This window comes from Rhizobium altiplani, from assembly GCF_001542405.1.
Classification (GTDB): Bacteria; Pseudomonadota; Alphaproteobacteria; order Rhizobiales; family Rhizobiaceae; genus Rhizobium; species Rhizobium altiplani.
In genome coordinates, this window is sequence record NZ_LNCD01000065.1 from 1 (window position 1) to 57,187 (window position 57,187).

At 60.9% G+C, this 57,187-nt stretch carries 53 protein-coding genes and 1 pseudogene (1 of these 54 cut by a window edge); 25 read left to right on the forward strand and 29 right to left on the reverse strand.

What is annotated here, in order from left to right:
* The 4 genes from AS026_RS14225 to AS026_RS14240 form a co-directional block, all read right to left on the reverse strand.
* Positions 1-832: cytochrome c1 (locus AS026_RS14225; protein WP_062368220.1), on the reverse strand; the 832-nt coding region annotated here is incomplete at its 3' end.
* Between the two features lie 26 nt (positions 833-858).
* On the reverse strand, positions 859-2,136 hold the full coding sequence (locus AS026_RS14230) for a cytochrome b (protein WP_062368221.1): 1,278 nt from the start codon (positions 2,134-2,136) through the stop codon (positions 859-861).
* A gap of 13 nt (positions 2,137-2,149) precedes the next feature.
* Positions 2,150-2,728 (reverse strand): ubiquinol-cytochrome c reductase iron-sulfur subunit, encoded by a 579-nt coding sequence (gene petA, locus AS026_RS14235; RefSeq protein WP_018857617.1) that lies wholly within the window; start codon positions 2,726-2,728, stop codon positions 2,150-2,152.
* A gap of 323 nt (positions 2,729-3,051) precedes the next feature.
* Entirely contained in the window at positions 3,052-4,971 is a 1,920-nt protein-coding gene (locus AS026_RS14240) for an ABC transporter ATP-binding protein (protein WP_062370249.1), read from the reverse strand.
* A gap of 182 nt (positions 4,972-5,153) precedes the next feature.
* Between AS026_RS14240 and AS026_RS14245 the strand changes: the two genes are divergently transcribed.
* Complete coding sequence (locus AS026_RS14245) at positions 5,154-5,363, forward strand: ribbon-helix-helix domain-containing protein (RefSeq protein ID WP_018857615.1); 210 nt, start codon at positions 5,154-5,156, stop codon at positions 5,361-5,363.
* A gap of 60 nt (positions 5,364-5,423) precedes the next feature.
* Here the strand turns inward: AS026_RS14245 and AS026_RS14250 are convergent, their stop codons facing one another.
* Positions 5,424-7,280 carry an ABC transporter ATP-binding protein gene (locus AS026_RS14250; protein ID WP_062370252.1) on the reverse strand — a complete coding sequence of 619 codons (1,857 nt, stop codon included), beginning with the start codon at positions 7,278-7,280 and terminating at the stop codon, positions 5,424-5,426.
* Positions 7,281-7,668: 388 nt separating this feature from the next.
* On the opposite strand from AS026_RS14250, the gene AS026_RS14255 reads away from it, so the two are divergent.
* Positions 7,669-8,130, forward strand: a complete 462-nt coding sequence (locus AS026_RS14255; protein ID WP_062370254.1) for a tRNA (cytidine(34)-2'-O)-methyltransferase — start codon at positions 7,669-7,671, stop codon at positions 8,128-8,130.
* Positions 8,131-8,325: 195 nt separating this feature from the next.
* The gene (locus AS026_RS14260) at positions 8,326-9,972 is read left to right on the forward strand and encodes a Na/Pi cotransporter family protein (protein ID WP_062370257.1); all 1,647 of its coding nucleotides are present in this window, start codon (positions 8,326-8,328) and stop codon (positions 9,970-9,972) included.
* 5 nt (positions 9,973-9,977) lie between these two features.
* Here AS026_RS14260 and AS026_RS14265 read toward each other — a convergent pair whose 3' ends face one another.
* Complete coding sequence (locus AS026_RS14265) at positions 9,978-10,238, reverse strand: hypothetical protein (protein ID WP_007789934.1); 261 nt, start codon at positions 10,236-10,238, stop codon at positions 9,978-9,980.
* A 166-nt stretch (positions 10,239-10,404) separates the two neighbouring features.
* Between AS026_RS14265 and hemF the strand changes: the two genes are divergently transcribed.
* From hemF to AS026_RS14280, 3 genes are all read left to right on the forward strand, one after another.
* Positions 10,405-11,319: an oxygen-dependent coproporphyrinogen oxidase gene (gene hemF / locus AS026_RS14270; RefSeq protein WP_062370259.1), complete on the forward strand. Its 915-nt coding sequence runs from the start codon at positions 10,405-10,407 to the stop codon at positions 11,317-11,319.
* A gap of 90 nt (positions 11,320-11,409) precedes the next feature.
* The gene (locus AS026_RS14275) at positions 11,410-11,670 is read left to right on the forward strand and encodes a hypothetical protein (RefSeq protein ID WP_025660392.1); all 261 of its coding nucleotides are present in this window, start codon (positions 11,410-11,412) and stop codon (positions 11,668-11,670) included.
* A gap of 111 nt (positions 11,671-11,781) precedes the next feature.
* On the forward strand, positions 11,782-11,967 hold the full coding sequence (locus tag AS026_RS14280) for a DUF1059 domain-containing protein (protein ID WP_018857608.1): 186 nt from the start codon (positions 11,782-11,784) through the stop codon (positions 11,965-11,967).
* Here the strand turns inward: AS026_RS14280 and AS026_RS14285 are convergent, their stop codons facing one another.
* Genes AS026_RS14285 through AS026_RS14295 form a run of 3 tightly spaced genes read right to left on the reverse strand, consistent with a single transcriptional unit; the run spans position 11,968 to position 14,485 of the window.
* Positions 11,968-13,218, reverse strand: coding sequence for a CCA tRNA nucleotidyltransferase (locus AS026_RS14285; protein WP_062370262.1), 1,251 nt, complete (start codon positions 13,216-13,218; stop codon positions 11,968-11,970).
* Complete coding sequence (locus AS026_RS14290; protein ID WP_018857606.1) at positions 13,215-13,865, reverse strand: CoA pyrophosphatase; 651 nt, start codon at positions 13,863-13,865, stop codon at positions 13,215-13,217. The genes AS026_RS14285 and AS026_RS14290 overlap by 4 nt, the downstream gene beginning before the upstream one ends.
* Positions 13,862-14,485: a DUF1285 domain-containing protein gene (locus AS026_RS14295; RefSeq protein ID WP_018857605.1), complete on the reverse strand. Its 624-nt coding sequence runs from the start codon at positions 14,483-14,485 to the stop codon at positions 13,862-13,864. The genes AS026_RS14290 and AS026_RS14295 overlap by 4 nt, the downstream gene beginning before the upstream one ends.
* Before the next feature lie 158 nt (positions 14,486-14,643).
* On the opposite strand from AS026_RS14295, the gene AS026_RS14300 reads away from it, so the two are divergent.
* Genes AS026_RS14300 through AS026_RS14320 form a run of 5 tightly spaced genes read left to right on the forward strand, consistent with a single transcriptional unit; the run spans position 14,644 to position 21,889 of the window.
* Positions 14,644-15,654 carry an AAA family ATPase gene (locus AS026_RS14300; protein WP_025660395.1) on the forward strand — a complete coding sequence of 337 codons (1,011 nt, stop codon included), beginning with the start codon at positions 14,644-14,646 and terminating at the stop codon, positions 15,652-15,654.
* A 12-nt stretch (positions 15,655-15,666) separates the two neighbouring features.
* A complete protein-coding gene (locus AS026_RS14305; protein ID WP_018857603.1) occupies positions 15,667-16,587 on the forward strand; it encodes a DUF58 domain-containing protein in 921 nt (306 codons plus the stop codon).
* Positions 16,584-19,397: a DUF4159 domain-containing protein gene (locus tag AS026_RS14310; RefSeq protein ID WP_062370265.1), complete on the forward strand. Its 2,814-nt coding sequence runs from the start codon at positions 16,584-16,586 to the stop codon at positions 19,395-19,397. The genes AS026_RS14305 and AS026_RS14310 overlap by 4 nt, the downstream gene beginning before the upstream one ends.
* 1 nt (position 19,398) lies before the next feature.
* Positions 19,399-21,468 (forward strand): hypothetical protein, encoded by a 2,070-nt coding sequence (locus tag AS026_RS14315; RefSeq protein ID WP_062370267.1) that lies wholly within the window; start codon positions 19,399-19,401, stop codon positions 21,466-21,468.
* Positions 21,469-21,472: 4 nt separating this feature from the next.
* Positions 21,473-21,889, forward strand: a complete 417-nt coding sequence (locus AS026_RS14320) for a GNAT family N-acetyltransferase (RefSeq protein ID WP_025660397.1) — start codon at positions 21,473-21,475, stop codon at positions 21,887-21,889.
* On the opposite strand, the gene AS026_RS14325 is transcribed toward AS026_RS14320, so the two are convergent.
* Together AS026_RS14325 and AS026_RS14330 are read right to left on the reverse strand one after the other, a co-directional pair.
* On the reverse strand, positions 21,886-23,196 hold the full coding sequence (locus AS026_RS14325) for an MFS transporter (RefSeq protein WP_062370269.1): 1,311 nt from the start codon (positions 23,194-23,196) through the stop codon (positions 21,886-21,888). The genes AS026_RS14320 and AS026_RS14325 overlap by 4 nt on opposite strands.
* 72 nt (positions 23,197-23,268) lie before the next feature.
* A complete protein-coding gene (locus AS026_RS14330) occupies positions 23,269-23,769 on the reverse strand; it encodes a GNAT family N-acetyltransferase (protein ID WP_062370272.1) in 501 nt (166 codons plus the stop codon).
* 270 nt (positions 23,770-24,039) lie between these two features.
* Here AS026_RS14330 and AS026_RS14335 point away from each other — a divergent pair, with 270 nt between their 5' ends.
* The gene (locus AS026_RS14335) at positions 24,040-25,026 is read left to right on the forward strand and encodes a glutathione S-transferase family protein (protein WP_062370396.1); all 987 of its coding nucleotides are present in this window, start codon (positions 24,040-24,042) and stop codon (positions 25,024-25,026) included.
* Between the two features lie 9 nt (positions 25,027-25,035).
* Here AS026_RS14335 and AS026_RS14340 read toward each other — a convergent pair whose 3' ends face one another.
* Positions 25,036-25,473, reverse strand: a complete 438-nt coding sequence (locus AS026_RS14340) for an NUDIX domain-containing protein (RefSeq protein ID WP_051420064.1) — start codon at positions 25,471-25,473, stop codon at positions 25,036-25,038.
* A gap of 113 nt (positions 25,474-25,586) precedes the next feature.
* Between AS026_RS14340 and AS026_RS14345 the strand changes: the two genes are divergently transcribed.
* The 4 genes from AS026_RS14345 (at position 25,587) to AS026_RS14360 (ending at position 28,726) form a co-directional block, all read left to right on the forward strand.
* On the forward strand, positions 25,587-26,495 hold the full coding sequence (locus AS026_RS14345; RefSeq protein WP_025660402.1) for a metallophosphoesterase family protein: 909 nt from the start codon (positions 25,587-25,589) through the stop codon (positions 26,493-26,495).
* A gap of 150 nt (positions 26,496-26,645) precedes the next feature.
* Complete coding sequence (locus AS026_RS14350) at positions 26,646-27,206, forward strand: tetratricopeptide repeat protein (RefSeq protein WP_062370273.1); 561 nt, start codon at positions 26,646-26,648, stop codon at positions 27,204-27,206.
* Between the two features lie 169 nt (positions 27,207-27,375).
* On the forward strand, positions 27,376-27,882 hold the full coding sequence (locus AS026_RS14355; RefSeq protein ID WP_062370276.1) for an RNA polymerase sigma factor: 507 nt from the start codon (positions 27,376-27,378) through the stop codon (positions 27,880-27,882).
* A gap of 1 nt (position 27,883) precedes the next feature.
* Positions 27,884-28,726: an anti-sigma factor family protein gene (locus AS026_RS14360; protein ID WP_062370277.1), complete on the forward strand. Its 843-nt coding sequence runs from the start codon at positions 27,884-27,886 to the stop codon at positions 28,724-28,726.
* A gap of 26 nt (positions 28,727-28,752) precedes the next feature.
* Here the strand turns inward: AS026_RS14360 and AS026_RS14365 are convergent.
* Positions 28,753-29,702, reverse strand: a pseudogene (locus AS026_RS14365) (quinone oxidoreductase family protein).
* Positions 29,703-29,720: 18 nt separating this feature from the next.
* Between AS026_RS14365 and AS026_RS14370 the strand changes: the two are divergent.
* Positions 29,721-30,191 carry a winged helix-turn-helix transcriptional regulator gene (locus tag AS026_RS14370; protein WP_425349798.1) on the forward strand — a complete coding sequence of 157 codons (471 nt, stop codon included), beginning with the start codon at positions 29,721-29,723 and terminating at the stop codon, positions 30,189-30,191.
* A gap of 44 nt (positions 30,192-30,235) precedes the next feature.
* On the opposite strand, the gene leuA is transcribed toward AS026_RS14370, so the two are convergent.
* The 3 genes from leuA to AS026_RS14385 form a co-directional block, all read right to left on the reverse strand.
* A complete protein-coding gene (leuA, locus tag AS026_RS14375; RefSeq protein ID WP_025660406.1) occupies positions 30,236-31,951 on the reverse strand; it encodes a 2-isopropylmalate synthase in 1,716 nt (571 codons plus the stop codon).
* 331 nt (positions 31,952-32,282) lie between these two features.
* Complete coding sequence (locus tag AS026_RS14380) at positions 32,283-33,467, reverse strand: benzoate/H(+) symporter BenE family transporter (protein WP_062370279.1); 1,185 nt, start codon at positions 33,465-33,467, stop codon at positions 32,283-32,285.
* A 229-nt stretch (positions 33,468-33,696) separates the two neighbouring features.
* Complete coding sequence (locus AS026_RS14385; protein WP_018857588.1) at positions 33,697-34,284, reverse strand: ATP-dependent Clp protease proteolytic subunit; 588 nt, start codon at positions 34,282-34,284, stop codon at positions 33,697-33,699.
* A 214-nt stretch (positions 34,285-34,498) separates the two neighbouring features.
* Here AS026_RS14385 and AS026_RS14390 point away from each other — a divergent pair, with 214 nt between their 5' ends.
* Together AS026_RS14390 and AS026_RS14395 are read left to right on the forward strand one after the other, a co-directional pair.
* On the forward strand, positions 34,499-35,302 hold the full coding sequence (locus AS026_RS14390) for a DUF2076 domain-containing protein (protein WP_025660408.1): 804 nt from the start codon (positions 34,499-34,501) through the stop codon (positions 35,300-35,302).
* Positions 35,303-35,428: 126 nt separating this feature from the next.
* The gene (locus tag AS026_RS14395) at positions 35,429-36,223 is read left to right on the forward strand and encodes a glycosyltransferase family 25 protein (RefSeq protein ID WP_062370281.1); all 795 of its coding nucleotides are present in this window, start codon (positions 35,429-35,431) and stop codon (positions 36,221-36,223) included.
* A gap of 45 nt (positions 36,224-36,268) precedes the next feature.
* Here the strand turns inward: AS026_RS14395 and queF are convergent, their stop codons facing one another.
* The 8 genes from queF to AS026_RS14435 all read right to left on the reverse strand — a co-directional run bounded on the left by queF (position 36,269) and on the right by AS026_RS14435 (position 46,899).
* Positions 36,269-36,733 (reverse strand): preQ(1) synthase, encoded by a 465-nt coding sequence (queF, locus tag AS026_RS14400; protein ID WP_025660410.1) that lies wholly within the window; start codon positions 36,731-36,733, stop codon positions 36,269-36,271.
* Positions 36,734-37,648, reverse strand: coding sequence for a CDF family cation efflux transporter EmfA (emfA, locus tag AS026_RS14405; RefSeq protein ID WP_025660411.1), 915 nt, complete (start codon positions 37,646-37,648; stop codon positions 36,734-36,736).
* 252 nt (positions 37,649-37,900) lie between these two features.
* Positions 37,901-38,554 carry a hypothetical protein gene (locus AS026_RS14410; RefSeq protein ID WP_025660412.1) on the reverse strand — a complete coding sequence of 218 codons (654 nt, stop codon included), beginning with the start codon at positions 38,552-38,554 and terminating at the stop codon, positions 37,901-37,903.
* 11 nt (positions 38,555-38,565) lie between these two features.
* On the reverse strand, positions 38,566-40,725 hold the full coding sequence (locus AS026_RS14415; protein WP_062370283.1) for a xanthine dehydrogenase family protein molybdopterin-binding subunit: 2,160 nt from the start codon (positions 40,723-40,725) through the stop codon (positions 38,566-38,568).
* Positions 40,726-40,728: 3 nt separating this feature from the next.
* Positions 40,729-41,187, reverse strand: a complete 459-nt coding sequence (locus tag AS026_RS14420; protein ID WP_018857581.1) for a (2Fe-2S)-binding protein — start codon at positions 41,185-41,187, stop codon at positions 40,729-40,731.
* Between the two features lie 254 nt (positions 41,188-41,441).
* Entirely contained in the window at positions 41,442-42,140 is a 699-nt protein-coding gene (locus tag AS026_RS14425; RefSeq protein WP_062370285.1) for a DUF2161 domain-containing phosphodiesterase, read from the reverse strand.
* A 17-nt stretch (positions 42,141-42,157) separates the two neighbouring features.
* Positions 42,158-44,347: an anthranilate synthase gene (locus AS026_RS14430; RefSeq protein ID WP_062370287.1), complete on the reverse strand. Its 2,190-nt coding sequence runs from the start codon at positions 44,345-44,347 to the stop codon at positions 42,158-42,160.
* 248 nt (positions 44,348-44,595) lie between these two features.
* Positions 44,596-46,899 carry a TonB-dependent hemoglobin/transferrin/lactoferrin family receptor gene (locus AS026_RS14435; RefSeq protein ID WP_018857578.1) on the reverse strand — a complete coding sequence of 768 codons (2,304 nt, stop codon included), beginning with the start codon at positions 46,897-46,899 and terminating at the stop codon, positions 44,596-44,598.
* A 264-nt stretch (positions 46,900-47,163) separates the two neighbouring features.
* Between AS026_RS14435 and AS026_RS14440 the strand changes: the two genes are divergently transcribed.
* A complete protein-coding gene (locus AS026_RS14440) occupies positions 47,164-48,015 on the forward strand; it encodes an extensin-like domain-containing protein (protein ID WP_062370290.1) in 852 nt (283 codons plus the stop codon).
* Positions 48,016-48,068: 53 nt separating this feature from the next.
* Here the strand turns inward: AS026_RS14440 and AS026_RS14445 are convergent, their stop codons facing one another.
* On the reverse strand, positions 48,069-48,323 hold the full coding sequence (locus AS026_RS14445; protein ID WP_025660416.1) for a hypothetical protein: 255 nt from the start codon (positions 48,321-48,323) through the stop codon (positions 48,069-48,071).
* A gap of 57 nt (positions 48,324-48,380) precedes the next feature.
* On the reverse strand, positions 48,381-50,060 hold the full coding sequence (locus AS026_RS14450; RefSeq protein ID WP_062370292.1) for a formate--tetrahydrofolate ligase: 1,680 nt from the start codon (positions 50,058-50,060) through the stop codon (positions 48,381-48,383).
* A 155-nt stretch (positions 50,061-50,215) separates the two neighbouring features.
* Here AS026_RS14450 and AS026_RS14455 point away from each other — a divergent pair, with 155 nt between their 5' ends.
* Both AS026_RS14455 and AS026_RS14460 read left to right on the forward strand, forming a co-directional pair.
* Positions 50,216-50,740 carry a TIGR00645 family protein gene (locus AS026_RS14455; protein ID WP_062370295.1) on the forward strand — a complete coding sequence of 175 codons (525 nt, stop codon included), beginning with the start codon at positions 50,216-50,218 and terminating at the stop codon, positions 50,738-50,740.
* Between the two features lie 241 nt (positions 50,741-50,981).
* The gene (locus AS026_RS14460) at positions 50,982-51,707 is read left to right on the forward strand and encodes a helix-turn-helix transcriptional regulator (protein WP_062370399.1); all 726 of its coding nucleotides are present in this window, start codon (positions 50,982-50,984) and stop codon (positions 51,705-51,707) included.
* An 8-nt stretch (positions 51,708-51,715) separates the two neighbouring features.
* On the opposite strand, the gene AS026_RS14465 is transcribed toward AS026_RS14460, so the two are convergent.
* The 3 genes from AS026_RS14465 to AS026_RS14475 form a co-directional block, all read right to left on the reverse strand.
* Positions 51,716-52,837 (reverse strand): DUF2333 family protein, encoded by a 1,122-nt coding sequence (locus AS026_RS14465; RefSeq protein ID WP_062370298.1) that lies wholly within the window; start codon positions 52,835-52,837, stop codon positions 51,716-51,718.
* 75 nt (positions 52,838-52,912) lie between these two features.
* Entirely contained in the window at positions 52,913-54,007 is a 1,095-nt protein-coding gene (locus tag AS026_RS14470) for a hypothetical protein (RefSeq protein WP_062370301.1), read from the reverse strand.
* A gap of 73 nt (positions 54,008-54,080) precedes the next feature.
* On the reverse strand, positions 54,081-54,683 hold the full coding sequence (locus tag AS026_RS14475; protein ID WP_025660421.1) for a thymidine kinase: 603 nt from the start codon (positions 54,681-54,683) through the stop codon (positions 54,081-54,083).
* Positions 54,684-54,920: 237 nt separating this feature from the next.
* Between AS026_RS14475 and AS026_RS14480 the strand changes: the two genes are divergently transcribed.
* The 3 genes from AS026_RS14480 to choV form a co-directional block, all read left to right on the forward strand.
* Positions 54,921-55,877, forward strand: a complete 957-nt coding sequence (locus AS026_RS14480) for a choline ABC transporter substrate-binding protein (protein ID WP_062370303.1) — start codon at positions 54,921-54,923, stop codon at positions 55,875-55,877.
* A gap of 81 nt (positions 55,878-55,958) precedes the next feature.
* Positions 55,959-56,804, forward strand: coding sequence for a choline ABC transporter permease subunit (gene choW, locus AS026_RS14485; protein WP_018857568.1), 846 nt, complete (start codon positions 55,959-55,961; stop codon positions 56,802-56,804).
* Positions 56,801-57,187, forward strand: the beginning of a protein-coding gene (gene choV / locus AS026_RS14490) for a choline ABC transporter ATP-binding protein (protein WP_062370305.1). 666 nt of this gene lie beyond the right edge of the window; the window shows 387 of its 1,053 coding nt (coding positions 1-387); it begins with the start codon at positions 56,801-56,803; the stop codon falls past the right edge of the window. The genes choW and choV overlap by 4 nt, the downstream gene beginning before the upstream one ends.

A 57,187-nucleotide genomic window follows, 5' to 3' on the forward strand; every position in this document is an offset into this window, starting at 1 on the left:
CCAGGAAGACCATGACCATGAAGCCGGTGCGCTTGCGCTCCTCGAGATGCGGCTCGGCGGCCCACATCAGGAAGGAAGCGACGTCCTTGGCGTACTGGTCGACCGTCGCCGGCGAGCCGTCGTCATAGGTGACCTGGCCGTCGGAGAGCGGCTTTGGCATGGCGAGCGCAGCAGCACCGGCGAAGTACGGGTTGTAATGCGTGCCCTCGGCCACCTGGACGCCGGCCGGCGGCTGCTGGTCGTAGCCGGTCAGCAGCGAGTAGATGTAGTCCGGACCGCCTTCCTGATAGCCGCCGACGAACGGGATCATGTCGATCAGGAACTGCGGGAAGCCGCGCTCGATGCCGCGCGCCTTGGCGATCAGCGAGAAGTCCGGCGGCGCCGCACCATTGTTGGCGGCAGCCGCCGCCTCGTGGTTCGGGAACGGCGACGGGAAATGGTCCGACGGAATGGCCTTGCGGGTGAACATGTCACCGCTGGCATTCGGGCCATCCTGAACCTCGTAGTTGGCGGCCAAGGCCTTCACCTGTGCGTCCGAGTAGCCGAGAGCTCCGAGCGTGCGGAACGGCACGAGGCTCATCGAGTGACAGGCGGCGCAGACTTCCGTGTAGACCTTCAGGCCGCGCTGCAGCTGGCCCTTGTCGTAATGGCCGAGCGGGCCGGCAAAGGTCCAGTGCTCATGCTTCGGATGCATGAGCGGATAGTGCGGCGTTGCGCCTTCGGCATGCTCTGCCGGCGCGGCCCCGTTCGGGGTGGTTTCCTGGGCAAGTGCCGCGCCGCTCAAACCAGCGACGACGGCCAGCGACAGGAGGCTGGTAACAAGCTTGTTCATGTGTCTCTTCCCTTCCTGTCGCACGCTCAGGCCTTGACCGGCTCGGCGGCCGCCACCTTGTTGCGCTTTTCCAGAACCGCTTCCGTAATCGAGTTGGGCAAGCGGCGCGGCGTCTCGACGAGGCCGAGAACCGGCATGATCACCAGGAAGAAGGCGAAGTAGAAGAGAGTGCCAAGCTGCGACATGATCACGTAGGTGCCTTCGGCAGGACGCGAGCCGAGCCAGCCGAGGACGATGGCATTGGCGACGAACAGCCAGAAGAACAGCTTGTACCAAGGGCGATAAGCCGCCGAACGCACCTTCGAGGTATCGAGCCAGGGCACGAAGAACAGCACGATGATGGCGCCGAACATGACGAGGACGCCGGCCAGCTTCGAGTCGATCGGTCCGATGTTGAAGGTGATCGAGCGCAGCATCGCGTAGAACGGCAGGAAGTACCATTCCGGAACGATATGGGCCGGCGTCTTCAACGGGTCAGCCGGGATGTAGTTGTCCGGATGGCCGAGGAAGTTCGGCATGTAGAAGACGAAGTAGGCGTAGACCAGCAGGAAGATCGAAACGCCAAGCGCATCCTTCAACGTCGCGTAGGGCGTGAAGCGAACCGTGTCGGTCTTGGTCTTCACCTCGACGCCGGTCGGGTTCGTCTGGCCGACGACATGCAGCGCCCAGATGTGCAGGACGACGACGCCGGCAATGACGAAGGGCAGCAGGTAGTGCAGCGAGAAGAAGCGGTTCAGCGTCGGGTTGTCGACGGCAAAGCCGCCGAGCAGGAACTGCTGGATCCACTCGCCGACCAGCGGGAATGCCGAGAAGAAGCCGGTGATGACGGTCGCGCCCCAGAAGGACATCTGGCCCCAGGGCAGAACGTAGCCCATGAAGCCGGTCGCCATCATCAGCAGGTAGATGAGGACGCCGAGGATCCAGAGGATCTCGCGCGGCGCCTTGTAGGAGCCGTAGTAGAGACCGCGGGCGATGTGCAGGTAGACGGCAACGAAGAAGAACGACGCGCCGTTGGCGTGCATATAGCGCAGCAGCCAGCCGTGGTTGACGTCACGCATGATCTTTTCGACGGAGTTGAAGGCAACCGTCGTTTCCGCCGCATAGTGCATGGCCAGCACGACGCCGGTCAGGATCTGCACGACGAGCATGACCGAAAGCATGGCGCCGAAGGTGTAGGCATAGTTCAGGTTGCGCGGAACCGGATAGGCGACGAAACTGTCATAGACCATGCGCGGCAAAGGCAGGCGCGCATCGATCCACTTCTCAAGGCCGGTTGATGGCTCGTAGCTGGAATGGCCACTCATAAATCAGTCCCCCTCAACCGATCTTGATTACTTTATCGGAAACGAACGAATAGGTCGGGATCGCCAGGTTCTGCGGCGCCGGACCTTTGCGGATGCGACCGGCCGTGTCGTAGACCGAGCCATGGCAGGGACAGAACCAACCATTGTATTCGCCGGCCTGGCCGAGCGGGATGCAGCCGAGATGGGTGCACGAGCCGATCATGACGATCCAGTTTTCCTTGTCCTTGCCGGCCGAACGGTCGACGCCGGTCGCCTGCGCGTCGGACGGCAGGTTGGCGTTGCGCGCCACCGGGTCCTTCAGGTCGGAAAGCGGCACCTCATCGGCAGCCTTCACTTCCTCGGGCGTACGGTTGCGGATGAAGATCGGCTTGCCGCGCCACTTGGCCGTCAGCGACATTCCCGGCTCGAGGCTGGAAACGTCGACCTCGATCGAGGCCAGCGCCAACGTCGAAGCATCCGGACGCATCTGGTCGATAAACGGCCATGCAACCGCCACGGCCCCAACCGCCCCCGCCATGCCTGTGGTGAGATAAAGGAAATCACGGCGAGTCGGCTCGCCCGTGATCTCGCCTGTCGTTTCGTGTTCGCTCACGGCTTATAACCATCCTCTACGCAAATTTTGCGGAACTCCGCCCCTGCTCCTCGCGGCGGCGAATCTGTCGCGACACAATTCGACCATAGATTCCCCACCAATCCGGCGCGTTCTAAGCTTGATCGCAAATTATGTCCAGCCTTGGCAAGGCCATGTGGGCACAATGTCGCGGGAATTTTCAGATGATTTTCGAAGACAATCACGTGCTTGCCACAGCTGCGCATTGCACCAACTCGAGCCTTCGGCACCAGCGTCGACGGCGTTCCCGCCGACCGGCCACTACGGCTGAAACCATTCCAGTGGACCGAGGGCAACACTGCATCTCAGACGACTTTGGCCTCGTCGCCGAGTTTACGGTGTGCCTTTGAACCGGGCGGTGGCGCCTCGACATCGGTTGCGATGAACCCACCGGATTGCCGTGCCCAGAGTTCGGCATAGAGACCACCCTGTTTCAGCAGAGCTTCGTGCGTCCCCTCTTCTATAATCGCCCCCTCGTCGACGACGATCAATCGGTCGAGGGCGGCGATGGTCGAGAGCCGATGCGCGATGACAAGCACCGTCTTGCCTTGCATGAGGCCGATCAGATTGGATTGGATCGCCTCTTCCACCTCGGAATCCAGCGCCGATGTTGCTTCGTCGAGAACGAGGATCGGCGCATCCTTCAGCATGACGCGCGCAATCGCGATACGCTGGCGCTGACCGCCGGAAAGCTTCACGCCACGCTCCCCGACGTGCGCGTCGAAACCCCTGCGGCCATTCTGGTCCTGCAGGCGCTCGATGAAGCCAAGCGCTTCCGCGCGCCGAGCCGCTTCGACCAACCGCGCCTCGCCCGCATCAGGGCGCCCAAACAAGATATTGTCCCGGACGGAACGATGCAGGAGCGACGTATCCTGGCTGACAACGCCGATCTGCATGCGCAGGGTTTCCTGCGTGACGGACGCAATGTCCTGGCCGTCGATCAAGATCCGTCCACCTTCGAGGTCGTAGAGCCGCAGCAGGAGGTTGACCAGTGTCGACTTGCCGGCGCCCGAGCGCCCGACGATGCCGACCTTCTCCCCCGGCTCGATCGTGAGCGAGAAGTTGTCGATAACGCCATCTGGTCTGCCGTAGTGGAAAGAGACGTTCTCGAAGCGGATGCCGGGCTGTCGAATAGTAAGGTCGCGGGCACCGGGGCGATCGACCAGTCCAAGCGGCTGCGAGATCAGCTCGGCAGCATTCTGGATCGTGCCGAGGTTGCGCATGATGCCGTTGAACTGGGTCATCAGCCGGCCGAGAAGGAAGTTGAGGCGCAGCACAAGCGCCAGCGAGAAGGCGACCGCGCCGGAACTGATGAGCCCCGCCAGCCAAAGATGAACGCTCAGTCCGGCCATCGTAACGATCATGACGCCCGAAAGCAGTGCCATCGAGGCGCGTACCCCGGTGATGAAGCGCGTGAACCGCAGGACAGTGTGCTGATAGAAGTCGAAGCCTTGCCGCATGTAGCGGTCGCTCTCTTCGTCACGCGCAAACAGCTTCAGTGTCTGGATGTTGCTGTAGGCGTCCACCATGCGCCCGTTGATCATCGACGCGGCTTCCGCCGTTTCCCGGGAATGCAATCGGATGCGGGGCACGAAATAACGCGCGAGAACGCCGAACACGCCGAGCCAGCAGAGCACGACCACGGCAAGCGAGAGATCCAGCCGCGCGACGAGCACCAGCGTTGTCGCCGCATAGATGCCGACGAACCAGACGCTCTCCATCAGCGACGTCACCAGATCGCCCGTGGCCTGGCCCGCCGACCAGACCTTGGTGACGACGCGGCCGGAGAAATCGCTTTGAAAGAACGAGAGCGATTGCCTCGAAACATGCAGGTAGGATTGCCAGCGCGCGAGGTTATAGAAGCCGGGCGTGATCACCTGCTGATCGACGAGCGCAATCAACAGCGCGACGACAAAGCGGACGATGCCGATAAGGACGAGCATACCGAAGAGTTCGGCACCGTGCGCGGCAAGAAGGCCGCTCCAGCCTGCGGCCGGCGTGATCGTCGCGAGGATATCGACAAGCCGGCCGACGAACCAGAAGAGCGCCGCCTCGATTGCCGCCGACATCCCGCCGAGCACGAGCATCGCGACGAAGGGCGTCTTCGCCTGCCCGATATAGAACCAGATGAATCCAAGCGTGGAACGCGGGGGCTGAATGTTTTCCCGCGGCGCAAAGGGATTAATCCAATTTTCAAAGACACGAAGGAGTCGTTTTATCAGCATAAATGCGATATAGGCTTATTAGCCAGGGCGGGAAAGCAACGGCCCCAGGGCGCAACCTTATATTTTCGTAACAATCGGTAACAACAACGGCATCGTTGTTGAATGAGACTGACCTCGTCACAATCTCGAGGTACAATGGATTCTTACGGGAGACGGCCGCGATGCAAGCAAGGAAGACAGTATTGTCGAGTATTCCGCTGCCCCTTGCGGAACGACTTGATGCAATCGTTGAACAGTTGGAAATGTCCTACGACGAGGCAATCGCCGAGGCGATCTCTACGTGGGTCGATCGCGAGGAAGAGCGACGTCTGTTCGCATTGCGTACGCTTGTGTCGACCAATAGCATGCTTGTCGAAGGAAACCGGGTGAAAGACTGGGCAGACAGCCTCTGACACCACATCCATGGACACGAAAAGAGAAGCCCTCCCCGCATCCGCAGGGAGGGCTTCTTTCTATTCGGCCGCCTCTTCCGCCTCTTCCGAGTGATCGGCCAAGAAGCCGCCGGACTGACGGTTCCACAGGTCAGCGTAAATACCGCCCTGCTGGACCAGCTCTGCGTGTGCGCCGGCCTCGATGATCCTGCCCTTGTCGAGCACGATCAGACGGTCCATCTCGGTCAGGGTCGACAGGCGATGCGCGATCGCAATCACCGTCTTGCCTTCCATCAGCGCAAATAGGTTTTCCTGAATCGCTGCCTCGACCTCGGAGTCGAGCGCCGATGTCGCCTCGTCGAGCACCAGGATCGGCGCGTCCTTCAGGAAGACGCGGGCGATCGCGACGCGCTGACGCTGGCCGCCGGAGAGCTTCACGCCGCGTTCGCCTACCTGCGCGTCGAGCCCTGTGCGGCCCTGCATGTCGACAAGCCCTTCGATGAAGTCCCAGGCATTCGCACGCCTGGCGGCTTCGATCACCTGGGCGTCGGTCGCGTCCGGGCGGCCATAGGCGATGTTGTCGCGGATCGACCGGTGCAGCAGGGACGTATCCTGCGTCACGACGCCGATCAGTTCACGCAGGCTTTCCTGGGACACGCCCGAGATGTCCTGCCCATCGATCGTGATGCGGCCGGCCTCCAGATCGTAGAAGCGCAGCAACAGGTTCATCAGCGTCGTCTTGCCGGCACCGGAGCGACCGACCAGGCCGACCTTCTCACCCGCCTTGATGTCTAGGGAGAGATTGTCGATGACACCTTTGCCCTTGCCATAGTGGAAGCGGATGCGCTCGTAGTGGATTGCACCCTTCCTCGCTGACAACTGCGGCGCGTTCGGCTTGTCGACGATGTCATGCTTCTTCGTCATCATCTCCATGCCGTCATAGACCGTGCCGATGTTCTCGAACAGCGCCGAGACTTCCCACATGATCCACTGCGACATGCCGTTGACACGCATGGCAAGACCGATCGCAATAGCAATGGCACCGACCGAGATCTGTCCGTTCAGCCAGAACCAGATGGACAGGCCGGACACCACGAACAACGCCACGCAGTTGTTCATATAGACGGATATATGAAACAACGTGACGCGACGCATCTGCGAGTGGACAGTTTCGAGGAACTCCTCCATGCCGCTACGCGCATAGGTCTCTTCGCGGCCGGCATGCGAGAACAGCTTCACCGTCGCGATGTTCGTGTAGCTGTCGACCACCCGCCCCGTCATCATAGAGCGCGCATCCGCCTGCTGTGCCGCGATCTTGCGAAGCCGCGGCACGAAGTAGGACACGATTCCGATATAGACAGCGAGCCAAACGAGGATCGGTATCATCAGCCGCCAGTCGGCAGCAGCGATCACAATGATCATCGACAGGAAGTAGGTGACGACATAGACGAAGACATCGAGGATCTTCATCGTCGTTTCGCGAACCGCAAGCGACGTCTGCATCACCTTCGTCGCAACGCGTCCAGCGAATTCGTTGGCGAAAAAGGTCATGCTGTGACGCAGGAGGAAACGGTGCATCTGCCAGCGTGCGATCATCGGATAGTTGCCGAGTAGCACCTGATGCATGATGAGTGAATCCAGCCCCGCCGCCAGCGGCAGGCCGATGAGGATCAACGATCCCATCCATGCCAACCTCGGCCATTCCGACTCCAGAAATGTCGCCTTGTCGGCTTTAGTCAGCCAGTCCACGATATCACCGAGGAACTGGAAGAGCGCCACCTCGCCGACGGCGATCAGCGCCGTCAGCACTGCCATGATGGCGAGCCACGGTGCTGCCGGCTTCGTGTAGTGCCAGCAAAACGCAAAAAGACCCTTCGGAGGAGCAACCGGCTCCTCGGTCGGGAAAGGATTAAGTCGCTGCTCGAACCAGCCAAACATGAAAATGCTCCGAAACCTGATCGGTCCAGCCTCCCCGGCTCGCGCAAAACGGCGCTTGAGAGCTCATATGGGAACCGGACGTTCACGGGACGAGGCCATAACGGCCGCGCAAAGGTTAGAAATGGGAACTCAGGAGAGAAATGGCACTACGCGTGCCAGGTCGCCACTCGCGGGGTCACGCATCGAGAGCGCATACGCGGCAATATTTCCATCTTGGCGCTCCCTTCTGGCGATTAAAAGATGTGCACCCTTAACGCGAATCAAGCAGAATTTCCAGCCCCGACCGGCCGGAAATTGAACAATTATCGGCCAAAATGCGCCCTATTGCGCTGAAATCACAGTTGCAATAGGCGTCCTTCGACGAAAACCGAAGAATACGGCCTAAACCATGGCGATCCTCAGACTAGCGCTCTATCAGCCTGACATACCCGGCAATACGGGAACCATCCTGCGTCTCGCCGCCTGTCTTGGCTTCGCTGTCGACATTATCGAGCCTGCTGGTTTCGACATATCCGACCGCAACCTCAAACGGGCAGGCATGGACTATATCGCCGCAGCCGCCCTCACCCGCCATGTCAATTGGGATCGCTTCGAGGACTGGCGAAAGGCTACCGGTCGGCGTTTGGTGCTGGCGTCCACCAAGTCGTCCGACCGCTATACCGACTTCGTATTCCGTGACGACGACATCCTTCTTTTCGGCCGCGAGAGCGCCGGCGTCCCTGATCATGTCCACGCGGCAGCCGACGCCCGGATCCTCGTTCCCATGGTGGAAGGCCAACGCTCGATAAACGTCGCCGTCTCGGCTGCGATGATCGTCGGAGAAGCCATGCGGCAGACCGTCTGGCGCTGATTTCCGACCTTCGCGACCTCGACGACGATACCGCTTCAAAATATGTCGCGAACGACGTTGTGAATTTCCCCAAGCAGCGTATAGTTTTTAGCCGAGCAATAAAAACTGCGCGTATAACGCCATATTTTCAAACACTTGAGAACCTATATTCGAATAGGAACACCCTTCCCGCATAAGAGGCAAAGAAACGGCAGCATGGAATCGACGATCGTCATGATCAACCTGTTCGGCGCGGTAGCGCTGCTGCTGTTCGGCCTAGCCCAGGTGAAAGACGGCGTGTCGCGTGCGTTTGGGGCGCGGTTGCGCACCGGCCTTGCCACCGGCACGCGCAGCGGCCTGCGCTCGTTCGTCTCGGGCTTCTTTGCGACGATTGCGCTGCAGAGTTCGACGGCAACCGCGCTGATTGTCGCCTCCTTCGTCGAGCGCGAGCTGGTGAAGCCGCGCATGGCGCAGATCGTCCTGCTCGGCGCCAATGTCGGAACCGCGGTGACCGCCTGGATCGTCGCCACCGGCATCGCGTGGCTGTCACCACTGGTGATCCTTGCCGGCATGGTGCTGCATCGCAGCGGCTCGTCGTCGCGCCAGGGCGGCGGCACCGCACTGATCGGCATCGGCCTGATGCTGTTGTCGCTGCATCTTTTGAGCAGCGCCACCGAACCGATGCGGCAGTCGCCGGCGCTCGGCGCCTTCATTGCCCTGCTCGACAATGCCTGGCCGGTCGCACTCGCCTTTTCCGCAGTCATCGCCTTCATCTCGTCGTCGAGCCTTGCCGCCGTCGTCCTCATTCTCTCGCTGGCCTCGACCGGCATCCTGTCAGCAGGGCTGATCATCGTTCTGGTGCTCGGCGCCAATCTCGGCGGCGCCATTCCGCCGGTGATCGCCTCGCTTGCCGGTCCGGCAGCCGCCAGGCGCGTCACGCTCGGCAATCTGATCGTACGCGCCATCGGCTGCCTGATCGCATTGCCGCTCGCAGGCTACGGCGCCGACCTGCTTGGAACGCTGCCGCTGACGCCGGCAAAACTGCCGGTCGACGCCCATCTCGGCTTCAACCTGATGCTGGCTGCGCTCGCCTGGCCGTTCTCCCGCCCCCTGTCACGGCTGATGCTCAGGCTGGTGCCGGAAGAGGCCCAGGCGGAGGGCGGACCACGCTATCTCGACCAGCAGGAGCTGGCGACACCGGTCGTGGCGCTGGCCAGTGCGACAAGGGAGGTGCTCGGCGTCGGTGACCTGATCGAACGCATGCTGATGCGCGCCTCGGATGCCTTCGAGGCCAACAACCTGGCGAAACTCAAGGAAATCCCGTCGCTGGAAAAGCGGGTCGACAGCCTGCAGCAGGAGGTGAAGATCTATCTCTCCAAGCTCGGCCATGCCGGGCTCAGCGAAGAGGACGGGCGCCGCTCGATCGTGATCATCGACTACGCCATCAATCTCGAACACATCGGCGACATCATCGAGAAGGGGCTGATGCCGCAGGTGACGAAGAAGGTTTCGCTCGGCTTGAAATTCTCCGAGGAAGGCTATGAGGAGCTGCGCAAGCTCTTCCACCTGACGATCGACAATCTGCGCATTGCCCAGACGATCCTCGTCACCGGCGACTTCAATCTCGCCAGGCAGTTGATGGAGGTGAAGGTCGAGGTTCGCCGGATGGAAAAGCAATCGTCGGAGCGGCATCTGGAGCGCCTGCGCGACGGTCGCGCCGACAGCCTGCAGACAAGCTCGCTGCACCTCGACATGCTGCGCGACCTAAAGCGCATCAACGCCCACATCGTCTCCGTCGCCCACCCCATCCTCGACGAAAGCGGCCTGCTCATCGAAAGCAGGTTGAAGGGTGCGGCCGAGTAGACCGATCAATCGGCGGACGGCAGCCGGCGCATGGTGAATTCGATCTGGTCGCCTTCCAACTGGCGCCAACTCTCGACTTCCGTCCAGTACGCGGCCTTGGGATACTCGTCGAACCATTCGCGCGCCTTGGCGCGCGCGTCGAGCAGATTGAGGCAATAGGTTTGTCGCACGAAACGATCGTTCTTCCGGGGTGTGCCTTCCGCCCGGTGGGTAGCAATCCGTCGCTTGAGACCGTCGAACGACGGAGGTCCAGGGATTTTCGTCATGAGCCTACCTCTGTGACAAAAAGGTAGTATCGAAAGCCGCCTTTTGCGAGTCGAATCTGAGGAGCCCTCAGGCATCGCCTCTGCTGGCAGGACCCTGCCCTACCTGCTATCAGAGCAGCAAAGACGAAAGCGCGAGTCGATAGCGACCCGCTCGGAGAGAGATGAAATGGAACGACCCGAACTTCCGATCGGCCTGCCGGACGATATCGAAGAGAAGAAGTCAGTCGCCCGCGCCTGGTTTGAAAGTCTTCGCGATACTATCTGCGCCTCATTCGAAGCGCTCGAAGACGAACTCTCGGGCCCACTCTCCGATAGAGAACCCGGCCTCTTCGTGGCGAAGGAATGGACGCGCGAAAATGGCGCCGGTGGCGGCGGCCGCATGTCGATGATGCATGGCCGCGTTTTCGAGAAGGTTGGCGTGCATACATCCACCGTCTATGGCGAATTCGCGCCTGATCTGCGCGCCCAGATGCCCGGCGCCAAGGAAGATCCGCGTTTCTGGGCCTCTGGCATCTCGCTGATCGCCCATCCGGTCAACCCCAACGTACCGGCCGTTCACATGAACACGCGCATGGTCGTAACCTCGAGCCGCTGGTTCGGCGGCGGCGCCGACCTGACGCCAGTGCTCGACCGCCGCCGTACGCAGGAAGATGAGGACAGCCAGCTGTTTCACAAGGCGATGGAGATCGCCTGCCGCAGCCACTCGGGCGTCGCCGATTACTCCGCCTACAAGAAATGGTGCGACGAGTATTTCTTCCTCAAGCACCGCAACGAAGCGCGCGGCATCGGCGGCATCTTCTATGACTGGCTGCATTCCGGCGAGGAAGCCGGCGGATGGGACGCCGATTTCGCCTTCACCCGCGACGTCGGACGGGCTTTCGCCATGGTTTATCCACGCATTGTTCGCACCAACTTCAATAAGCCGTGGACAGACGCGGATCGTGACGAACAATTGATTCGCCGTGGGCGCTATGTTGAGTTCAATTTACTCTATGATCGAGGTACAATCTTTGGCCTCAAGACAGGAGGAAACGTCGAGTCCATTCTCTCATCGTTGCCCCCTCTTGTCCGTTGGCCGTGATCAGACAAAAAAGACGTCTGAAGGGCTTAAATTCGGAGACTGGACCACTAACTCTGTGCATGTACGCGTAACAATCGGAGGAGGATTGTCATGACGGTACAAAGTAGCTCTGCGGCATCGGCGGGTGCGCCAGAGCAACCCCCATCTATGGATGCACCCGAATTTTTGAGCCGGATTGCAGAACGGCTCCGGGCGAAAAGCGGCTCCGACCTTCCCCTTTCCTGCTTTGTGGAACAAGTGAAGCTCCAGCTGGCAGGCGGCAAGACACCGGAAGAACTGGACCGTCTGGCAAAGCGTCCGGACAACAAGGCGGCGACAGATTGCTTCAGATCCTGGGCGATGCCCGAATAACGAGAAAATGACCAACCGGCCGGTCCTTCGCGCCGGCCGGAACCTTCTTACCCCTCGAGCATTCAGCCATTGCAGCATCGCGCAATCGCATGAAACCGAAGGAGGAAAAGAATGAGACTCTTCGAATGCGGAACGCTCGTTCCTGGATGCGACTGGCATACCCGCGCGAATGACGATGCCGAAATCGTCCGTCGCGTTGTCGAACATATGCGCAACGCCCACGGCGAGACCGTGATCCGCGAAAACATGGTAGAAAACATCAAGGCCCGCATCCGCAACGAGGCGACAGCGGCCTAACTACCCCACCAGATCCTTCAGCCGGGCGAGCAACGCCGCCCGGTCCGGTATGAAGTTTTCCTCGATCCAGGCGTTTTCCAAGACCGACAGCGTCTCGCCGACCTGCTTCCCGGCCGGGACACCGGCAGCCATGACGTCGCCGCCATTGATCGGGAATTGCGGTTTCTTCCAGTTTTCCGCCAGTTCGAGCAGCTTGCCGAGCCTTGCCGAGCGAGCCATCTCCTGTGTGTCACCTTCCGCCTTGCCGCGTGCTGTTGCCAGCGCAAGTTTCAAGCGGGTATTGATGCCGTCGGCGCCGTGCCGATAAAGCAGTCGTGAAAGGGCGGCCGAGGACAATTCATCATTGATAACAGGCGCCTTGGCCCATGCCTTGAACCAGGCGGCCTCGGCATTGGCCAGCTTGAGGCGCGCCGCCATCTTCTCCAGCCGATCGGCATCGGGCGGAATGATGGCAGCAAGACGCAGAAGCGGATCTGGCTTCCAGGCAAGCGTTTTCTCCGTACCGATCAATGTCGGAATGGTATCGATCCCCCATTTCTCAGTCTCTGGCAGGATTTCGCTGAGCACGCCGACCTGTCGCATCCACAGAAGTGCCCGTCCGGGATCTTCGGCGCTGAGTAGCTTGCGCAGTTCCGACCAGACCCTTTCGGCTGAAAGCGTCTTCAGCTTGGCGCGAGCCGATGCGCAGGCTCTCAACCCATCAGCATCCGGACGACCGGAGCCATAGTAGGCGAAGAACCGGAAAAATCGCAGGACACGCAGATAGTCCTCGGCAACACGCGTCGCCGCGTCCCCAATGAAGCGGATATTGCGCTTCTCGATATCGGCGAGACCACCGACCAGGTCGATCACATCGCCTTTGGCGTCGACATAGAGCGCGTTGATCGTGAGGTCGCGGCGTTCCGCGTCTGTCCGCCAATCGGAGCTGAAGGCTACCTTTGCACGCCGCCCATCGGTTTCCACGTCTGCCCTCAGCGTCGTGACCTCGAACGGCTTGCCATCGATGACGAGGGTCACAGTGCCGTGCGCCACGCCGGTCGGCACAGCCTTGATCCCAGCGGCAACCGCCCGCTCGATGACCTGCTCCGGCGTAAGGGTCGTGGCGACATCAATGTCACTGACCGGAAGCCCCATGAGGCTGTTGCGGACCGCCCCACCGACGACGCGCCCTTCTCCATCAGAGTTGAGCAACGCAAAAACACGCGTCAGAGCCGGATCCTTGAACCATGCCTCGTTGCCAAGGTTGGTCATGCATAGAGCCTTTCATAGAGGGTGCGAACGATGCCGGCGGTAATGCCCCAGATCATCCGGCTTTCATAGGGCATCCGGTAGAATTGTCGTTCGAGACCGTCAAGCACGCGCCTGTCGCGGCTGTGGTTGGCCGGGTTCATGAGAAAGGACAGCGGTACTTCGAACACGTCATCCACCTCGGTGGGGTTGAGTTTCAATTCGAAGCCGCGCCGAACAACGGCGAGCACTGGCGTTATACGGAAGCCGGTCGACGCCAGATAGTTCGGAAGCCGCGCCACGGTCTCGACAAAGGAGCCGTCGATGCCGATCTCCTCTTCGGTTTCCCGGATTGCGGCCTTTTCGGCGGAGCCGTCGATGGCGTCAATCTTTCCACCCGGGAACGCGATCTGTCCGGAATGCTTGCGCAGCGTCGCCGTGCGCTGCGTGAAAATCACATGCGCATCGTCACCATCGTCGATAACAGGCACCAGCACCGCGGCATCGCGAAGTTTGAAGGTCTCCACCTGCGTGACGATATCGGGGTTGAGAATGTGATCGCCATGATCACGCCAGGAGAGATCCACCGGACCACCGCTCTGGTGAAGAGCGCGACGGCGGAATTCAGCCGCTGAATAGAGCGAACGGTTTTCGGTCAAAACATTGTTCATCGGGAGAGTGCATCCAGTTCTTCCGCCGGCATGACAGGAAAGGTCACACCGCCGGAGCGCAGACAGAACATCGTCTTACCGTCGACTTCAAGGCGTTCGCCGAGCTCGACGAGTTCGTACATGATTGGTCGCGAAACCAGCGCCTCCAGCCGCCCGCGAACATGAAGATAGGGCTTCAGCTCGCTGTTTTCGCCATGAACTACAAAACGCAGCGGATGCTCCGGCCCAGCCTCGACCACGTCACCGACATTGGTCCGGAAAGTTAGCAGCGGCTCGCCGTCCCTTTCTCCGGCATTCATTTCAACGGCGACGAACGGCGCATCGACAACCCGGATACCAACCCGTTCGACGGGGGTTACAAGGTAGGTCTTCTCATCTTCGTCCTTGCGCAGGACCGTGGAGAACAACCTGACGAGCGGCGCCCGGCCGATCGGCGTTCCCATGTAGAACCATGTTCCGTCCGCTCGGATTTCCATGTCGATATCGCCGCAGAACGGCGGATTCCACTTGTCGACGGGCGGAAGGCCCCGGGCTTTGGCCCCTGCATCGCCGGCGGCGCGCGAAATCAGCGCAGCAAGACCGGCCGCGTCTGTTGTCGCCTTGATCTCTTCGGCTGCCATTCTTCTGTCCCGGTTTGTCTTTAACTCAAGAAGGTCACGAGATAGTCATTCGGAACGAACTTGTCAGCCCGCAACATCTCCATAACTCTATCTGGTATGACGCTTGCGTGTAAGTCTGCCGATTCGCGACGAATGATATCACCCGCTGGAGATGCCTTATGGGTATGATGAAGACCGAAGCCCCCCTCGATGAAAAGGCGATCATCGCCGCGGCCGAGAAGGCCCTTGCAGATATTGCCGCCGTGCGGGGTGAAGTCTCGAAGGTGATCTTCGGCCAGGAAAGCGTCGTCGAGAACACTCTCCTCGCGGTTCTTTCGGGCGGCCATGCCCTGCTGGTCGGTGTGCCGGGCCTTGCCAAGACCAAACTCGTTACTACCCTCGGCGAAGTGCTTGGCCTCGCCTCCAACCGCATCCAGTTCACACCGGATCTGATGCCTTCCGATATCTTGGGCTCCGAAGTGATGGACCAAGATGACAGCGGCCGCCGTTCCTTCCGTTTCGTCAAGGGTCCGGTGTTCGCCCAACTCCTCATGGCCGACGAAATCAACCGCGCGTCGCCGCGCACGCAATCGGCCCTGCTGCAGTCCATGCAGGAATACCACATCACCGTTGCCGGCCACCGCTACGATCTGCCCGCGCCCTTCCACGTCCTGGCCACCCAGAACCCGCTGGAGCAGGAAGGCACCTATCCCTTGCCCGAGGCGCAGCTCGACCGCTTCCTTCTCCAGGTAGACGTCCACTATCCGGAGCTCGCCGCCGAGCGACAGATCCTGCTCGAGACGACCGGGATCAGCGAAACGACGCCGCAAGCGATCCTGAACGCGGAGCGCCTCGTCGAAATCCAAACGCTCATTCGCCAGATGCCGGTCAGCGACAAGGTTGTCGACGCCATCCTCGCGCTTGTTCGCTCGGCCCGTCCGGGTCAGGGAAATGCCGCGACCGACAAGAACGTCGCCTGGGGCCCTGGTCCGCGCGCCGGCCAAGCCATGATGCTTTGCGCCCGCGCCCGTGCCCTCTACGAAGGCCGCCTGGCGCCGTCTATTGACGACGTCCATGCCCTCGCGGAACCGGTGCTGCAGCACCGCATGGCGCTGACATTTGCGGCCCGCGCGGAAGGCATGTCGGTTCGCGATGTCATCGAAGGGCTGGTCAAGCAGGCCAAGGGATAAGGAAGCGTCTGCGTGGCACCCATCGGACAGATCGTCAATCCGACCTCGGGCAATGACGCCCTCGCTCGCGCAAGGCAGCGGGCGAGCCTTGTGCCGGATTGTCTGGTCGAGGCCAAGCGGATCGCCAACACGGTGATCGCCGGCTGGCACGGTCGCCGCAAGCGCGGCATCGGCGAGAATTTCTGGCAGTTCCGTCCCTATACCGAGGGCGAAAGTCTATCCCGCATCGATTGGCGCCGTTCGGCGCGCGACGACCATACCTACATCCGCGACCGCGAGTGGGAAGCAGCCCATACGATCTGGCTCTGGGCCGACATGTCTCCCTCGATGATGTACAAGTCGACCTTCGGAAACGCCTCCAAGGAAGGCCGCGCGCTCGTCATCATGCTGGCGCTTGCCGAAATCCTGGCGCGTTCCGGCGAACGCATCGGATGTCCCGGCGTCATGGAACCGATTGCCGCACGCAATGCCGCGGAACGGCTTGCGACGGCATTGATGCACGCGCCGCTAAGCGGAGGGCTGCCCGACACGGCGATGATCCGCGGCTGGAGCGAGCTCGTCTTGATTGGCGATTTTCTCGATGACGCGCGAGCAGTGATGGCGCGCATCGCTCCCTTGGCGCGGCGCGGTCTGCGCGGCCACGTGATCGAGATCGCCGATCCGGCCGAGGAGCTCTTCCCGTATGATGGCCGCACCGAATTCACCGACCCCGAGACAGGGTCGAAGCTCACATCCGGCCGCGCCGAGCATGTTCGCGAAGCCTATACCCGCGCCTATCTCGACCGCCGGGACGATCTCGGCCAGGCGCTGCGCCACATGGGCTGGACCTTCGTCAGCCACCGCACAGACCACCTAGCCTCTGAAGCGCTGGTCGCCGTCCACATGTACCTTTCGGGCATGCCCGCAAGGATGACGCAGGGAGAACGCGCGTGAACGCTCTCCCCTTTGCCTTTGCCTATCCCGCAATCCTCGGCGCCCTTGTGGCCTTGCCGATCATCTGGTGGCTTCTCAGACTGACGCCGCCGCGCCCGAAGACAGAAGTCTTCCCACCTCTGAAGATTCTCGCCACGGTCCTGAAGCGGGAAGAAACCCCTGCCCAGAGTCCCTGGTGGCTGACGCTGCTGCGCATGCTGCTTGCGACCGCCGTCATCCTGGCCATCGCCGATCCGGTCTTCAATCCGCGCACCAATTCAATCGCTTCCGGCGGTCCGCTCGTGCTCTTTGTTGACAACGGCTGGGCCACCTCGCCGGATTGGGATCGCCGCGTGAAGACCGCTGACGCCCTGATCGACGACGCGGAATCCGCTGGTACTCCGGTGGCGATCGCCTTCACCGCCGACCCGACCAACGATGCCGTCCCCGGAACGGCAGCCGTCGCCCGCGACAAGCTGCGTGCCGCAGAACCGAAGCCGCTTGTGCCGGATCGCCAGCGTGCTTTCGAGGCTCTTCGCGCCGCGCTGAACGGCGTCCATCCCGGCACTCTCGCCTTCCTTACGGATGGCGCCGCCGCAAGAGAGAACGACACGACCGTCCGCCAGCTTTCCGACCTCTCGCCTGCCCAATTGCGATTGATCTCAGGGGACGCAAACGAAACGATTGCGATCACGTCCGCAAGCAATGCCGCCGACGCGATGACGGTCACCGCCACGCGCCTCGACAGTGGCGCTGCCGCCTCGCGCCCGATCACCGCGCAGGACACGCAGGGACGCGCGATCGCGACCGGCTCGATCGACTTCCAGCCGGGTCAGAGCGTCGCGACCGGATCAATCACCGCACCGTTTGAAATGCGCAACGATTTCGCGCGCGTCAGCATCGACAACCACGCGACGGCTGGCGCCGTGCATCTGCTCGACGACGGTTTCAAGCGTCGCCGCGTGGTTCTGCTATCGGGTGAGGTCGGTGACACGTTCCAACCGCTGCTTTCGCCGCTTTATTACATCCAGCGCGCTTTGCAGCCTTATGCCGATTTGATCGAGCCGAACACGCCTGATCTCGCGACCTCGATCCCGGATCTCCTGTCGCAGAATCCATCTGTCATCATCATGGCGGATATCGGTCGCCTACCCCAGGAAACCTACGAGCCGCTGGAGCGCTGGATCGCAAATGGCGGAACACTTGTCCGCTTCGCCGGGCCGCGCCTTGCCGCCGCCCCCGCCGACGATCCGCTGGTGCCGGTGACGTTGCGCCAGGGCGAGCGTGCATTGGGTGGCGCGCTCTCATGGGCCGAACCGCAGCCCCTCGCCGAATTTCCAACCTTCGGCCCCTTCGCCGGCATGCCGAAGCCGACCGATGTTACGGTCAAGCGGCAGGTTCTCGCAGAGCCGACGCCGGATCTTGCCGAGCGCACCTGGGCGAGCCTCGCCGATGGCACTCCGCTGGTGACGACGAAGCCGATCAATGCAGGCAGGATCGTCCTGTTCCATGTCAGCGCAGAAGCGACGTGGTCTGACCTGCCGATCTCGGGCAATTTTGTCGAGATGCTGCGCCGCCTCGTCCAGTTGTCGCGTTCCGGTGGCGTTACCGCTGAAGCCGGCGGTGCATCGATCGCCGAGGCGCTGCCGCCTTTCCGATTGTTGACCGCCAAAGGCGCACTCACGACCGAAACCGGCACGGCGCGTCCGCTGATCCCGAACGCGAAGGTCACGCCGGTCGCAAGCTTCGACAACCCGCCCGGCCTTTACGGCTCCGAAGAAGGATTTACCGCGCTGAACATCCTGCCGAAGAATGCCGAACTGAAGCCGCTTGATACGTCGGGTCTCACAGTCGTGCGCGAAGGGCTGATCGGCGGCGAAACCTGGTCGGCAAAGCCCGCGCTGTTCCTGATCGCCTTCCTGTTGCTGCTGGCCGACAGCCTGATCGTAATGTTCATGAGCGGCGCTTTCTCGAGGCTGCGCCCGGCGGCGCGAACAGCGGCGCTTGTCGCTGTGGCGGTCAGTGCGGCCTTCTTCCTGCAGCCGGGGCAATCGCATGCCGACGACTCCAAGCCCGGCGACGATCAGATCTTCCAGCGGCTCGACAATACGCACCTCGCCTATGTCGTCACCGGCGAACAGGACGTCGACCACATATCCGAACGCGGGCTGGAGGGCCTGACGGAATTCCTGACATACCGCACCACGTTGGAGCCATCGCCGCCTGTCGGCGTGGATCTCACCAAGGATGAGCTCACCTTCTATCCGATCATCTATTGGCCGATCTCGGCCACCGCGCCGATGCCCTCGGCAGCTGCAATCAACAAGATCGATGCCTATATGCGCGCCGGCGGAACCGTGCTCTTCGATACGCGCGATCAGTTCAGCGCGCTCGACAACAATGGCGGCTCGGTCAGCGCCAACGGCGAGCGCTTGCAGCAAATCCTTGCCAATCTCGATATTCCGCCGCTGGAACCGGTGCCGTCGGACCACGTGCTGACGAAATCGTTCTACCTGCTCTCAAGCTTCCCCGGCCGCTACACGGGTAGCCCGCTCTGGATTGAAGCACGCCAGGAAAGTCGTCCCGAAAACGCCAAGTCGGCGGCCACGGCCGACGGCGTTTCCCCGATCCTCATCACCGGCAACGACTTTGCCGGTGCCTGGGCCGTCGATGACAATGGGGTACCGTTGTTGCCGACGGTCCCCCCGGACGAGACACAGCGCGAATACGCCTACCGCAGCGGCGTCAACATCATGATGTACATGCTAACCGGCAACTACAAGACCGATCAGGTCCACGTCCCCGCCCTGCTGGAACGGTTGGGACAGTGATATGACGGTTGATCTTTCACCCTTCATTCCTTGGTCGCTCCTGGCGGGTCTGGCGGTCATTGTTCTCGCAACCGCTGCCTTTGGCATCTGGCGCGGCGTGCGCGGCGCATGGATCCGTTCGATCGCGGCCCTTGCCTTGCTGGCTGCCCTCGCCAACCCTCTCCTGCTGCAGGAAGATCGCGACCCACTGTCGACCGTCGTGCCCGTCATTGTTGACCGCAGCCAGAGCCAGCAAACGCCTGATCGCATCAAGATGACCGACGATGCCCTGGCGCAGTTGAAGGATCGCCTCTCGCGCTTCCCCAATGTCGAGCCGCGCTACGTCGACGCGACGGAGCCGCAAGATTCCGATGCTCCCTCGACCCGGCTGTTCAATGCGCTTTCGGCGGCTGTCGCGGACGTGCCGCCCGCGCGCATCGGGGGCGCGATCATGCTGACGGACGGCGAAATCCACGACGTTCCAGGCGTCAATCAGGCGCTCGGCTTCGACGCGCCGATCCACGGCCTGATCACGGGCAAGGCCAACGAGTTCGACCGCCGCATCGAGGTCGTGAAGGCACCGCGCTTCGGGATCGTCAATGAGGAGCAGCAATTGATGCTGCGCGTCTTCGACGACGGACCGAGCCCCGGCGGCACGGCAAGCGTCACGGTGAAACTCAACGGCAACGAGATCGCCACGCTCCAGGCAACGCCTGGCCGCGACACGCCGTTTTCGTTCAAGGTCGAGCGCGGCGGCAGCAACGTCCTCGAATTTTCGGTCGCCGATCTTCCGGGCGAAGTCACCGACGCCAACAACCGCGCGGTCCACCTGATCGACGGCATTCGCGAAAACCTGCGCGTTCTGCTCGTCTCCGGCGAGCCGCATGCCGGCGAGCGCGCCTGGCGCAATCTCTTGAAGTCGGATGCCTCGGTGGATCTCGTCCACTTTACCATTCTGCGCCCGCCCGAAAAGCAGGACGGCACACCGATCAACGAACTGTCGCTGATCGCCTTCCCAACCCGCGAGTTGTTCGTCGATAAGATCAAGGACTTCGACCTGATCATCTTCGACCGCTATCAGCATCGCGGCGTGCTGCCGATCCTCTACTACGACTATATCGCCCAGTACGTGGAAAATGGCGGCGCGCTGTTGATCGCTGCCGGCCCAGAGCATGCCGGCCAGGATTCGATTGCCCTGACGCCGCTATCGTCGGTGCTGCCGGCCGCGCCGACCGGGCAGATGATCGAAAAAGCCTTCTACCCCCGGCTTTCGGAGGAAGGCCGCAAGCACCCCGTTACCCGCGGCCTCGATGGATCCGCTGACGAACCGCCGCATTGGGGCCGCTGGTTCCGCAGCGTCGATGTGGAGCCGCCGCAGGGCCAGACGGTGATGGTCGGCGCTGACAACCATCCGCTGCTCGTTCTCAATCGCGCCGGACAGGGGCGTGTCGCCATGCTGCTCTCCGACCAGGGCTGGCTCTGGGCCCGCGGCTTCGAGGGCGGAGGCCCGCATGTGTCGCTCTATCGCCGCGTCGCCCACTGGCTGATGAAGGAGCCCGCCCTTGAGGAAGAGGCCCTGACGGCACGCGCATCCGGCCGCACGCTGGAGATCACGCGTCAGACCATTGGCGGCGACCCGGGCAGTGCAACGGTCCGATATCCCTCGGGAAGGACGGAAACTCTCCCCCTGACGCAAGCCGAGCCGGGCCTCTTCAAGGCCGAGAAGAAGATGGACGAGATCGGCCTTTTCGAGATCAGAAACGGCGACATGACGACGCTGGCGCATGTCGGCGCAGTCGATGCTCCTGAATTCAAGGCCATGATCTCGACGACCGAGGCGTTGAAGCCGATTTCCGACAAGTCGAAGGGGCTCGTCACCCGCGTTTCCGATAGCAGCGGCGCGATCAGCATCCCGCCGATCCTGCCGGTTCGCGGCCAGATCCGCGTTGCCGACGACGATCGCATGCAGATCCACCTTACCAACGAAACGGTGCTGAAGGGCATCAACACCCTGCCGCTGTTTGCCGGTTTCGCCGGTGTCGGCATTCTGCTGCTTGCCTTTGGCGCCATGTGGTGGCGCGAAGGGCGTTAACGGCATGGCCGAGTTTGAAGTGACCGGCTCGCCCGCCGCCGATGATCTCAGCACGATCGGCGACGCGCTATCAGCCTTCAACGTCCATGACGTCGGCCCAGCCGAACGGCAACCGCTCGCGGTTCTCATTCGAGATACCGACGGGAACGTCACCGGTGGCCTGTCCGGCTATACCGCCTGGGGATGGCTCTTCACGCAGTTGCTGTACATTCCCGACGAGGAACGCGGCAAGGGCATGGCCGGCAAGATCCTTGCTTTGGCGGAAGAGGAAGCAGCGGCACGTGGCTGCCATGGGGCCTGGATCGACACCTTCAATCCGCTAGCCCTGCGATCGTATCAACGGCAAGGCTACGAGATATTCGGCGAACTACCAGAGTTTCCGAAAGGCCGTACCCGCACGTTTCTGCGCAAGATGCTCTAGCTGAGCGCCGCCTGGCGTGTTTCAGTATCGATCGCCGTTGCCGCAAAGGCCGCCACGACCAGCAGGCCCGCAAACAGGCCGATGGCCAGACCGAACCCACCCGTGACGATGAACGCCATCAGGGATGGAGCCAGCAGTCCGCCAAGGCGGGCCATCGCCCCCGCAGCGCCCATGCCTGTCGCCCGTGAGGCGGTGGGATAGAGTTCCGGGGTGTAGGCATAGAGCGCGCCCCACGTCCCGAGTAGCGCAAAACTCATGACCAGCAGCGACACGCCGATCAGCATGTCCTCAGGAGAAACCACGAAGAGCAGGCAACCAAGCGCAGACAGCAGGCAGAAACCGATCAAGGTCGGCCTGCGACCCCAAGTCTCGACCCCGTAGGCGGCAAGTACATAGCCCGGGATCTGAGCCAGGGCGACGAAGACCAGAAAGCCGTATCCGCGGACGAAGCCGAACCCATCGCTGGCCAGCTTCGCCGGCATCCAGGTGAAGACCCCGTAGTAGGAAACGGAAACCAGGAACCAGATCGTCAGGATCAGTACACTTCGGCGACGAAGCTCGTCGGAGAAGATGCCCTCAGCCACCTGCGGCGACGCGACGATTTGATCCTCGGGCAGCAGTGGTGCTTTCCGGTGCAGCGCGAGCATTCGGTTGACGATCACCTTGGCCTCGCCCGCCCGCCCGGTCCGCAGCAGGTAGAGTGGCGATTCAGGAACGAAGAAGCGCAGTGTCAGGCCCAGCAGCGCCGGAACTGCGGTGACGGCGAAAATGTAGCGCCAGGTATCGGCTACCCCGGCGACGCTCGCAGCCCAGGCAGCCAGTGCGACGATCAGCGTGCCGACCGCCCAGAAGCCTTCCAACGCCACCAGCCAGCGGCCACGGCTCTTGGCGGGCAGGAACTCCGCCATCATCGCGTAGTCGACAGGCAACGTGCCACCGACCGCCACGCCTGTCAGGAAACGCAGCACGAGCAGGCTGGCAAAGCTGGGAGCGAAGATGGAAAGGGTGCCGAAAAGCGCATCGCAGGCAACAGTGGTGATCAGGACCCGACGCCGCCCGACCTTGTCGGCCAGGCGCCCAAAGGCGACAGCGCCGATGAGCATGCCGAGAAAGAACAGCGTACCTGTCTGCAGGGCTTGCGGAACAGTCAACCCGAAGGTGGCCGCGATCGAGGCTGCCGTAAAGCCGACGGCGAGGACCTGCATCGCGTCCGCTGTCCAGACAAGACCGAAGATGCCGATCAGGCGCCACTGGAAGGGCCCGGTGCCGGCGCGATCCAGCGCCTCGTCCATGGAAACGTTGCTCATGCTACCTCTCAAGCCCCTGAAAAATCACGCGAAGCGTGTCTCAGGCCTATGGCTCTCAATACCGCATGCAACCTATTTTCGCCAGCCGATAGTTCCCTTCAGCCTGCTATGCGCATCCTCGACAAGCGGCACGACCAGCACGCGAGACGGATCAACGGGACCGGGAAACGTGATCGCGTTGAGGGCCACCCGCTCGAAGCCGAGGGGGCAGTAGTAAGGCGGATCGCCGACGAGGATGACCGCTTCCGATCCCTTGCGACGCGCGGCGTCGATGGCAATCCGGACGAGTTCCCGGCCGATGCCGCGACCCTTGTGCGACGGCCGTACGGCAAGCGGCCCAAGCAGGTGCCCATTCACCGAGCCGGCCTGAACAGCCGTCATGCGCACCGATGCAATGGTCTCGCCATCATCGGCGCAAATGAAGGAGAGCGAGAGATCGTGCGGCCCCTGCTCGCGGATCCGGGCGGCCGCACGCGTATGCCGGCCAGGGCCGAATGCTTCTTCGTTGATGTGTTCGATAGCAGCGTCGTGCGACGCATCCTCAGTGAGGTAGACCAGATCGTGCTTGTGCATGATGAGACGGAAACCGGATAGACAGAGTTGATGGATCTCGAGCACGCCGTCAGGCGTTCGGGAGCATCAGCGTCGTCGCAGGTTTCTCGGTGCAAACATCAAATCGGTTTCCAGAAATGTGAAATCGCCGATAGCAGGAAAAATTTCAGTCGTCCAATGGAAATTTAGAAAGCGACGGCGCGGCGTGACGCAGTGTTCAATCTTTACCGCCCTGCAAATCGCCAGGACGTGGGATATGTTCGAGCCAAGGATAATTTGAAGGATCACAATATGGGCATGCTGGTTGATGGCGTCTGGCATGACGTCTGGTACGACACGAAGGAAACCAAGGGGCACTTCAAGCGCGCCGCCTCGCAGTTTCGGAACTGGATTACAGCGGACGGAGCGGCTGGCCCGTCCGGAACGGGTGGTTTCAAGGCAGAGGCAGACCGCTACCACCTTTATGTCTCGCTGGCGTGCCCGTGGGCGCATCGGACCCTGGTCTTCCGCAAGCTGAAGAAGCTCGAAAACCTCATCAGCGTTTCGGTCGTCGATCCGCTGATGCTTTCGAAGGGCTGGGAATTCAAGACCGGCGACGGCGCCACCGGCGACCATCTCTTCGACGCCAAGACGCTATACGAAATCTACTTGAAGGCCGACCCGCACTATTCCGGCCGGGTGACCGTTCCGGTCTTGTGGGACAAGAAGACCAACACGATCGTCAACAACGAGTCCTCCGAAATCATCCGGATGTTCAACAGCGCCTTCGATCATCTGACGGGCTCGACCGCCGATTTCTACCCGAACGACCTGCACGCCGATATCGATGAGCTCAACGCTGTCGTCTACGACACCGTCAACAACGGCGTCTACAAGGCCGGCTTTGCCACGACACAGGAAGCCTATGGCGAAAATGTCGTCAGGCTCTTCGAAACGCTGGACATGCTGGAAGACCGTCTCGGCAAGGGTCGTTATCTCTTCGGCGATCGACTGACCGAGGCCGATTGGCGGCTGTTCACGACTTTGGTGCGCTTCGATGCTGTCTATGTCGGCCACTTCAAGTGCAACATTCGCCGCATCGACGACTACCCCAATCTGTCGGCCTATCTGCGCGATCTCTATCAGACGCCGGGCGTCAAGGAGACGGTCAACTTCCGCCACATCAAGGACCACTATTACCGCAGCCACACGACGATCAATCCGACCGGCATCGTGCCTGTCGGCCCGGCACTGGATCTCGATCGCCCGCATGGCCGTGCCCTACTGGCAGCGGCCTAGCCCTGCGCTCTACCACACGTGGGCGGGCTCCCGCTCGCCCGCGAGTTCAGCCAGACGACGACGCGTCGCGTCCGTTGTGCCCACTGGCAGATCATCGATCGCGAAGAAGCCGCACTCGACGATTTCCCGGTCTGGCGGGCGCGGTGCCGTCTGCTCAACCTGCGTCTTATAGAAAAGGACATGATCGCGGCGGCTGGCCGCCGTATTGAAATAGATGTGGAAGAGCTCCGGCCGTCCGAGGATGCGCAAATTCCCTTCCTCGCGAAGCTCCTTGATCAAGGCTGCCTCGGCAGTCTCATTACGCTCCAGCCCGCCGCCAGGCATGTGCCAGCCCGGCAGGTAGCTGTGCCGCACGAGAAAGATACGACCCGCCGAATCGAAGCAGGCGGCCCGCACGCCCATCGTCATTCCGCGCGCAACCGCGAAATACATATGCACGATGCGCATCAGCACTCGCGACTGCCAGGGGCGTATGGTTCTGGTCACGCTTTTTCCAATTCCGCTAATCCGTTCAAGCAGATGTGTTTGAATTGCAGACTGACTGGGCTATGTGTCGTCGCATGTTCAAGCTCGCACACATCTCCGATATCCATCTCGGCCCTCTCCCTCGCCTTTCGGTCCGCGAGCTCTTTTCCAAACGCATTACCGGCTTTGTGAACTGGCATCGCAACAGGAGCAAGCACCTTTTCGGTAGCACGCTCGATCTGCTGCTCGATGACATACGCGCGAAGCAAGCCGATCATTTGGCGGTTACCGGCGATCTCGTGAACCTCGCAAGCGGACTGGAGATCCGAGCCGCAGCCGCTTGGCTGAAAGAACTCGGTGATCCCGAAGACAATTCAGTCGTGCCGGGAAACCACGATGCCTACGTGCCCGGCGCCTACGAAAAGTCGGTGCGCGCATGGTACGACAATGTGCGCGGTGACCTCGCTCCAGCCGAATGGCAGGAAAATCGCCACGTCTTTCCCTATCTTCGCGTTCGCGGCAAGGTCGCGATCGTCGGCTGTTCGACGGCGGTCGCGACGCCCCCTTTCGCGGCCAGCGGCTTCTTCGGCGAGCGCCAGGCCCGCGATACGGTGAACATGCTGCGTGCCGCTGGCGAGGCCGGCTTGTTTCGCGTCGTGATGATCCACCATCCGCCGATCCGCGGCGCGACCTCCTTCCACAAGCGGATGATCGGCATCCGCCGCTTCGGCGCCGTGATCTCCACCGGCGGTGCAGAACTGGTGCTCCACGGCCATACCCATTTGAACACGCTGCACTGGCTGCGCGGCCAGACTGGTCCGGTTCCCGTCGTCGGTATCGCCTCTGCATCGCAGGGGCCCGGCGGGCTGAAACCCCGTGCCGGCTACAACCTCTTCTCGATCGATGGCGCACCGGGTGCTTGGGAGCTGACCGGGGAACGGTTCAGCATCAACTCCATGGGCGATGGCGTGTGCAGCGAAAGCGTCGATATTTTCAAGGCTTAGCGCCGTTTTTGGATTCATCTTCTTCGCCAAGCTGATTCAGGAATTAAAGATGACGATATCTTGAATTTGGCAAAGCATCCGATGTCTTGGCAATTGGCGATTGCCACGTAAACTTGTCGCCTCGGCAGCACCAATTCACGGAGTTATTGCATGCCCATCGCGTCGATCAGTCTTCGCAGTCTGGCTTTGGCCGGCTCGCTTGCCCTCGCAGTCTCCTCATCCGCCTTTGCCATCGGCGACGAAAGCGACGAAACCAAGCCGCCGCCAAAGACCGAAACGACGACAAAATGTGCCGGCGGCAAGGTTTGGGATGCGAAGCGCAAGGAATGCGTGGTCCCGAAGAAGAATTCGTTCAACGACGATGAACTCTACAAGGCTGCCCGCGAATTTGCCTATGCCGGTCAATACGACAACGCCCTGACGGTTCTTCAGCTTGCCAGGAACCAGAACGATCCGCGCATCCTGAACTATCTCGGCTATGCCAACCGCAAGGCGGGCAGAATGGAGCTGGGGATGTCGTATTACCGCAAGGCGCTGCAGGCGGACGAGAATTATATTCTGGCACGGTCATATATGGGACAAGCTTTGGTGGAACAGGGTGACATGCAGGGAGCCCGCGTCCAGCTCGTCGAGATCCGGGATCGGGGCGGCGAGCAGACCTGGGCCTATCGCTCGCTGCTGCAGGCACTGAATGGTTATCGTACATACTGACGTTGATCCGAGCCGAGCCTAATGAAGAAAAGCTTTGAGAACCCGTGGGATAGGCCGCCGGATGCTTGCGAAGCATCCGGTACTTGTTTCATAAAGGACACAGAAGCAATATAAATCGATCTGCTGCTGGGCGCTCTCGCCGATCGCCCAAGCATTACCTGGAAAGACTATGCGTCAACCCGTGACGACCATCGATATCAGACGCGACCTGGTGGGCCTTCTGCCCCGACTGCGGCGTTTCGCGATGACCCTTGCAGGTGACGCAGCGAGTGCGGACGAACTCGCACAAGTGGCGTGTGAGCGCGCCATCGCCAAGAGCGGACAATGGAATGGCGAAGGCCGCCTGGAAAGCTGGGTCTACGCCCTCGCCCGCCAACATTGGACGGACGAGCATCGGCGTCGGAAGCCACACCCCGCTCCCAGGGGCAATGTCACCGATATCCGGGAAGCGAACCGCGATCGCACCTCGCTTGTCGATCCCGATGTCATCCACCGCATGATCGCCGACATGCCGGAAGGCACATCCAGCGCCTTTTTGCTGGTTGTTGTCGAAGGGCACAGCTATCAGCAGGCCGCCGACATCATGGGTGTCACCATCAACATCGTCGTATCCCAGCTTGCCGCGGCGAGACTGCATTTCGCCAGTGTCGCGGACAACTATCCTCACAGGTACTGAATTGCTCGATTTCAAGAAACTGCCGCTCGATGCTCAGCTAGCCGCCCTGCTGGATGGCGAGACGACGCCCGAACAAAAGCAGGAGCTTGAGCAGCGCCTGGCCACCGACGAGGGTGCCAAGCGGCTCTACGACAAGCTGCGACACGGCGCCGACTTCGGAAAGCACCGCCTCGACGACGTTCTCAGGGAGCCGGTTCCCCTCGCTCTCGTGCGGTCGATCAAGAGCGCGCAGCCACCAAAGGCTCCGGTTGCACCGCGCGTTTCGCGGCCCTCCTTCAAACTTGCGCCGATCGGCCCACAGGCTCTTGCGGCTGCAATCGTCCTCCTCATTGCCGGCTGTGGCATCGGCTTCTTCGCCGCCGGCAGCATGAGCACCATGCAATCGCCTGCCGCGACAACGATGGAAGCCATTCCTGACTCCAACGAGTGGCTGACCGACGTCATCGCCAACCAGCGGCTTATCGCCCGCCAGCCCCGTCATATTTTCGAGGTTCCGTCGACCCAGGCAGAGGAAATTTCTACCTGGCTGACCTCAACGGTCGGCGTTGCGTTCCGTGTCCCTGACCTGTCGGAACAGGGCTGGACCTTCCAGGGTGCCCGCGTCTTCATCGGCGACAGCAGGCCGGTCGGCCAACTCGTCTACACCAGCTCCGATGGCGACCTGGCTTCCATCTGTTTCCGCAAGGACAACCTGCCTTCCGAGGCAGACGATTTCAAGGAAACGATCAAGGACGAGATCGGCGTCGTTTCCTGGCACAATGCCGGCACATCCTATGTGCTCGTTGGCCCGTCGTCGGAAGCCTCGCTTGGCCAGCTCGCCATGCAGGTCGCCACATCGATCTGAGCCTTTCAGGGTTGAATTGAAGAGCTTTAGGACACCAGGACCACCTTCCCCGTTGCCATGCGGCTTTCGATAGCCCGATACGCCTCCGCCGTGAAGCGGAAACTGGCGCCCGGGTAAGAGCCTCAGCTCCCCGGAAGCGGCCAGTTCGAAGAGCGACTGGAGATCGGGAACAAGACCTGCTCCCAGCAACGGCAGAAGCGCAAAGCCTCTCAGCGACTGGTTCTTGTCGAGCGTACGGGCAATGTCCTCGGCTGTGGCTGCGAACCGCCCGCAAAGACAAGTTCGCCTCCATCCGCGAGAACCGCGAGCGACGCACGCGTCTTGTCGCCACCAATCGTGTCGTAAACAACGTCCGGGCGGGGGCCAGCTAGAGACGTTTCCCAGCCGGGGGCGCTATAGTCTATAGCCAGATTAGCCCCCATCTCCAGCGCCAGCGATCGCTTTGCTGCGCTCACTGCCGTCGCGATCACGCGCCGAGCACGGCGACGCCTGGCAAACTGGGTCAGCAAGGAACCCACGCCACCTGCCGCGGCATGAACAAGGACCGTTTTGCCCATCAGCGTGCTTTGCTGGACCGTATGCAATGCTGTCAGTCCCTGCACCACCAGGGCAGTTGCGCCGGAAAAGGGAGCCTATCGGGTATAGGCACGGCATATCCTGCGTCGACCGCCACATATTTGGCGTATCCGCCTCCGCCACCGAGGGCAAAGAGCGGCACGGCAACTCGCGTCCCAAGCCGAGTGCCGTCGACGCCTTCGCCCACTTTCTCGACCACTCCGGCAACTTCGACGCCCGGCAGCATCGGCAACAGAGGCGTCACCGCGTAGCGGTCAGCGCGCATCAAGACTTCAAAGAAATTGACGCCTACGGCGTGAACCCTGACGAGCACTTCGCCGGCCTGCAGTTCGGGCACCGGCAGCTCGACACAGGTCAAGACCTCGGGCGAACCGAAATGGTCGTAGCGGATGGCTTTCATAGCAAACCTCACGTTTGAATTGGCGTGAGATGCGCCTTAACAATAAGCTACGCTGCCAAAATACAGAGAATTTGGTGCTATACCCACCAGGAGGTGACCATAACCGCTCCGATCAAGAAGCTGCCCAGATTGCCTGTCGAGCGGGCGCTCAAGGTGATAGCCGGACGCTGGAAGCCCATCATCCTTTATTATCTCTTCGATGGCCCGAAGCGCCTGTCGGAGCTCAAGCGGATGTTGCCACAGATCACCCAAAAGGTGCTGATCCAGCAGCTGCGCGAGATGGAGAAGCATGGTCTGGTGACCCGGCAGATCTTCGCAAAGGTACCTGCACGCGTCGAATATTCGGCAACTGAGGTGGGTTTGGAGTTGGAACCGGTTCTGTTGGCGCTCTGCAAATGGGGTCAGAAACATGCCGAAGCACAGGACGAGGCAAACGATATCGCGGACTGCATCGTGCGGCCACGCAACCGGGCACGGCTGGCTGCCTGAGCCGGATAAAGTGCGCAGCAGAATACTCCGCTGCGCTGATTTCGTCAGGCCTTTCCGGCCCGCACCTCAAGCACGCGGTTCGCAGCCGAGACGATCGCCTCCAGCGACGCCCCGACAATGTTCGTGCTGATGCCGGCGCCAAAGAGCTTGCCGCCAGGATAGGACGTCTCGACGTAGGAGATCGCGGCAGCGTTCGAACCGTGCTGCAGCGAATGCTCCGAATAATCCTCGACCGACATCTCGATGCCGAGATAGTGCGAGAGCGCGTTGATAAAGCCGTCGACCGGGCCGTTGCCCCTGCCCTCGATATGCTTCGTCTCGCCGTTATCAGTGATTTCGGCGGCAACGATGCGTTGCCCCTTGCGCTCGGGATCGGCATAGGTGTGGTGGTCAACAAACTTGATGCGGCCTTGCGGCTGCGTCACGTAGCGCTCGACGAAACGGTCGTAGATCCGCTTCGACGGCAATTCCTTGCCTTCTTCATCGGTGATCCGCTGAATGTCTTCGCGGAATTCGACCTGCAGGTTACGCGGCAGATTAAGCCCGTAATCCTGCTGCAAGATATAGGCGATGCCACCCTTGCCGGACTGCGAGTTGATGCGAATGATCGCCTCGTAGGAGCGACCGACGTCCTGCGGATCGATTGGCAGGTAAGGCACTTCCCACACTGGATGGTTGGCGACCTTGATCGCCTTCATGCCCTTGTTGATCGCATCCTGGTGCGAGCCGGAGAAGGCTGTATAGACCAGTTCGCCGACATAGGGGTGGCGCTCGCCGATCGGCATCTGGTTCGAATATTCGAAGACTTCCTTCATCCGTACGATATCAGAGCAGTCGATCTCGGGGTCGACGCCCTGCGTGAACATGTTCAGCGCCATGGTGACGACGTCGACGTTGCCGGTGCGCTCGCCATTGCCGAAGAGCGTGCCTTCAACGCGGTCGGCGCCCGCCAGCAGGGCCAGCTCGGCGGCGGCGATGCCGGTGCCGCGGTCGTTGTGCGGATGCAGCGAAATGATCAGGTTTTCGCGGTTGTCGAGATTGCGGCACATCCACTCGATCTGGTCGGCATAGACGTTCGGCGTCGCCATTTCGACGGTCGACGGCAGGTTGATGATCAGCTTGTTATCGGGCGTCGGCTTCATCACCTCGATAACTGCGTTGCAGATGTCCAGCGCCACGTCGAGCTCGGTGCCGGTGAAGCTCTCCGGCGAATATTCGAAACGATAGCCGCCGCCGGCCTTCGCCGCCATATCGGAGATCATCTTTGCCGCATCGACGGCGATTTGCTTGATGCCGTGGACGTCCTTGCCGAACACCACGCGACGCTGCAATTCGCTGGTGGAGTTGTAAAAGTGAACGATCGGGCGGTTCGCGCCTTCCAGCGCCTCGAAGGTGCGGGTGATCAGCTCCGGACGGCACTGCACCAGCACCTGCAGCGAGACGTCGTCGGGCACATTGCCCTGCTCGACGCACCAGCGCGCGAAATCGAAGTCGGTCTGCGACGCGGACGGGAAACCGATCTCGATTTCCTTGAAGCCCATGTCGAGCAGCAGCTGGAACATGCGGGCCTTGCGGTCGTGGCCCATCGGATCGACCAGCGCCTGATTGCCGTCGCGCAGATCGACCGAACACCAGATCGGCGCCTTGGTCAGCGTCTTCGACGGCCACGTACGGTCAGGGATATTTACCTGCGGATAGGCGCGATACTTGATCGCCGCCTCGGGCATGCCTTTGGTTTGGGAGCGGGTGTTCGTGTCCATGTCTTGTCTTCCTCTTCCCGTCATCTGGCCAGCCGCGTCATAGCGTATCGGGTCTGGCTTGGCGATGACGAATCCGGTGCGAAAGCATCCGGCTGATCAGTTTTCGGGATTGGTCACGAGGAGCGATGGCCTGGGCGGGCTTTCGGCCGCCGGGCGCTCCTCAACGGACCCGGCAACCGCGCGTAAGGCCGAGGAGAAGAAGCGAGGTAAGGGCACGCGTGTTGTCACGGAGCGCGATGCGCCCGCGAGCAACCTGCTCAGAAATCGTGATGCCCGTGTTCTTCATGGTCGCGCTTATAGCCGGGGTACAAAAAACTGGCAATCCCTCCGTCTATTTTTTCGCCGCTTGCACGATACGTGACAGGGCCAGCATCAGCCCTCCGGCGAGCAATCCCCAGAATGCGCCCGAGATTCCTCCGAAGGAAACGCCCGATGCCGTCACCAGAAACGTGATGGCTGCCGCCTCCCGCGAGTCCTGTGCCTGGAAGGCCGACATGGCGGAACTGGAAAACGCCCCGACCAGTGCGAGACCGGCCACTGCCTGGATCAGGATCGGCGGCGCCAAGGCAACGAACGTCGTCACCGCGCCTGCCAGCAGGCCGAGAATAACGTAGGAGATGCCTGAGACGAGGACAGCCCAATAGCGTCGCGCGGGATCAGGGTGCGCGTCCTGGCCGGCGCACATCGCGGCGGTAATCGCCGCGAGATTCACCGCATGGCCGCCGAATGGCGCCGAGACTATCGAGAACAGTCCGGTCACGGAAAAAAGCGGCCCGGGCTTCGGCGTGTAGCCGCTCACCTTCAAGACGGCGATGCCGGGAATGTTCTGCGACGCCATGGTGACGATGAAAAGCGGCAGGGCGATGGAGATGAAAGCCGGCAAGTTGAAGACGGGCATAACGAACTCGACGGGCGGCCGCAGCGCTTGTTCGATCGAGCCGAGCGCTCCATCGGGAATGTCCACGCCAAAGGCAACCACCAGCACAAAGGCTGCGAGCGCCGCAGGCACTGCCCAGAGCCGCTTGAACGCGCCGACGACAATCCACGCCAGCGCTATCGGCAAGCCTAGCAACGCATTGAAACTGATCGCCCTGACCGGGGCAAAACACAAGCCGATCAGAACGCCAGCGAGCATTGCATTGGCCAGAGGCGCCGGAATCGCGGCCACCGCCCGGCCGAGCGGCTTGAACAGGCCGGCGATGACGATCAGCACCGCGCAAATCAGAAACGCACCGACCGCCGCATTGAACCCACCCTCAACCACACCGGTACTTGCAAGCAGCGCCCCACCCGGCGTCGACCAAGCAATGCTGATGGGCAGCCGCGTCACGCTGCTGAGCAAGATCGCACAGAGCCCCAGCGCGATCGACAGCGCCATAAGACCCGACGCCGCCTGCGCATCCGTCGCGCCGACACTCTGCAGGCCGTGCAGGACAACGGCAAACGAACTGGCAAATCCCACGAAGGTGGTGAGGATGCCCATGAACAGGGCCTGGATGGAAAAATCTTTGAGCATCGCGGGACTCGAGCAGCGGAAAGTCCGCATGGAGCACGAGGGAACGCGGCGAGGCAAGGGCAGAAAGAGCCGATATGGTTCTGCTTCCTGCTAGCCCGTTGTCTGGCGGGCCCGATGGCCAACAGAGCTCGCTCAGACTAGCCACATCAAAGGGTCACGACGCATCAGACGACAAAAAAGCGCCCTCGCCCGCTGTCTGGCAGGCAAGGGCGCTTCTCATAGTTCAAAATCAGATCTCGGCCTGCGACGTGATGATGCGCGAGACGAGGCCGTAAGCCTTCGCTTCTTCAGCAGACAGCCAATAGTCGCGGTCGGTGTCGGCAGCGATCTTCTCGTAGGGTTGGCCGGTGGCTTCAGCCATGATCTTGTTCAGGCGCTCGTTCATCTTGATGATTTCACGAGCCTGGATCTCGATATCGGAAGCCATGCCGCGCGTGCCGCCGGACGGTTGGTGCAGCAGGAAGCGCGTGTTCGGCAGGCAAAGGCGCTGTTCCTTCGGAGCCGCGACATAGATCAGCGCGCCGGCGGATGCGACCCAGCCGGTTCCGATCATCCAGACTTTCGGCTTGATGAACTTGATCATGTCATGGATCGAATCGCCGGATTCGACATGACCGCCGGGCGAGTTGACGTAGATGCGAATATCGTCATCATTGGCCGCGGCAAGCGCCACGAGCTGCGTGCAGACCTTCTGCGCGAGTTCCTGCGTAATCGGCCCGTAGATGAAGATCGAACGCGACTTAAAAAGGTTCGCCTCCGTTTCCTTGCCGAGCGGCAGTTCCTTCGTCTTGTCGTCCTGTTCTTCTTCTTCGTACATTCGAACCTCTCTTACGTCCAATTCGGTTCACCGCACATAGTGCGACTCCATGCGTAAAACAATGCGGGAAAAAGACAAGCCACGGAACGGGTGAAGATATGGTTAGGCAGCCGGGCCGGGTTACGGCGATGTAACTTAGCGCGGCTTTGAAAAGTCGGAATCGGTTCCTACGTCATCCCTAGGCGCAAATCGCCAGCAACAAAGGAGACCGGCCATGTCACCTGAAGAACGCCAATTGCTGACCGCCCTTTTCGAGCGCGTCCGCACCGCATCGGCAACGCCGCGTGACCATGACGCCGAAGCGCTGATCGATCAGGGAACGCGCGAGCAGCCTTATGCCACCTATTATCTTGCGCAAGCCGTGATCGTGCAAGAGAAGGGCCTCGAAGCGGCAGCCAACCACATCAAGCAGTTGGAGGAGCGCATTCGTCTGCTCGAGGCCGACCAAAGCGAATACCACAAGGCCGAACAGGGTGGCGGCTTCCTTAGCTCGATCTTCGGCAGCAGCCAGGCACCGCAGCAGCCGGCGGCGCCTCCGCCCTCCTCCGGTCCGTGGGGAAGCGCCCCGCGTCAGCAGATCCAGCAGGAGCGCGGCTTCGACACGTCACCTCGAGCCGTGCCGCAGCAGCCGACCGGCCCCTGGAGCTCACAGGCGGCGGCACCTTCCGCGGGCGGTAGCTTCCTGCAGGGCGCGCTCGGCACGGCGGCTGGCGTTGCGGGCGGCATGTTGCTTGCCAATTCGCTGAGCGGGATCTTCGGGAGCCACATGTCGTCGCTTGGCTGGGGTAGCCCGCTTGCCGGCAACAATCCCTTCGGCAACGCGCCGACTGAAGAGACTGTCATCAACAACTATTTCAACAGCGACGGCGACAAGCAGCAGGCATCGAATGATACCGGCAACGCACAACAGGTCGTCGACGATAATGACAACGATAACGACGATGCCAGTCTGCAGCAGGCCGCTTACGATGACAGCGACGACGACCAATCCGACAATGACGACAGCTTCGACGTCTGATCCGAGATCCGGCATCCGCCTAATCGGCCATTGGCCCCGAGTTTCCGTGGGCATGGCACCGCATCGATTGATAAGCCCCCGCCGGGCGGATAAGGTCCGCCGACATTGTCGAGCAGGCGGGCATCAGTGAAGATCCTTATCATCAGTCGGAAGGCCGAGGAGAAGAGACGACAGTTCCAGACGCAGCAGATGCGCAGACTTGGCCTCGATTTCAAGTTCCTGGATGCGTTCGAAGCCCGCGACCTTTCTGAAGAAGATTGCCAGAAGGCAGCAAACAGCTGGCCGAGCCCGACGCTGCGCGAAGACGTTGCCTGTTTCACCTCGCACAGGATCGCCTGGCAGATCATCATCGACCGCAACGAGCAGACGTTGATCCTCGAAGACGATGCGGTGCTTGCCGAAAGCTTTGCCGATGTACTCGCCAGCATTGAAGCGCGCGCCGAGGACGGCGACTGCGCCTACGATCTCGAATTCGCGCCGCGCCCGCATATCCTGGCAAGGACGCCCCTCTGGACCGACGGCATCTACAGGGCAACACGGGTGTTCCAGAACCGTGTCGGGACAGCAGGCTACGTCATCGGCCCGCGCACGGCAAAACGGATGCTCGAGGATACCAAGATTTACGGCCTCCTCGATGCCTATATGTGGCATCGCGCTTGGCTGAAGGCCTACCAGATCGAACCGGCGCCGGTAATCCAGATGCAGTTCCTGGACGGCAGCGCCGACAAGACGGCTTTCGTACGCAGGTCGATCGACCGCGCCTTCACCCCCCGGAGCAAGCTGCGCAAGAACCTCATGCGGCTCTGCCTCGAGGGCATCAAGACGAGAAACCTGATCCGGGGCTGGCTCGGCGGCGAGAAGCGCCCGCTGCGGATGGATCGCGCAAGCTTCCCGCTCGATCCCACCAAATCAGGCGACTGATACGGCGGCGATACGAGACGATCGCCACCGACTCTTTTCAAATCATCAGCCGCGGCCGCGATAGGTTGCGACACCCTGGTCGGGCAGCCACACGCCCTCCGGCGGCTTGCCGGTCTGCCAAAAGACGTCGATCGGAATACCACCGCGCGGATACCAGTAGGCGCCAATTCGAAGCCACTTCGGGTCGAGCAATTCGACAAGCCGCTTGGCGATATAGACCGAGCAATCCTCGTGGAATGCACCATGGTTGCGGAAAGCATGCAGGAAGAGCTTCAGCGACTTCGATTCCACCAGCCATTCGTTCGGGATGTAATCGATCACGATGTGGGCGAAATCGGGCTGGCCCGTCATCGGGCAGAGCGACGTGAATTCCGGTGCTGTGAAGCGGACGACATAGTCGGTGCTGGCATGACTCGACGGCACCTTCTCAAGAACCGCCTCTTCGGGTGATTTCGGAGATTCCGTCTGGCTACCCAGCATGGACAGGTTGGATACGTCTGTTGTGGGCATTCAAGCCTCCTTGATGACTTTGACGCGGATGCCATGAGCCTTTTCGCCCTCCGGCTCCACGTGAATGGCGATGCTGGAGCCCCGATGCGCTGCACGGATGGCATCTTCAAGGCGATCGCAGATATCGTGCGCCTGCCTTACAGACATGGCTGCCGGCACGACAAGATGAAAATCGACAAAGGTGACCGCGCCCGCGCGGCGCGTCTTCAGATCGTGCACGCCGATCGAGCCGGCGGCATGGGTGGCAATCGCCTGCTTGATCGCCTCCTCCTCCTCGGATGTGACAGCCTGATCCATCAGGCCACCGATCGAATTCGAGATCACCTTCCAGCCCTGATAAAGAATGTTGACGGCAACCAGAATGGCAAGCACAGGGTCGAAGATTGCATAGCCGGTGGCCAGCGCCAGAAGCAGGCCGATAAGAACGCCGACCGAAGTGAAGACGTCAGACATGATATGCTGGCCATCCGCCGTCAGCGCTGCCGAGCGATACTTGTGCCCGGTCCTGATCAGGATCTGCGCCCAGACGGCATTGATCACGCCGGCGACGAAGTTGATCGCAAGACCGAGCGCCGGCGCATCCAGCATCTGGGGATCGAAGAGATGCCCAATCGCCTCGTTGACGATCAAGAGCGCCGCCACGACGATCAACGCGCCCTCGGTTACGGCCGAAAGATATTCCGCTTTATGATGACCGAACGGATGATCGTGGTCGGCCGGTTTCTGCGCATAGCGGATGACGAAGAAGGCGATGAAGGCGGCAACGACGTTGACCGTCGATTCCAGCCCGTCCGACAGCAATGCCACCGAACCGGTTATCCACCATGCAAGCATCTTCAGGCCCATCACGCCGAACGACATCGGGATGCCCCAGAGCGCCAACCGCCGAACCGTAAGATTGCCCTTCTCGTCCATCTTCATCCCCTGCGCAGACATCGGTGCGGATGCGAATGAATTGCAGAAACCAACCTATCCAAACGCAAAACCGCCCGCGCGAAAATCGCACAGGCGGCCAATGGGGTTCATATGGGCGAAGCCGTACCGTTTGTCAAAGGTCAAGGTCACAAAACCAGGCCCTCTACAAGACGCTCGGCTTCGAAAAAGCGCCTGGAGCCGAACCTTAGGGTCGTCAAGCGTCGAGACTGACCGACGCTTGACGCCGTCTCATCATCCGGCCGGACAGGCGGCTCCCGTGTCGACCCAGGCCTTGATCAACTCACCGAACTCCGCCTGGGTGCCCGGCGCGGGCTCGCGGCCCTCCCCGGGGTTCCAGCCCCAGCCGACGAGGCTGTCATGGGACATGTGCTCGACGATCTTGCTCAGATCCCTGCCGCCGTTGCGGGCCGGGTCCTTGAGCTGCTGACAGATTTCGCCGAGCGACTTGCCCACCCACGCCATTTCGATCGGCGCCAGATGCCAGGCCGGATTGCCGGGAATGCTCTTCAACGTCGGCGATTGCCCCACGACAGTGGCATTGTCCGCGCCGTGACAGGTATTGCACATCATGCCGGGCACACCCATTCCGCCATCGCCGCGGGTCACCGGCGGCTGATGCGGATGCATCGCCATCGTCTGCAGCGGCCTGTCGCCCGCCGGATGGCAGTTCAGACATCGGGGATGCTCGATCACTTTGCTTGCCTCTTCGAAGAGAGCGACCGAGCGCGCCTTCTGATCGGCGATCGACGAAAAGGATGCCGCGGGCTTGAGTGTCGACATGTCGGACGCGGGCGCCGTCTGCGCCAGCGCCATGAACGAGGCGGGCAAAGCCGCAAGAAGGGAGAGGCCGCCTGCTGCGCAGGCGAGTGCTAGTCTGCTTTTCATCTCCGCCTCCCTCAGCTCGTCGCCACGGCAACGATCGGAAGGCTGCGAACCGGCGCACCGGTCAGTCGCCGCCAGGCATTCGCCGTCGCGGGTCCGACGGGCGGTACGCCTGGCTCCCCGACACCCGTAGGCGGCGCATCGGATTTGATAACGGCGACCTCGACATCCGGCATCTCATTGATCCGGATCGACCGATAGTCGTGGAAGTTCGACTGCATGATCGCGCCGCCCTCCCCAAGCGTCACGGCATCGAACAGCACCGCGCCGAGACCATAGCCGATGCCGCCTTCCATTTGTGCTTTGATGACGTTCGGGTTGATCGCCACGCCGCAATCGACCGCACACCAGACCTTGTGGACACGAGGCACGCCATCGGTCCCAGCCGAGACTTCGACCACCTGGCCGACATAGGTGTTGAAGCTCTTGACCACCGCCACGCCGCGCTCTCTGCCTTCGGGGACCTTCCCTCCCCAATCGGCAAGCTCGGCGGCCTTGTTCAGCACGCCCGCGTAACGCGGGTCCTCCTTCAACTGCTGGAGCCGCCCCAGAACCGGATCCTTGCCAGCCATCTGGAACAGTTCGTCGAGGAAAGTCTCGACCGCAAATCCGGTATGCGTATGCCCGACCGACCGCCACCACAACGGCGGGATCGACAGGCTCACATTATGCGACACCACTCGCAGGTTCGGCACGTCGTAGGGCAGGTCCGAGGCCCCTTCGACCGAAGTGCTGTCGAGATCCGCCTTGGCCAAGATCGATTGGCCGACGATCGCCTGATCCCAGGCGACGATGCGGCCATCCGCATCGATGGCGCCGCGCATCTTGTGAAGATACATCGGGCGGTAATAGCCGCCGCGAATATCGTCCTCGCGCGTCCACATGTGCTTGACCGGACGCGACTGGTCGGTCGCCGCAAAGACTGCCGCCGCCTCCTGCATATAGGGCGAACCAAACTGCGCCTTGCGCCCGAAGCTGCCGCCGGTGATCTGGGTATTCAGCCGGACCTTCGACGGGTCAAGCCCGACGATCTTCGCCGCCGTCGCCTTGTCCATTCCGGGAAACTGCGCACCATTATAGACGTCGAGACTTCCATCCGCCGCCTTGATGAAGACCGCGTCGAGAGGCTCCATCGGGGCATGGGCAAGGAACGGAAAGATGATCTGGGCCTCCAGTATCTTCAGATTTGCATCGCCGAAGGCTTTTTCGACGTCGCCTTTCTCAGATGCCACGATGCCCTTTTCGCTCAGCGCCTTGGCGTAGTCGGCAGAGAGTTGGTTGCTGGAGCGCGTTTCCGCCTTCGACAGATCCCACTCGACCTTCAGCACTGACCGGCCCTTCAGTGCGGCAAAGGTATTGTCGGCATAGACGGCAACTCCCTGCGGCAGCTGCTTGACATCGACCACGCCTTTTACCTTGCGGGCTTCACTGTCGTCGAAGGATTTGACCGCAGCTCCGAAATGATCCGGGTGAGCCACCACCGCGACAAGAAGATTGTCGGGCACGATGTCCAGCGTATAGATCGCCTGGCCATTGGTCTTGGAGAACGTGTCGAGTTTCGGCAATTCCTGACCGATAAGCGTGAAGTTCGCGGGGTTCTTGAGATTGACGTTAGACGGCGGCTTGATGCCCGCGGCTTGCGTTGCCAGCGCACCGAAGCCGCTCTCCTTGCCCGAACCGGCATGCTTGACGCGGCCCTTTTCGACCGTGATTTCGCTAGCCGGCACGTTCCATTCATTGGCGGCCGCCGCAACCAGCATGGCCCGTGCCGTTGCGCCCGCCTTGCGGAACTGCTCGTAGGAATTGGCGATGGATGACGAACCACCGGTGCCCTGCAGGCCAAAGGCGAGGTTGGCATAGACCTTGTCGTCGGCGGGCGAATGCACGGCGCGCATCTGCCCCCAATCGGCATCCAACTCTTCGGCCACCAGCGTCGCGAGGCCAGTGAACGGCCCCTGCCCGAACTCGATATGCTTGGAAAGGATCGTCACCATATCGTCGGTGCCGATCCTGACGAAGGTGTTCAGCGTCACCAGCGAATCCGGGCCACCGGCCTGCACACCGCTTTCGGCGGCGAAGGCGGATACCTTCGGCATCAGCGCAAAGCCGATCACCAATCCACCCGTGCCCGCAAGAAAGGCGCGGCGCGTTGTTGAAATTTCCTGGATCGTCATGGCTCAACCCTCCATCGAAGCAGCGGCGTTGTGAATGGCCGCGCGTATCCGGTGGTAGGTGGCGCATCGACAGATATTCCCGGCCATGGCACCGTCGATATCCTCGTCGGTCGGCTTGGGAATGTTCTGCAGCAACGAGACGGCCGACATGATCTGGCCCGACTGACAGTAGCCGCATTGCGGCACGTCGATCGCGATCCAGGCGGTTTTCACAGCCTCCGCTTCCTTGCCTTCGACCCCTTCGATCGTAATGATCTCGGAGCCCTCAGCTGTCGAAATCGGGGTAATGCAGGAGCGACGCGTAAAGCCGTCCATGTGCACAGTGCAGGCGCCGCATTGGGCGACGCCGCAACCGTATTTCGTGCCTGTCAACCTTTCGAAATCGCGGATAACCCATAGCAGCGGCGTATCCGGATCGCCGTCAAAAGTTCTTTTCTGTCCATTGAGCGTGAACGTAACCATGGTCGAGCCTCGGGATTGGCTGGACCCATTGCGGCCCCAGCGAGCGTCGCAGCATTTTTCACAACGGGTAAGCTAGGGCGATTGGAACGCCGCGACCACGGGCCTCCGATAAAGGTTGCGTTACTGGAGGTCCGGCCTATCGACCGCCGCACGTAGCTAAGCCGGCGTTCAATTGCGCGGTCCTGTAGCCAACAATCTTGGGGCTGCGTGCGCACAAGTGCTATGCCGGCGACCACTGCTCATTCCGGATGGCGTCAGAAATTCTCCGCCGGGTCAACGATACCGCCTTCAGCAGCGATGCTGACGGATTGCGGCCAGCGGAGGAGCGCCGCTTCGCCCACTGCCGTCAGGGCATAGACGCCCTTGTCTCGCCGTTCGAACCAACCGTAGACATTGCCGAGCAGGATCTTCCCCGCGTCCGGCGCCAGCGTCTTCATGTCGCGCGGTCGCACCAAACCCTGCTGGAGTGCTGCAGCGCAGATCAGCGCACGCTGGCGATAGGCCGTCATGACAGGCGCACGCGTACTGCCGCCGACGGCGGGATCGCCGCGCCGGCGCTGATGTTCCCTGACCAGCCGCGACCGGCGTTTCGGATTTGTGCGCGGCATCGGCGAAACCGAGCTGACGATGACACTGACGTCGCCGCCGTCGGACACGCCGAGCATGCCGATCCCGAGGCGGCGGCAAAGATCGCGGTAGCGCTTGTCAGCCTCGCGCCCGCGTCCCTTGGCGGACACGCGGGCAGCGATCCACACCTCGTCGCTCATGGCGGCGCGATCGACCGCCTGCAGGACGAGCTCGAGGTTGAAGCTGAGCTTCAACTCGCACACCACCACGACAGGCGGCTCGCCCTCGGTCAAGCCGACGAGATCGCATCCGCCGATCTCGCCTTTGACGACATAGCCTGCCGCCTCCAGAAAGCCTTTGACCGGCAGATAGAGCGAGGTTTCCATCGAGAGCCGCGCCGCCGTCAGGCCGCCTTGGTCTTTGCCTTGCGTGAGAGATGGGCGACGACGTTCTCGATCATCCGCATGCCGGCATCGCCGCCAAGCGTCATGATCGATTCCGGGTGGAACTGCACCGCCGCGATCGGCTCCTTGGTGTGCTCGATACCCATGATCGTGCCGTCTTCGCTTTCCGCCGTGATCATGAATTCACGCGGCAGAGTCGATGGATCGGCGAAAATCGAGTGATAGCGGCCCACCGTCACTTCCTTGCCAAGGCCGGAGAAAACCAAACCAGGTTCAAGAATGCGGATACGCGACGGCTTGCCATGCATCGGCACTGCCAGATGGCGAAGCTCGCCGCCATAGGCTTCCGCCAATGCCTGCAGGCCGAGGCAGACGCCGAAGATCGGCAGGTTGCGCGCCCGCGCCTTCCTGATCGTCGCCTTGCAATCGAAGTCCTTCGGATTGCCGGGCCCCGGCGACAGCACGACGAGATCAGGATCCAGCCGGTCGAAGATTTCCTCCGGCACCGGTGTGCGCACGGTGGAGACCGTCGCCCCTGTCTGGCGGAAATAATTCGCCAACGTGTGCACGAAACTGTCTTCGTGGTCGACGAGCAGGATCTTGACGCCCTTGCCGACGACGGCAACGTCGCGGCTGACCTTGCCGGAGTTGCCGGCCTTGGCATCGCGGATGGCGGAAAGCATGGCGGAGGCCTTCAGTTCGGTTTCGGCTTCTTCTTCGTGCGGATCGGAATCGTTGAGCAAGGTCGCCCCTGCCCGGACTTCGGCGATGCCGTCCTTGATGCGCACGGTGCGCAGCGTCAGGCCAGTGTTCATGTCGCCGTTGAAGCCAACCATGCCGATCGCGCCGCCATACCAGGCGCGCGGGCTCTTCTCATGGCTTTCGATGAAGCGCATGGCCCAGAGTTTCGGCGCGCCGGTCACCGTCACGGCCCAGGCGTGGCTGAGGAAGCCGTCGAAGGCATCCATGTCGTCGCGAAGTCGGCCCTCGATGTGGTCGACGGTGTGGATGAGACGCGAATACATCTCGATCTGGCGGCGACCGATGACCTTGACCGAACCTGGCTCGCAGACGCGTGACTTGTCGTTGCGGTCGACGTCCGAGCACATCGTCAACTCGGACTCGTCCTTCTTGGAATTCAAGAGCTTCAGGATCTGCTCGCTGTCGGCGATCGGATCATCCCCGCGTTTGATCGTGCCCGAGATCGGGCAGGTTTCGATGCGGCGGCCCGACACTCGCACGAACATCTCAGGCGAAGCACCGACGAGATATTCCTGGTTGCCGAGATTGATGAAGAAGGAATAGGGCGACGGGTTGATCGCCTTCAGCCGCTTGGAAATGTCGGACGGCTTGCTGTCGCAGCGTTCCATGAATTTCTGGCCGGGAACCACTTCGAAGAGGTCGCCCTTGCGGAAGCTTTCCTTCGCCTTGACGACAAGATCGGCGTATTCGCCGGGGCGATGATCGCTCTTCGGTGGGATGGCATCCGTGCGCTGGAAGGGTTCGGCAGGAATGTCGCCCGCCTTGCCCTCGGTGGAAAGCCCGCCCTTTTCGAAATCGTAGCGGTCGATCCAGGCTTTGGCCGAGTAGTTGTCGACGACGAGGATCTCATCCGGCAGGTAGAGCACCATGTCGCGCTGGTCGGCCGGGCGCGTCAGCTTCAGATTGATCGCATCGAACTGGAAGGCAAGATCGTAGCCGAAGGCGCCATAGAGGCCGAGGCTCGCATCCGCCTTCGAATGGAAGAGATCGGTGACGGCGCGCAGCACCGTAAAGACGGTGGGGATCTTCGAGCGTTCTTCCTCGGTAAACGCGCGCTCCGGCGTCTTCACCGTTAGGTCGAGACGGCGTGCCGAGGACGCACCGAGCACGAGGTCGGAAATTGTCTTCAAGCGCTCGGCGACAAAGGCGAGGATTACCGCACCACGCTCGTTGTAGGCTTCGATCCAAACCTGGCGGCCATTGCAGGAAATACCGAGCGGCGGATCGACGACGGCGGTGTCCCAACGTGTGTAACGGCCCGGATATTCGTAATTCGACGAGAAGACGGCACCGCGGCGCTCGTCGAGCTTGTCGATATAGGAGGAGACCGCATCGGCGTAAGGAATCGCGCGCCGCTGCCGGGTAACGGTGATACCGCCCCGGGTCTCGTAAATTTCCGCTCCGTCATCCCGAAGGATCGTTACCATTGTTCCACTCCGTTATCGGGCCCGGATGACAGGCAGCCTTAAAAACAAAAAAGCCGCCTGGCGTTTTCCGGGCGGCTCATCGTCGTCTTTGGACACGATTGGTCGAGGCCGCCTCAGCGAGCCCACCACCAAACTGCAATGTTCAAGGACGTGTTCATGGGCGAAATTGTTAGCGTGAGATCGGACCAAGCGCAAGAGCCGAAATCCGGGAATAAAAAGGGCGGCACAACGGCCGCCCTTCCCTCGCGTTAGAACCGCTGTACGAGCGAGATCTTGAACACCCGGCCAGGCTCCGAATAGAAGTCCAGCGGTTGCGCCGTATTGCTATTGCTTGGGACCGTCGTGTTGTTGAGGTCCTTAAGCGCAACGGCGTTGTAGTAGGTCTTATCGAACAGGTTGTAGATGCCGCCCTGGATACGCAGCCCCTTGGTCTGTTCCGGCTCCCACCAGGCCGTCAGATCGACAACGCCATAGCCAGGTGCGTCGAAGGTCCTGGTGTTGCCGTCACTGCGCATGCCGGCGGAGGTGACAAGCGACAGGTCCGTGCCCCAGGTTTCGCGCTGATAGCCGGCGCCGACAATTGCCTTGAGCGGCGCGACCGAGCGCAGATACTCGTTCGTGTCGGTGTCCTTGCCGTAGGCATAAGCAAGCGAGCCGTGGAGGTTGATGCCGTTGTCGAAGAGCTTATGTGCCTCCAATTCGACGCCCGATATCTGGACGCGATTTCGATTGAAATAGCTGGTCAGGCCCGCCGGATAGAGCGGATTGGCGAAGCTGGTCTCACTGTCGATGAAGTTCCGGTAGAGATTGTGGAACGCCGTGACGCGACCGCCCGTATCGCTATCACCGAAGTTCGCGCCGATCTCGAAACCGTTCGCCGTTTCCGGCTTCAGGTCGGGATTGCCGACGGTAGCGTAACCGAAGGCAGGGTTGGAGAAATCAAGATAGAGTTCATTGATGGTCGGCGCGCGGAAGGCCATTGACCATTGCGCAAAGAGTTCGACTGCGGGCGCGACCTGATAAGTTGCAAGCAGCTTCGGCGAGAAGCGCGAACCGTCGCTTCCATCAGGCAGGCCGTTGGCCGCAAAGCCCGGATTGTCTTCAAAGGCGGCCGTCTGCTTCGGGTCGTAGTCGTACCAGTCAAAGCGCAAACCGGGCGTGAGGGCAAAGCCGCTATTGCCGAAGGAGATCTTGTCATCGACGAAGAGGCCAAGGCGTGCTCCATCGACATCAGGAATATCAGCCTGGTCGGCATGAAGATTCGGGCATGAAAAGGCCTTCGCGGTAGCGCTGGCAGTTCCGAGAATGCAAGCGTCGAGGCCGTCGATGAAGGATGTCGCGTTGAAGAGCGAGACATCCCCGCCAATATTGACCTCGTGCTCAAATGTGCCCGTCGCAAAGCGGGACGTGAGGTTACCCGTCAAACCATAGTCGTTTTCCTGAATCTGGTTGTTGCGCAGCCAGGGGCCGGCGACGGTGCCGACGCGGGTACCCTCGGCACCTGCCTCACGGGTCAGACGCTGCCAGTAAAGGCTCATCCGTGCCGCATCAAAGGTCGAGTCAGCACTGGGCGCCTCGAACTGGTAATCCAACGAAACGCGTTCACGCCGATTGTCTTCCGTACCGTCATAGTCGCCGATCTTGTAGACTCGGGAAGAGCCGGTTGTTGCGCCCTGAAGGGTTTTCAGATCGGTCGTCGTATCGCGGCTGAAGCGTTCGGCGGTGATCCCAACCATGTGGCCGCCTTCCAGCTGCTGCCGCAGCTTGAAGAGCAGGTTGTTCTGGTCGTAGTCGGCCGGATTGGCCTCCGTGCGGGTCGGTCCGATGGTATCGACCTTGCCGTTGTTCTCGATCTCATGCCCCTTTCGATACGAGCCCTGGAACAGGACAGAGGTGTTGTTGATCTTCTTTGCAACAGCCAGAGAACCGCCAGCGCTGCGGTCGGTACCGTCATAGTCGAACTTGGTAACGCCGCCCCAATCACGGCCGGGCTCGATCAGATCCTCCGGCTCCAATGTGCGCAGGACAAATGCACCGGCGAGCGCGCCCGAACCGGCGCGGCTGGAGTCCGCACCGCGTACGACATCCAGCGTCGAAAGCGATTGGAAGTCGAAGGTATTCATGCCGCCGTCGGCGTTGGTGGTGTCCGTGATCGGGTTGGCGGCACGCGCAGCGTTCGACAGGAACGGGATCGGAACGCCATCCACCATCGTCGTAATGCGGGGACCACCAAGGCCGCGCAGGAAGGCACCGCCCTGCTTCGGCACATAGGTTACGCCCGGATCCACCGTGCGGCCAAAATCCGCAAGGTTGTTGACGTTCTTCTTGAGGATCGTTTCCTGCGTCGTCTGCGAGGCGAGCGGCGTGTCGGCAACGCTGCCGGGCTTAGCTGCAACGCGCTTGCCCTTGACCACGATCGGCTGCAGCACCGTGCTGTCGCCGGCAGACGCGGCGGGCTTCTCCGTCGTCTGTGCTAGTGAAATGGATGTAAGGCCGAGCGTGACGAATGCCGTGCAAGCCAAAAGAACCGAGCGCGAGTGCCGGACGATCATGAAAACAACCCCTTGAGAGAAATGTCACCGGGCTGGCTGGTCGTGGCGCGGTTGCGCTTTCGATGGGCTGGCTAGGCTTTCAGGCGAAGATTTCTCGCCTTCTTTTCGCCGCATAAAAAACATGACTATAATTGTCAATATATCAGACCCGCGATATCTTGATTTAATAAGTCATATTTACACCGCAGCAATCAACGTTGCGAAATTGCAACGAAAACCGCATCCGCACGTTCTCTCCCGGGGCGAACGTACAAGGGTGGATGTGTGAAGAAGATCATCGTGATACTGGCGGCGCTGAGCTGCATTGGCCTCCTGACCAACGCAGGCCTGCCGGAGAAAGGCCCTCGACCTGAAATCCGTCCGGGTAAATCAATTACAGCAAAACCCACGCCAGGACCTCCCCCTAAGCCCGAACCAAAACCGGAAAGGCCCGATACCGAAACGCCGCCGGTCACTCAGCCGCCTTCCGGCTCTTCTCCTCCGTTGGAAAAGCAGGGGCCGAAGCTCCCCTCCCAGCAGACGCTCGAGGAGCAACACCTGACAATCGCCCCCGAGAGCGATGCGGAACATTCTGAATGTGTGAAGGAGCTTCAGGCCCTTGGCGTCGTCTTCAAGGACATCTCGCGCATCGATGATGGCAACGGTTGCGGCATCGACAAGCCCATCAAGGTCACCGAGGTCCTTCCGGGCATCAAGATAAAACCGGATGCCGTCTTCCGATGCCCCGTGGCTCTCGGCCTCGCCCGCTGGATGAAGGAGAGTGTCATCCCGGCCGCCCGCGTTGCCGCGCCGGATCAGGGGAGCATAGTCGGCATCAACCAGGCATCATCCTACATCTGTCGCCTGCGCAATGGTGCCGAGACCGGCAAGGTGTCCGAGCATGCCCGCGGCAACGCGATCGACATCGCAAGTTTCAGCTTCGAAAAAGGGAAGGATATCGCCGTGCAGCCTCGCCGCGAGGATTCGACTCTGATCGGTGCCTTCCAGCGCACAGTCAGTTCCGCAGGCTGCCTCTTCTTCACGACAGTGCTGGATCCGGAAAGCGATGCAGCACACGAAACCCACTTCCACCTCGATGTCTTGGAACGCAAGGGCGGATATCGCTACTGTCATTAGCAAGCTTCGCCAATGTCCCTTATCGCGGCTCTCGGCCATCCGTCGACGTCAACTCACTTGTCCGAACGCCGCGTACAGACATAAGGCTTCTTGATGCAGGCTATCTTAGGCGTGGAGCAATTGGCCTTGGCGTCGACCACGGTACAGATCGAACATTGATCGTTGAACTCCACGCAGTCGGGATTGCCCTTCATGAAGTCGGCCATGCTTTGTTCGGTAGCAACCGACTCACCGGTCGCAGCGCTGCTTGCCATCACAGAAACAACTGCAGCCACGGCAAAAACGCAGCTTCGCCAATAGGCCGACATTATCGGTTCCAAATTGATAGGCTGGGACAATAAGCTCTCCCCGTCCATAATCGAAGATTAGAACAACCCTTCGATATACCCTTGATCGTTCAAGTAAATCCGCTCCGCCGACGGCGATCTCGGCAGGCCGGGCATGGTCATGATCTCGCCTGTGATGGCAACAACGAAGCCCGCGCCCGCCGATAGGCGAACTTCACGGACCGGCACGATATGCCCTTCCGGCGCACCCCGCAGGTTCGGATCGGTTGAGAAGGAGTACTGCGTCTTGGCCATGCAGACCGGCAGGTGTCCATAACCCTGCTCTTCCCAGGCAAGCAATTGGTCCCTCACCGCCTTATCAGCGGTCACCTCTCCTGCGTGATAAATCTTCGAAGCGACGATCTCGATCTTCTCGAACAGGGAGACATCGTCGGGATAAAGCGGCTCGAATCTCGACTGTCCCGATTCCGCGAGCTCGACCACCTTGTAAGCAAGCTCCTCGATACCGGCAGAGCCCTCGGCCCAGTGCCGGCAGAGGATCGCTTCTGCCCCGAGGCGCGAGACATACTCCTTCACCGCAGCGATTTCCGCATCGGTGTCCGAGATAAAATGATTAATGGCAACGACAACCGGAACGCCGAACTTGCGAACGTTGGCGACATGGCGCCCGAGATTGGAGCAGCCCTTTCTTAGCGCAGCGACATTCTCCGTTCCGAGATCTTCCTTCTTTACACCGCCGTTCATCTTGAGCGCACGCACCGTCGCAACGATGACGGCGGCATCCGGCTTCAGTCCCGCCTTGCGGCACTTGATATCGAAGAATTTCTCGGCTCCGAGATCCGCGCCGAAGCCCGCCTCGGTCACGACATAGTCGCCAAGCTTCAACGCCGTTTTCGTCGCAATCGCCGAGTTGCAGCCGTGGGCAATGTTGGCGAAGGGGCCGCCATGGACGAAGGCCGGATTGTTTTCCAGCGTCTGGACGAGGTTCGGCTGCATGGCGTCCTTCAGAAGAACCGCCATAGCCCCATCGGCCTTCAGGTCGCGGGCATAGACGGCCGACTTGTCGCGACGGTAGCCGATGATGATGTTGCCGAGGCGTTCTTCCAAATCCTCGAGGTCCTTGGCGAGGCAAAGAATGGCCATCACCTCGGAAGCGACCGTGATGTCGAAGCCGTTCTGCCGGGGAAAGCCGTTGGCCACACCACCCAGCGAAGAGACCATCTCGCGCAGCGCCCGATCGTTCATATCCATGACGCGCCGCCACGTGACGCGCCTGAGGTCGATATCCTGTTCGTTGCCCCAATAGATGTGATTGTCGACCATCGCTGCGAGCAAATTGTGGGCCGACGTGATCGCATGGAAATCACCGGTGAAATGCAGGTTGATGTCTTCCATCGGAATGACCTGGGCATAGCCGCCACCCGCCGCCCCGCCCTTCACTCCGAAGCATGGCCCAAGCGAGGCCTCGCGGATGCAGACGATCGCCTTCTTGCCGATCCGGTTCAGCCCGTCGCCGAGACCGACGGTCGTTGTCGTCTTGCCCTCGCCTGCCGGGGTCGGATTGATTGCCGTGACGAGGATCAGCTTGCCGTCGGGCCTGTCTGCCTGCGCGGCAATGAATTGCGCGCTGAGCTTAGCCTTGTCATGCCCATAAGGCGCCAATTGCTCGGCCGGAATACCGAGCTTTGCACCGATCTCGAAGATCGGTCTCTTGTTCGCCGCGCGCGCGATCTCGATGTCGGACTTGTGTGCTGCCATCCCCGTTCCCCGGTTTTCTGCGCTCGATAGGCGCGCCCATATTGTTTCAACGGGATAGCGAAATATGCCGAGACTGTGAATAGCGCGCTGGTTGCCCAACGCTCATCCAAGCCGCTATCTGTCAGGCATTGATTCTAACATTGCGAGGACCGGACATGAAATCACTCGAACTGATTGTCGAGCGCATCATCCTTTCGAGCCGTTGGATACTCGTCGCCTTCTATCTCGGTCTCGCTCTTGCGCTCGCCGTGTACGCCGTGTCCTTCGGTTACAAATTCCTTAAGGTGGCCGGCGGCGTGTTTGTCCTCAACGAGGGGGAAATGATCCTGGCCATGCTCGGCCTGATTGACGCAGCCCTGGTCGCGAGCCTCATCGTTATGGTGATGATCTCCGGGTACGAGAACTTCGTCAGCCGCTTTGACGAGAGCGAAGAGGACGTCTCGTTCATTGGCAAGCTCGACGCCGGCAGCCTCAAGGTCAAGGTGGCCTCGTCGATTGTGGCAATTTCATCGATTCACCTCCTCCAGGTCTTCCTGAATGCCGAGCAATACACCGACAGCAAAATCATGTGGCTGACGGCAATGCATCTTGCGTTCGTCGTCTCCGCGGTGATGCTCGGTTTCCTCGAGCAGCTGACAAAAAAGGCCAAGGGTGAAGGACAAGGTCTGATCGCCAAGTGATTCGAAGACGCTTTGCGCTATTCTCCGGCGAACCCGTGTGCTTTCCTGCGGCGTAGAAGAGGAACTCGATTGTGCCTGAAGTTGCGTTTTTGGAAAACCAAAACGCAACCATGGGACGATCCGCTGTGGTTAAAGTAATACATTTGAAATTAATCGCTGCGCGCCTCCCCGTTTCGCACTAGCAAATATATCAGTTTGCATATTCTATGGCGCTGATATGAAGGTCAGCAGGGACGCATCGATGTCTTACATGACTACCTTGGAAAGACAGTTGTCCCTGGCCACAGAGATTTCAGCTGTCAATACCAGGGCCGAATTCGCGCAAGTTCTTGTAAAGGTAGCCCGCGCCTACGGCTTCCGGCATATCACGCTGTTGCTCGCGCCCGCTCCTGAAAGCGTCCTCCTCAAGGCTCTGGTCATCGAAACGACGCTTCCGTCCGCATACTTCAGTCAGTTCGACCGCGCCCGCATCATGCGTTTTCCAATGCTGGCAATGGGCATGAGCGAGTCGGCCCTGCCGCGCTCATGGAGCCTTCTGGACAGTTCCTCCGCCGAAATTTTCCCCAATGAGTTGAGCAAACTTCTGCATCACTTCGGCATACCGACAGGCGTTGCGGTGCCCGCCTACACTCGCGACGGCGAGCGCATCCTGTTTTGGCTGGCCGGCGACCGCCCACTGCTCGCGCAGACCGAGCTCAACGAACTCACCATTGCGATCCTCCATCTGCTCGACGCGTATCATCGCACGCAGCATTCGAAGCTTCCGGAACACACGCCCCTTTCCGCTCGCGAACGCGAGGTCGTCCGGTGGACGGCGCAGGGAAAAACGTCGATCGAGATCGGCCAGATCCTCTCGCTATCCGACCACACAGTGAATGCCTACATGACGAGCGCCATCAAGAAGCTCGACTGTGTGAACCGGACGCAGCTTGTCGCCAAGGCGATCCGTATGAAGCTGATCAACTAAGCAAGCGCTCAGCGATCGAGCACGGAGCGGACCTCGACGAGGTTCGACCGGACGCGGAGAATATAGAAGCCCATCGTTGCCAGATGGCTCGGCATAAGCCAGCCGTCTTCCCGGCCGTTAGAAATGATTGCCGGCTGGATCTTCAGTGCCGCCTGGAACTGTCTCATTGTTGCGCCAAAGATGGCGCCCAGATTGCGCTCCGCGATAACTTGAGAAAAGTCTGACTGTGCAGCCGCCAGGATGGCGTAATAAGCGTAAAGCTGACCATAGGCGAACCAGAAGCGATCGTCTGCACGTGTATCGAACCAGCCCCGATGATGGTTCTGCGAGCGGTCCGCGAGCACGTCGGAGGTACTGCCGAGATCGTTGGCGATGCGGTCGATGAACTGGATCAGGTTATCCGCCCGCCCATCGAAGATGGCGTTGCAGGCGGCGAGGTCGGTATTGAACTTGCGCAGGCTGTCGAGCGCCGAGCGATAATAGCTCGGCGTCGGTGTCTTCGGTCCGAACGGATCAAGGCCGAAGTACCAGCTGTACTCGTCGAATTGCAGGTTGCCGCGCGCCTTCTGCAGATCGTTATTGATCCCTGACGTCCCGCGCACGCGCCCGAGCGTATCGACGAGTTCGACCGAGGTGCGGCGAACCGCCTGGTTTACGCCCCGCTGGAACGACGCCTTGTTGTCGAGAAACGGCGTGTGATCCCAGTCGATGCCGAAGAAGCCGAGACGGTAGAGAAGCATGGAGGAGATCCACGCATTCTGGTTGACGTTGAAATCGGTCAGGTCGGCGGCGACATCGACGATCGCCGACCGCTGGCAAGTCTTGGCTGCCGCTCCGTCTGTTGACGGCAGCTCCTGGCCGGCAGGAACCTTGCGCTCGGAAAGTCTGTACTCATTCACGAAGGAGGGATTGAAGTTAGACCAGACCTGCGTCTGCCAAATGAAATAGCAATAGAGGACAGCAAGAAGCGCGATCAGACCAAGGATCGGCAAGCGGATCATCCAAGTCCGCTGAACGTACCAGCCGCGAGCAGCGATGAATGGCCAGAAAGCCCAGGCAAAGAAAACCCGCGCCCAGCGTCCGATTGTTCGGCCGATCAGCCTGAAAAAACCGGCGATCCGGTCGAGCATCGTCTTCTCCTTGATAAGCTTGGTCTGCGCACTGACATATGCGCTCGCTCCAGGAAGAACAATATCGTGCTGATATTATTGTTTCTTCGGCCAGAAGCCAGGACGCAGAAAACGGAAGCGCAGTCGCCTGGAGATTTCCGTCGTATCGATGATCGGCACTGCGAAGCCCTTCTCCGGCTCCTGCCGGAAAGCTTCGAACTTGCTCGCGAAGACGGCGTCGGCGGCCCGCTTGCGCTGCTCCAATTCCTGTGGCGCCAGCATGTTGCGCTCAAACAATTCAATCGGACCGGCGATGGCGGGAAAGAGCTCCGCTGAAATCTGAACCTTCGATCCCGGGATGTCGGTGTCGACTTGCGCCTGATAGATCAGCAGCCGCTCTTCGGTGTCTATCAACATCTTGCGCCTGAGGGCGTTGCACTGGCCCACCTGGCTATTCAGCGCATCGACGAAAACCTGGAAGAGATTGATGAAGCGTTCGCGGCGCTGGCTCTCCTCGCGCATTCCGTGTTCCTCATCGGCAACGCGGTCGGCCTCCGCTTTCAGCGAGCGCCGCTCCTGTTCCATAAGCTCCCATTCGGCTCTGCTTCCGTATAGGCCGATCCTGCCCTGCGTCGTCAGTGCCTTGGCGTTCAATTCCCGGATGCGAAGGCGGGCGATGTCGATCTTTTCGACAAGCCGACGGCGCTGCTCGACGATGCCGATCAGCCCATGCTCACCCAGCTTGTGAAAGTCGATCGCAATCGTGCGGTAGATCGCGATGACACCTGCCGTGGCTTCGGACTTCACCAGCAGGTCGCGCAGCCGCTCCACGACAGGGGCTGCGCGCACGCGCGCGCTGTGGCGACGCCACATCCGCTGGCGCGAAAAACGACCGATAAATTTTTCGCCGGCGGTCAGGCCACGGAAACCATCGAGATCCGCCGAAATCTTGACCGTCAGCGTGTCGAGGACGAAGACGAGCTCCGCAAGGAGATTGGTCAAGCTCGCGCCGTTTGCGACAAACGCCTGGAAGCGGCCATTCTCGACCAGAAAGCGTTCGTCATCGACGGCAGCCGCCTGTCGTGCGAACTCGTTGATGAATTCGACGCAGACCTTGGCTTCAAGACGCAATTGCTCCACGAGTGCTCGCGCGGCTTCGAGCTGGGTATCGAAGGAGAAGGGCTTGCGCACCGGGCGGCTCCATGAATCGGTTATCGCGAACCTAGCGCATAAGCTGCCAAACCGGAATCACTTTGAGGACCGGTCACACCGCCGTGGCGAGCCATTCCCCGTTCACTGCATCATCCCAGTGACGCCGGCAGAGCGAGACGTATTTTTCGTTGCCGCCGACATCGATCTGTGCGCCTTCGCGCAGCACCTTTCCATTTGCGTCGAGACGCACCACCATCGTCGCCTTGCGTCCGCAATGGCAGATGGTCCGCACCTCACGCATCTCGTCGGCAATCGCCAGAAGCTCCTGGGATGCCGGGAAGAGTTGGCCCTGGAAATCAGTCCTCAGGCCATAAACCATGACGGGTATGTTCATGCGATCGACGACCCGGGCGAGTTGCCAGACCTGCTCGCGCGTCATGAAGTGAGCTTCATCGACAAAGACGCAGGCGATCGGCTCTCCCTCCTTGCCGAGTTCGCCGATCAAGGCCTGGAGGTCAGCTTCCGGTTCGAAGGCGACGGCGCTTGCCTGCAGGCCGATCCGAGACCCGATAATCCCCTTTCCAGCGCGCTCGTCGAAGGCCGCAATCAGCAGAACGACACGCATGCCGCGCTCCTCGTAGTTGTAGGCGGCTTGCAGCAGCATCGTCGACTTGCCGGCGTTCATGGTCGAGTAGTTGAAATAGAGTTTTGCCATCGTTTTCTCCGTCTTTCGCTTCTTGGAAGCTCGAAACCTCGAAGAAAAGTCCCTCATTCTGATAGTCACAGGAAATTCAGGACCAAAAATCGCCAAAAACCTTTGAAATCTCAGCGCTGGCGGAAAAATGACCCACGTCGCAATCGAGTACTGCAATGCGGCGCAAACGCGCTGAGGTCGCTTGTAAAACTCGGCTATTGGTGCTTGGCTTGGGAACGTAAGACTGGGAGTCTATAAATGAAAACGACAAGCGCATTCAGACTGATCACCGCCACCGCAGTTGCCGCTCTCTCTGTCGCAACCGCTGCATTCGCCGCAGATCCGGACAGTTGTTCCACCGTTCATTTTTCGGACGTCGGCTGGACTGACATCACGTCCACAACGGCGACTGCAGCAGTCGTGCTGAAGGGACTAGGCTATACCCCTGACGTCAAAGTTCTTTCCGTGCCGGTAACCTACCAATCGCTAAAGAACAAGGACATCGACATCTTCCTCGGCAACTGGATGCCGACACAGGAAAAAGACGTTCGCCCCTTCCTTGATGATAAATCGGTCGAATCCTTCGGACCGAATCTCGTCGGCGCAAAATACACATTGGCGACCAACGCCAAGGGCGCTGAGCTCGGCATCAAGGATTTCAAGGATATTGCAGCTCACAGGGATGACCTTGACGGCAAGATCTACGGCATCGAGCCCGGAAACGACGGTAACCGCCTCGTCATGGATCTGATCGAAAAGAACACCTTCGGCCTCAAGGGCATGGAAGTGGTCGAGTCTTCCGAACAGGGCATGCTGGCGCAGGTGGCTCGCTCCGAGAAGGAAGGCAAGCCCGTTGTCTTCCTCGGCTGGGAGCCGCATCCGATGAACGACAACTTCAAGCTGACCTATCTGACCGGTGGTGACGATGTCTTCGGGCCGGACTTCGGCGGCGCGAAGGTTTTCACCAACGTGCGCGCGGGCTATCTCAATGAGTGCCCGAACGTCGGTGCATTGCTCAAGAACATGGTTTTCTCGCTCGAGATGGAAAACCAGATCATGGGCAAGATCCTGAACGACGGCGATGAGCCGGAAAAGGCAGCGACAGAGTGGCTGAAGGCCAATCCTTCCGCGCTTGACCCGTGGCTTGCCGGCGTCAAGGCGCGCGATGACAGCGGCGATGGCCTCGCGGTCGTCAAGAAGAGCCTCGGCCTCTGATAACGACGAGCGGGGCGGCTCGCGCCGCCCCATCTCGCTATCGTCGCGAAATGTTGTTGTTCCCAATGGATAGGCGCTCCCTTGACCTGGCTCACCGACACTAAAATTCCCATCGGCTCCTGGGCGAAAGCCTTCGTGGACTGGCTGACCTCCAACGCCGATTGGTTTTTCAATCAGCTCGCCTTCATTCTGTCCCACGTCATCGACGGGCTGCTTTTCATTCTGCAGAAACCTCACCCACTAATCGTCATCCTCGGGATCGGGGCGATTGCCTACTGGCTCCGTCGCTCGATCGTCGTGGCCGTCTTCACCTGTCTTGGCCTCCTCTTCATCGTGAACCAGGGGTACTGGAAGGAGACGACGGAGACGCTGGCGCTGGTACTCGCCTCAACCTTTGTCAGCATGATCGTCGGCATTCCTCTTGGCATCGCCGCCGCGCGCCGCGCCTGGGTCTATTCCGCCCTGCGCCCGATCCTCGACTTGATGCAGACCATTCCGACATTCGTCTATCTCATTCCTGCACTTATCCTTTTCGGACTCGGCATGGTGCCGGGCTTGATCGCAACCGTGATCTTCGCAATCCCCGCCCCCATCCGCCTCACGCGCCTCGGTATCATCTCGACCCCTTCCTCCCTGGTGGAAGCGGCAGAATCTTTCGGCGCTACGCCGATGCAGGTGCTGCGCAAGGTCGAGCTGCCCTTTGCCATGCCACAGATCATGGCAGGCCTGACGCAGACGATCATGCTATCGTTGTCGATGGTGGTCATCGCCGCGCTTGTCGGCGCCGACGGCCTCGGCGTGCCGGTGGTTCGTGCACTCAATACGGTCAACGTCGCCAAGGGCTTCGAAGCGGGTCTCTGCATCGTCATCCTGGCCATCATTCTCGACCGAATGTTCCGCACTGCGGGTGAAGGAGAAGGCGTATGACTGCGGTCCGTTTCGACAACGTCAGCATCGTCTTCGGCGACAAGCCGGAAAACGCCCTGGTTTTGGCCGATCAGGGCAAGAACCGCGACGAGATCGGTGCTGCGACTGGTCTTGTTCTCGGCGTGGCGGATGCCTCGCTCTCCGTGCAGGAAGGCGAGATCCTCGTCCTCATGGGACTTTCTGGGTCCGGCAAGTCCACCCTCCTGCGGGCCGTAAACGGGCTGGCGCCCGTCGTGCGCGGCGAGGTTTCGGTCGCAACGCCAAACGGCCCCTGCAATCCCTACAAGACCACCGCCAAGGGCCTGCGCGACCTGCGCATGCACACCGTTTCCATGGTGTTTCAGCAGTTTGCCTTGCTGCCGTGGCGAACGGTCGCGGAAAAT

Bases quoted from the DNA above. Each gene is read 5' to 3' on its own strand.
- AS026_RS14230 (WP_062368221.1), bottom strand. From the start codon at position 2,136: ATGAGTGGCCATTCCAGCTACGAGCCATCAACCGGCCTTGAGAAGTGG.
- AS026_RS14240 (WP_062370249.1), bottom strand. From the start codon at position 4,971: ATGCTGATAAAACGACTCCTTCGTGTCTTTGAAAATTGGATTAATCCC.
- AS026_RS14250 (WP_062370252.1), bottom strand. From the start codon at position 7,280: ATGTTTGGCTGGTTCGAGCAGCGACTTAATCCTTTCCCGACCGAGGAG.
- AS026_RS14255 (WP_062370254.1), top strand. From the start codon at position 7,669: ATGGCGATCCTCAGACTAGCGCTCTATCAGCCTGACATACCCGGCAAT.
- AS026_RS14260 (WP_062370257.1), top strand. From the start codon at position 8,326: ATGGAATCGACGATCGTCATGATCAACCTGTTCGGCGCGGTAGCGCTG.
- AS026_RS14265 (WP_007789934.1), bottom strand. From the start codon at position 10,238: ATGACGAAAATCCCTGGACCTCCGTCGTTCGACGGTCTCAAGCGACGG.
- hemF (WP_062370259.1), top strand. From the start codon at position 10,405: ATGGAACGACCCGAACTTCCGATCGGCCTGCCGGACGATATCGAAGAG.
- AS026_RS14275 (WP_025660392.1), top strand. From the start codon at position 11,410: ATGACGGTACAAAGTAGCTCTGCGGCATCGGCGGGTGCGCCAGAGCAA.
- AS026_RS14280 (WP_018857608.1), top strand. From the start codon at position 11,782: ATGAGACTCTTCGAATGCGGAACGCTCGTTCCTGGATGCGACTGGCAT.
- AS026_RS14285 (WP_062370262.1), bottom strand. From the start codon at position 13,218: ATGACCAACCTTGGCAACGAGGCATGGTTCAAGGATCCGGCTCTGACG.
- AS026_RS14290 (WP_018857606.1), bottom strand. From the start codon at position 13,865: ATGAACAATGTTTTGACCGAAAACCGTTCGCTCTATTCAGCGGCTGAA.
- AS026_RS14295 (WP_018857605.1), bottom strand. From the start codon at position 14,485: ATGGCAGCCGAAGAGATCAAGGCGACAACAGACGCGGCCGGTCTTGCT.
- AS026_RS14300 (WP_025660395.1), top strand. From the start codon at position 14,644: ATGGGTATGATGAAGACCGAAGCCCCCCTCGATGAAAAGGCGATCATC.
- AS026_RS14315 (WP_062370267.1), top strand. From the start codon at position 19,399: ATGACGGTTGATCTTTCACCCTTCATTCCTTGGTCGCTCCTGGCGGGT.
- AS026_RS14320 (WP_025660397.1), top strand. From the start codon at position 21,473: ATGGCCGAGTTTGAAGTGACCGGCTCGCCCGCCGCCGATGATCTCAGC.
- AS026_RS14325 (WP_062370269.1), bottom strand. From the start codon at position 23,196: ATGAGCAACGTTTCCATGGACGAGGCGCTGGATCGCGCCGGCACCGGG.
- AS026_RS14330 (WP_062370272.1), bottom strand. From the start codon at position 23,769: ATGCACAAGCACGATCTGGTCTACCTCACTGAGGATGCGTCGCACGAC.
- AS026_RS14335 (WP_062370396.1), top strand. From the start codon at position 24,040: ATGGGCATGCTGGTTGATGGCGTCTGGCATGACGTCTGGTACGACACG.
- AS026_RS14340 (WP_051420064.1), bottom strand. From the start codon at position 25,473: ATGCGCATCGTGCATATGTATTTCGCGGTTGCGCGCGGAATGACGATG.
- AS026_RS14345 (WP_025660402.1), top strand. From the start codon at position 25,587: ATGTTCAAGCTCGCACACATCTCCGATATCCATCTCGGCCCTCTCCCT.
- AS026_RS14350 (WP_062370273.1), top strand. From the start codon at position 26,646: ATGCCCATCGCGTCGATCAGTCTTCGCAGTCTGGCTTTGGCCGGCTCG.
- AS026_RS14355 (WP_062370276.1), top strand. From the start codon at position 27,376: ATGCGTCAACCCGTGACGACCATCGATATCAGACGCGACCTGGTGGGC.
- leuA (WP_025660406.1), bottom strand. From the start codon at position 31,951: ATGGACACGAACACCCGCTCCCAAACCAAAGGCATGCCCGAGGCGGCG.
- AS026_RS14380 (WP_062370279.1), bottom strand. From the start codon at position 33,467: ATGCTCAAAGATTTTTCCATCCAGGCCCTGTTCATGGGCATCCTCACC.
- AS026_RS14385 (WP_018857588.1), bottom strand. From the start codon at position 34,284: ATGTACGAAGAAGAAGAACAGGACGACAAGACGAAGGAACTGCCGCTC.
- AS026_RS14390 (WP_025660408.1), top strand. From the start codon at position 34,499: ATGTCACCTGAAGAACGCCAATTGCTGACCGCCCTTTTCGAGCGCGTC.
- queF (WP_025660410.1), bottom strand. From the start codon at position 36,733: ATGCCCACAACAGACGTATCCAACCTGTCCATGCTGGGTAGCCAGACG.
- emfA (WP_025660411.1), bottom strand. From the start codon at position 37,648: ATGGACGAGAAGGGCAATCTTACGGTTCGGCGGTTGGCGCTCTGGGGC.
- AS026_RS14410 (WP_025660412.1), bottom strand. From the start codon at position 38,554: ATGAAAAGCAGACTAGCACTCGCCTGCGCAGCAGGCGGCCTCTCCCTT.
- AS026_RS14415 (WP_062370283.1), bottom strand. From the start codon at position 40,725: ATGACGATCCAGGAAATTTCAACAACGCGCCGCGCCTTTCTTGCGGGC.
- AS026_RS14420 (WP_018857581.1), bottom strand. From the start codon at position 41,187: ATGGTTACGTTCACGCTCAATGGACAGAAAAGAACTTTTGACGGCGAT.
- AS026_RS14425 (WP_062370285.1), bottom strand. From the start codon at position 42,140: ATGGAAACCTCGCTCTATCTGCCGGTCAAAGGCTTTCTGGAGGCGGCA.
- AS026_RS14430 (WP_062370287.1), bottom strand. From the start codon at position 44,347: ATGGTAACGATCCTTCGGGATGACGGAGCGGAAATTTACGAGACCCGG.
- AS026_RS14435 (WP_018857578.1), bottom strand. From the start codon at position 46,899: ATGATCGTCCGGCACTCGCGCTCGGTTCTTTTGGCTTGCACGGCATTC.
- AS026_RS14445 (WP_025660416.1), bottom strand. From the start codon at position 48,323: ATGTCGGCCTATTGGCGAAGCTGCGTTTTTGCCGTGGCTGCAGTTGTT.
- AS026_RS14450 (WP_062370292.1), bottom strand. From the start codon at position 50,060: ATGGCAGCACACAAGTCCGACATCGAGATCGCGCGCGCGGCGAACAAG.
- AS026_RS14455 (WP_062370295.1), top strand. From the start codon at position 50,216: ATGAAATCACTCGAACTGATTGTCGAGCGCATCATCCTTTCGAGCCGT.
- AS026_RS14460 (WP_062370399.1), top strand. From the start codon at position 50,982: ATGTCTTACATGACTACCTTGGAAAGACAGTTGTCCCTGGCCACAGAG.
- AS026_RS14465 (WP_062370298.1), bottom strand. From the start codon at position 52,837: ATGCTCGACCGGATCGCCGGTTTTTTCAGGCTGATCGGCCGAACAATC.
- AS026_RS14475 (WP_025660421.1), bottom strand. From the start codon at position 54,683: ATGGCAAAACTCTATTTCAACTACTCGACCATGAACGCCGGCAAGTCG.
- AS026_RS14480 (WP_062370303.1), top strand. From the start codon at position 54,921: ATGAAAACGACAAGCGCATTCAGACTGATCACCGCCACCGCAGTTGCC.